This window comes from Pseudomonas sp. GM21 (genome assembly GCF_000282215.1).
In the GTDB taxonomy this organism is placed as follows: Bacteria; Pseudomonadota; Gammaproteobacteria; order Pseudomonadales; family Pseudomonadaceae; genus Aquipseudomonas.
In genome coordinates, this window is record NZ_AKJS01000016.1 from 1 (window position 1) to 57671 (window position 57671).

The following is a 57671-nucleotide window of genomic DNA, read 5'->3' on the forward strand; positions in this document are numbered from 1 at the left end:
TCAGGGCGACGATGGAAGCAATTGTATCGGCAGGGAGAGGGTGCAGGTGGGCACAGAATGCCTGGGTGAGCATGTCTACGGAGCATAGGTAGGCATCGACCAAGTCCCGTGACTTTGCATCCACGGTAATGACAATCTTATGCCTAGAGCCCTCGGGGTCTTGAGATGTAGTTTCAATCTCAATCTCAGGTGATTCCCGAACGAATCCAACAGTATCAATACTGAAAGTCATACCGGCCGCCCAAAAGTCATCAGTGCGATCAATAACTGCCAATAACCAATCTATCCCCGTATGTTGGTTGTCGCAATCACCGCTTGGCGGCGTTGATGGGGCCTTTCTTGGCTGAGATGCAGGCCACCACCTAAGCCTGCATACCGCCCTCCGCCGACCCTTTGATACATTCCTCCACCGACGCCTGCATATAATCCTCCGCCAACTCCGGTGTGGCGTTCACTGTTCCGTTTTTTGACGAGTTCCTGAAGCGGATCACGCCGGGTGATGACGGGAATGGAGTCATTTGATTTGCTTTCCAAGGAGAACAAGATGGCGAGGCGGTTATCCGTGCATTGAAGGGGGCTATCAACCGAAAGCCGCCTGTCAGGCTCGCTTCTGCGCCTATGGGAGAGTGAGTTCAGGACCGTTTCTCCAAGAAATGTTCCCAACAAACGCCACGGCTTGACCTCGTGATATCGTGTTGAGAACGGACAAAAGCCTTCAAGGGCTCTTAATTTGTGGGGACACGAGGTTTTCTCCAACCCGCCAGAAAGATCAGTTGAGAATTTCAATGGCATCAGTTGTCAATGTTGAAACACTTTGGATCGATACGCCGCATAGGCGGCTGTTTACTCGACGCTGGTTTCCGGCGGGTGAGGAGGGCAGTCAGCTAAAACCGCCGATTATTCTTTTCCATGATTCCCTTGGATGCGTCGAATTGTGGCGAGATTTTCCCGAACGACTCTGTCAGGCAACGGGTCATGAAGTCATTGCCTATGACCGACTCGGCTTTGGGAAGTCGGATCCACACCCTGAGAGTTTGCCGATGCATTTCATTCGCGACGAAGCCGAGCGCTTCTTTGCCTTTATCAAATCCGCGTTGCAAATCGACCGCTTTGTCGCCATGGGCCATAGCGTTGGCGGGGCGATGGCGGCGTGTTGCGCATCCTTGTATCCGCAGAGCTGCGTTGCATTGATCACCGTTTCTGCACAAGCATTTGTTGAGGCACAGACGCTGCGCGGCATTAAGGAAGCCAAGGTGCAGTTTGAAGAGCGGGGGCAAATGGTGCGCCTTGAGAAATATCATGGCGATAAAGCACAGTGGGTGCTGTCCGCCTGGACGGATACTTGGCTTTCGGAGTCGTTCAGCGGGTGGACGATTGAAGACACCATCGACGCGATTCACTGCCCGTTGCTTGCGTTACATGGGGAACAGGATGAGTACGGATCCGTGTTACATCCCATGCGTATTGCCAGGCTTACGAAGGCACTCGGGAAATATCTGATTCTGGAAGATTGTCATCATGTCCCACATCGAGAAGTTCCTGACGTCGTTTTGGATGCAGTAGGTTGGCTACTCGAAATAAACCGCTGATGAGTGATTGCGCATCGGTGATTAGCCCCCCCCCTCTGGCAAGCGCTTATTCGGTCGTGTAGGAATGGCAGTCTTCAACCAGGTGGACGGCGCAGTGTGGAAAATGCACTGGCGATGGACGGTACGTCGCCATGCGCCAGCACTTTCATGCAAGTGGCGCGGCGGTTGGCGAACAAGTAAGCGCAGTGCGGCTTCGCCGCACCAAACACCGCGATCACCCTGGTCAACGCGGTCTCGGTGCATGCGCGCATGTCCATCGGCTCGGTGTCGAGCCAGATGGAATCGATGCGGATCATTGGACGAGTCCACGGATGAATCGGGCGCACCCTTCGGGATCGGAAGTTGGCCACTTCACCGTGAGCGTAGCTGGTTGAGCTGTAATTCAATGATTGCCAACGCTTCGGTCTTTCGTTTTGGTTCGACTTTCAAAGGATTGAAAGCTGGCAGCGCGACTGCCTGCTGATCACGGTAAAGCAGTAGCCACCGGCGAACGACATGGGCGTTGATACACCGTGCCTCATCGCAATAACTGCCACGGAAACACCGGGCTGTTCGCACTCTTGGACGACCTGGGTTTTTAAGTATTTCGGGTAGGATTTACGTCGGCGCATGGCGATCCTGACGTTAAGAATAATTGCATCCGCTTAAAATGATCTGACCCCGAAATGTTGGACATCAACATCGAGGGGTGTCATGAAAAAGTACACAGAGCAGGCGAAATTGTCGGTTGTTGAAGATTACTGTTCGGGTAGCGCAGGTCACAGAGAGCTCGCTTTCTTACTCATGGATGTAGCGACCTGGAGCGGGTTCCAGTTCGCCATGGCGTTTGCGCCCAGCTATTTTCGGTGCCGGTCTTTCTGCTCCGGCGCGCTCAGTAACCCGATCAGCCCAATGTTGATTACCCAGCAAGCAGTTGGTCGGCGCGGCGGCACTGGTGCATAGATCAAAGACGAAACGCAGTTGTTCCCTGGTACGCCAATCGGGTGTTTCGAGTCGATCGGCCAGGCCATTGACACTGCGTGACCAAGCCAGATAGGCCTGACCCAGTCGGCGATAACCGGGATGCCCGCGCCACGCCGGGTGGCTGAAACGCCTATCGGATTTCTCAGGCTCAATCCGTGAAATGCCAAGGCCAATTGAAGCCAGGGGGGGATCACTTCAACGCATCCTTAAAATCGAGAAACTTACGATGAAAATCGTATCTTCGCTGGTGTTGGTGGTAGCAGTCGGGTGGATCTCCGGATGTGCAACTACATCTGACAGTCGAGTCACCACTGTGCCCCTGAACCCTACGTTGTATAACCCCGGTAAAATCGCCCAGGCCACCATGGCCCCGGCGGGTAATGAGGCGGCGCTCCTGTTGTTTGTGGGCTATCGTGCCCGATAGCAGCGGACATCCCCCACGCTTGTACACCTACGTCTATTCAGGAAGTTGTGCCAGTTTGGGTCCGAAGCCTGTCTTTGAGTTGAATCAAAGTGTGAACACAGATTTTTATTCGGCTGGGCAGAGCACCGGCGTCAGCCGCGTCATGCACCTTCGCAAGAGTGTGCCCATGGCCTATGACACGTTGCGTTCTGGTGGTTATGTATTGGTTGTGCGAGGAAGTCCCGCCGATGGTAGCCATGATATTTTTTGCGGTAGTCTGAGCTGAAAACGTAGCTTTGGATAAACCGCCAACCCAAAAATCCCAAGCCAAAACAACGCCGCTCATCTCACGATGAACGGCGTTTTTCATTGCTTTTTAACGCTAAGCTCGAACATTCCCCTGCTGCGCTGGCCAATCCAGAGTGGCTGGGAGCGGTCAAGGTCGCAACACTGCGATGATCTAGGAACACAGCGCACCCATTACCATTGCAGTGATTTGGTCCGTCAGCTGCGAAGCGTCCAACTGAAGGGATTCATCGAACCAGAACGCCACGCTGGACAGCATGGCAAGTATTGTTTGAATAGCAGTCGGCAGGTGCTGTGTTCGAAATGCTCCACTGCGCATGCCGCTGCTGATGATGTTGCTTAAACAGCTGCGATAGCGTTTCAGAAGCGCCTTGATTTCTGCCCTTGATACGGCGTCGAGGCTACGTAGCTCCAGGTTGCTCAATAGTGACAACGATTGGTGCTGAACGTGGGTCTTGATATGGATGCGAATAAAGGTTTTGAGTTGTTCCAACACATCAGCGGCCTTACTAACCTCACTTTCGGCTCTGTTCAGGAGGTTTTGCAGATGATCGTTGATCAACTCAAACAGCAGTTGCTGTTTACTCTCCAGGTGGTTGTAGAGCGAACCTGCACTAAGGCCGAGCGGTGCCGCCAATTGGCGCAAACTGACATTGCCATAGCCCTCTGTGACGAATAGATGCAAGGCAGTATCACGAATCTGCTGATGGCGAGCCCGCGTTCCAGAAGAAGACCCGCTTCTTCGATCTTCCATTGGCGGCACATGCGGATACGTTGTGAGATCAAGCGGGGCTGGCGCTTGTGTAGATGCTCGGCGCATGGGGGATCCAGTATTTTGTGAGCCTGGCGGGCTCGATTCTTTAAGCATTTTGTACATCGATATACATATATATCATATGCATGATTAATGATTCTAGACGTCTCTTGTCCTATTCCAGCACGGGGCCATGATCATCAAGGGCGATCGACACTGGTGGCTTGAACACCAACAAAAGCGGCATCACCGCCAGAGAAAGCAGCATAAGTAGTTTGAAATCGTCGAGATAGGCAATCCAGAGGGCTTGTGTGTTGAGCATGCCGTCGATCATGGAGCGACCGCCAACCGTCATGGGGTCGAGAACACTGTTAAGTGGCCAGGCATGGAGTAATCGATTGAACCCAGTGATATGCGCGCCAATTTGCTCATGGTTGATCTGGGTGTTTTGCACCAACAGTACAGTGACGATGGAGATCCCTACGCTCGAACCAATGTTGCGCGACAGACTATAGAGCCCCGTGCCGTCAGCTCGAAGCGAGGCGGGTAGGGTGGCGAAGGCAATGGTCGACAAGGGCACGAATAAAAGTCCCAGGCTGGCACCCTGGATGAAGCCGGCATAAACGATGCTTTGCATTGACACCTGCGGTGTCCAGCCGGTCATCAGCCACATGGAGCAGGCGGACAATGCCAGTCCGAAAAACAGCAGCCAGCGGGTGTCGACCTTACCGATCAGTCGGCCCGTGAGGTACATCGTTGCCATGGTACCCAAGCCACGCGGACCCATTGCCATGCCTGCCTTGAGCACTGGATAACCCATAAGGTTTTGCAAATAGGGGGTCATCAGTGCCAACGAGGCGAGGTAGGTGATGCCGATGATGAAAATGAACACCACCGCAAGGCTGAAGTTACGATCCTTGAACAAGGCGAGCTTTATAAAGGGGTCTTTGGCAGTAAAGGTGTGAACCAGAAAAATATAAAGCGCCGACAGCGCTATCACGGATTCGAGCACGATCTCCATGGAAGAGAACCAGCCCAGTTGCTCGCCTCGATCCAGGAACAGCTGCGTGGCCAGGATTGCGACGCTGAGCGAGCTGAAGCCCATCCAGTCCAGGCGTGCTCCCTTGTCCGCTGGTGAGTCGACGACATAACGAAGAATCCCTGCCAGCGCCAGGAGCCCAATGGGCAGATTGATGAAAAATACCCAACGCCAATTGAGATTCTCGGTTAGCCAGCCACCCAGCATCGGCCCCAGTACTGGACCGACCATGACCGAAACGCCGAACAGCGCCATCGCCGAGCCACGTTCTTTGAGCGAATAAATATCCAGCAAGATACCTTGGGACAGAGGTACCAGTGCGGCACCGGCGAGCCCCTGCAACAATCGAAAGGCAATGATTTCCCCTAGCGACTGAGCAATGCCACAGAGTATCGACGTCAGGACGAAACCGGTGATGGCCCATAGCAACACGGTCTTGCGCCCAAAACGTCGAGCGAGGAAAGCCGAGGGCGGTGTCATGATCGCAGCGGCAACGATATAGGAGGTCAGCACCCAATTGATCTGATCGGCACTGGCCGACACGCTGCCTTGCATATAGGGCAACGCAACGTTGGCGATGGTGGTGTCCAACGCCTGCATGATGACTGCCAGGACCACGCAGAGGGTGATCATCGTCCGTTGCGTGGAAGGCTCCATGGCAGATCCGCTGTCAGTCATGAGTCAGGCTCTTGCTGGCCTGTGTACCGGCCATGAATTGCGGTAGGCCACGGGCACGACCGGTATCGATATCAGCCTCGACGCTCATGCCATGGCGCAATGGCGGTTTGCCGGACGTGTCGTCGATACGGATGCGCACTGGTATACGCTGCACCACTTTTACCCAATTGCCCGTGGTGTTCTGAGCTGGCAAAAGGGCGAAGCTCGATCCGGAAGCAGGGCTGATACTCTCGACTCGACCATGCCAGATGACTCCAGGGTAGCTGTCCACCGTGATTGTCACCGGCTGGCCTTCGCGCATGTGTGTCAGTTCAGTTTCTTTGGGCGATGCCGCGACCCACAGGTGATCGCTCGCAACCAGACTGAAACCCGATTGCGGTGGTTGCAGATAGGCTCCAGGTGAAAGCGAATCGACATTGGTGACGATGCCGTCAAACGGAGCGGTCACTGTCGCGTTCTTGAGGTTGCGCTCGGCCTCATTGATCCGTGCCTGGGCTCGGAGGTAGGTTGGCTGCTGCTCTATCGGCGAATCGATGCGCCCACCGAGCTGGGCCAGGATGGTCTGGGCCTGAGCCTTGGCCACGGCGACCTTTTGCTGTGTGATTTCCAGGTTGTGACAAGCATCGTCGAAAAGGGTCTTCGACACCGCCGAGACGCTGACAAGTTGTTCCAGACGTGCCAGGTTTTTCTGGTAATAAGGGATTTCCGCCTGGGTCTGAGCAATCTCGGCCTGGGCTTGTGCATAGCTGGCCTTGAGATTCATCAGCTGGTTACGCACATCGGCCAATTGTGCTCTGGCGCTTTGCAGCGCAATTTCGAAAGGCTCTTGGCGCAAGCGATACAACACCTGACCTTTGGTTACGCTCTGGTTGTCAGTCACTTCTATTGACTCGACGATACCGGCGACGTCGGTGGAAACACCCACGCGATCCGCCTGAATATAAGCATTGTCGGTGCTGATGACTTGTCCACCCGTCACATACAGCCAGGCGCAGCCGGCGAGGACTACGGGCAGCAGCAGAAACAGCCCGATGCGCACTTTCTGGCGGGCGGGCGGCACAGCGTTGTCCAAGGCGGTATCAGCAAGGACCTGCGGTTGCGAGTCGCCAGGGAAAGTGGGTGACTTTTCAGCGTGAGCAGGATGTAGCCGAGGGGCATTAATGGACATTTGCGGGCTCCTTGTCTTCCACCGGTCTGGCGCAGGCATCCACCAGGTTTTCTCGCATGCGCCCGAGAAACTGTTGCAGCAGTTGGTGCTCCTGTTCGGAAAAGCCGGACATGGTTTCATGGCGCGTCTTTTCGCCAAGGTTGCGCATCAGTTCCAGCAGTGGGTGTGCCGCCTCGGTCAGAAACAGCAAGCTCATGCGTCGATCGGTTGGGTGAGGTCGACGCTCGATCAGGCCGCGTTCCTGCATTTTGTCGAGAAGCCGTACCAGGGTGATGGACTCTATTTCCAGCAGGTCGGCCAAACCTTTCTGATGTATGCCCTCGTTGTGCGCCAGCTTGGACAGTACTTGCCACTGGGAGCGTGTGAGTCCTGACTGTCGGGTACGCTGTTCGAATCGCTTGCGCATCAGCCGCGCCACATCGTGCAAGACAAAACCGATCGTTTGTTGGGTTGTCATCGAAATCACCGAAAAATACATGAGCATGCTTATGATATGTTCCCTTGTCAGACGCATGCTATCTATTTTTTCAGCGGACGATTTTTTTTCCTGGTTGTGGATGCCAGAGACGGGTGATGGCTCAAAACGATCAAAAGGTCAGATCACCGTTTGGTGCGCGGATCAGGCGGTGAATGGTGAATCAACAATCATAATTGTGATATAGATTATATGTATGATTGCGTTCGAATTCAGCATTGTCTCTGAGCATCGAAGTACTTGAACTGCGTTCGATCTGATGAAGCCAGCATCCATAACAAAAAAGGAGCCTGAACTTGAAACTACTGCCCATAGCATTGTTGGCCTTTACCCTGGGTGGGGTGGGCGTCGCTCATGCAGACGCAACGCAGCAAACTGCGCTGCCCAATGTCGTCAGCATGCAAGGCGCATCCAATTTCCGCGATCTGGGTGGTTACCTGAGCGAAAATGGTCAGCGTGTTCGCTTGGGTAAGCTCTATCGTGCCGATGAACTATCGCACCTGAGCGCAACCGACCAGACAAAGCTGACGGAGCTGGGCGTACGGCGGGTTGTGGATTTTCGCAGCGAGGCAGAGCACCAGAAAGCTGGAGATAAGTTGCCGACAGGCATCGAGTACATCCCGATGCCCATCACGGTGCAAGCGGCCGCCGTGAAAGATATCCAGCAGCATATCTTCGCTGCGGACAACACGGCTGGCGCCATGAGCGAGTTTATGCAGTTGGCTTACCGTGACTTCATTGTCAGCTATACGCCGCAGCTGCGGCAGTTCATGCAAGGGCTGTTGAACGATCAGGCGTATCCGCAGGTGTTTCACTGTACCGCCGGCAAGGACCGCACCGGGGTTGCTGCGGCGCTGGTTCTGACCGCCATCGGGGTGCCGCGCGCGACCATTCTGGACGATTATCTGGCCACCAACCGCCTCACCGTCGACAGTGTGAAACAGCAAGTCGACGCAATGGTTGCACACAGCGGCGGTCAGGCCAATCGTGAGGCGCTGACCACTTTGTTACAGGTTCAGCCGGCATTTCTGCAATCGGCCTATGCAGCCATCGATCAGCAGTACGGGACTATGGACAACTACCTGGCGCAGGCGCTGGGTATCGGCCCGGCCCAGCGCCAGGTCCTGCGGCAAAAACTGTTGGAGCCATAGCGCCTGTCGGCCCTTCCGCTCGTGCGTGTATTTATCCGCAAAGGCATCCACGCCGCTCAGTACGTCCTCCGACGCCTGAAGCCGCCAGCAACGATAAAAAAACGTTCTGCGCCGAAGGAATTTTTGCGATTGATCAGTCAGTCAGCAGCAAAAATAAAAACTAAATCCCCTGGAGGTTTTTTCATGACCGAAGCAGTCATTGTCGGCATTGGACGCACCGCTTACTCCCGCAATTCTGGCAGGACTACCGCCGCGCTGGCAGTTGATGCCTGTCGTCAAGCATTGGCCGATGCCGGCATGCCCGTGAACGAAGTGGACGGTATTGTCACGTTTGCGTATGGCGATTCAACGCCGGCCGCTGAAGTTGCCCACAATCTGGGTTTGCCCGGTTTGCGCGTTGCGCTCGATATGTTTGGTGGCGGCAATCTGGTGACGTTGATGGTGGCTCAAGCCGTTGCCGCCGTGCAAACCGGTGCGTGCAATGCCGTGCTGGTGTACCGCTCGCTGAATTGTCGCTCGGGCAAACGCCTGGGCACTTTCGAAGGCAAGCTCGAAGTGCCCGGCACCGAGCAATACGGTGCACCACACGGTTACATGGCGCCGGGTCAATGGTTTGCGATGTATGCACAGCGATATATGTACGAGACCGGCGCCACGGAGCAAGACCTTGGGCATATCGCGATGGTGACGCGGCAACATGCAGTTAATAATGAGCATGCGATCGCCCGCGAGCCGATCACGATGGAGCAGTACCTCGCATCCCGCTGGATTTACGAGCCCTTCCGGATTTATGACTGTGCGCTCGAAGCCGACGGTGCCTGTGCAATGCTCATCACCACACGCGCCCGCGCCCGCGATCTCAAGCAGACGCCGGTTGCAATGTTGGGGCAGGAAAGCTTTCTGTCCCAGTACACCGATCAGTGGCCCGACATGACGCGTTTGTTTTCACATTACTCAGCGCCGCGTCTTTGGGAAAAAACCGGGCTGAAACCAACCGACATGCAGCTGGCCTGCATCTACGACTGTTTCACTTTTACCACGGCGGGCGTGGTCGAAAATTACGGCTTCTGCGAACGCGGTGAAGCGGGTTCTTATTTCGGATCGGGTAAAGCTACGTACGGAGGCGAGGTTGTTATGAATCCGCACGGAGGATTACTTTCGGAAGGTTATATTCACGGTATGAACCATCACTACGAAGCAGTCTTGCAATTGCGCCATCAGGCAGGCCAGCGTCAGGTCGCCAATGCTGAGCTGGCGCTGGTCACTGCGGGTACGGGGCCATTTGGCGGCGGACTGGTGTACGCCAGAGGCTGACAGTTCAGGAGCTAATCATGAGTGAACGTATGACTGATAATTTTCCGCCGCAACCGTCACCATCGCTGGACTCGCTGCCGTTTTGGGAGAGTCTGAAAAAAGGGGTTCTCGCGATTCAGCGCTGCACTGCATGTAAACAATGGTCGTTCCCGATGATGGAGCGCTGCAGGCATTGCGCGGGAGAATTGACGATGGAGGCACTTAGTGGTGATGGCACGATTTACACCTATATTGTCGAGCATCAAAAGGTCGCCCCGGGGTTTGACGATTTGCGTCCCTATCCGATTGCATTGGTAACGCCAAAAGAAGCGCCGCATGTTCGTCTGCCCGCGCGCATCATCGGTGATAAATCCATAATAAAAATCGGTGCAGCCGTCCGTGCCGAGATTGCAGATTTGCCCGCTGGCGATTTCAAGGTTGCCTGTTTCAGGCTGGTTTGATCGCCAACTGAAGAACACCGCTCAACTGACCACGCTAGTTGCGCTGTCGAACCTTGGGATGGCTCTAAAACAGTTGCTGAGTATGGGCGAGGTGCGCCTGTAGATAGACCGATCATCCGAAGAAATATTTGTTTTGCCCGGACGTCTAGAATCTACATGGGGGATCACTTCAACGTGTCCTTACAAATCGAGAGGTTTACGATGAAAATCGTATCTTCGCTGGCGATGGTGGTAGCGGTCGGGTCGATCGCTGGATGTGCGACTTCACCTGAGCAGATTACTTCTGTTCCCTTGAATGCTACTAAGCATAATGCTTCGAGTATCGCTCAGGCCACCCTGGCGCCGATGGGCAGTCAAACAGATCTCTGGTTGTTCGTCAGTGGCGTACCCATTGAAACTTCAGTTCCTGCGCGCTTGTACACTTACGTGTATTCGGGACACTGTGGCGGCCTTGGAGCTAAGCCAGTCTATGAGCTGAACCAGAGCGTGAGCACCGAGTTCTATTCGCCTATGCCGGGCTTTCATCTCAAGAAAAACGTCCCCGTGGCTTATGACACGCTGCGTTCCGGTGGCTATGCATTGGTTGTAAAACAGGCCCCAGCCGATGGTGGTCAGGATATTTTCTGCGGCAATCTTGGTTGAAATGTCCTCGCAGCAGGAGTGCGCTTTGGACTTCGCTATACCCTTGGGCAGCGACTATAAGATGGGCCTGACTAGGTCTGTTTAGTCGCTGCCACTCCTCGATGACCTCCCTGAGAGGTTCACGCACGCAAAATAATGGCCCTGATCTTATCCACCATCCGATCCTCCTCAAGGCAACGAGCTCAACTAAATATTGAAAAAGTGCCCATTTGAGGCAGTTTCAACAAATCTGCACGTGCCAATATAATCATCCGTATGATACTAATGTTTTTGCTTGCTTTTTGGCGAGTTTGCAACGGTGTTCTGCTTTGCTTCCGCGCCTATGTTAGGGCTGGATGGAAGTAAAGGTGGTATAGCCTCAATCCGGGCAAAGCAGGCGTTGCGCGATCTCGCAACAATGAGTCGGACCGTCAATCCGATATCCGCAAATCGACACCGGAGCGTCACAACAAAGCGTACCAGCGTATCAACCACCATGCGCACGCTGTGGCCAGCGGCATCAAACATAATAATTAGAGGCGTTCAGTGAAAACTCTCCTGCATCCTGCCATCTCGCTTATGAATCGCCTGAGTTTCGGCATGAAATTCAGCTTGATAAGCGTCCTGTTTTTCTTGCCCATGCTGGCGACCAATTATTTCCTGATCAGGGATGCCTACAACCAGTTCGTTGGAACCAAGACGGAATTAGCCGGGCTGGAACTCCTCGCAGGGTCGTTGAAGGTTCGGCGTGGAATGGAAAATCTTGAGAATCTTGCACGGCTCCAGGTCCAGGTTGGCGTGGGCAATCAGAGTGAGGACCTTAACAATCGCATTAGTGATCAGGAGTTGAGCCTGATCGATGAACTAGAGCGGCTGACAGCGGTAGCACTGACTGTCGCCCAAGTCGATGACATCAACGCAAAGCGAGATGCACTCGTTGAATGGTTGCGCGCGGCGCACGCCGACACCACGCAAGCCAAGCAGCAGCATGAGACCAAGCAGCAACTCGACAACGTCCAGATTTTGGTCGCCTCGGTGATATCGAGTACCGGATTGTCTCTGGATCCCAATCCCAGCGAACGCAAACTGATCAATCTTATTGCCGAATACGGCAACGACGTGACCTTGGCGCTAGCGGAGTCTCGTTCGATCGGTGCGAATTTGCTGGCGACCGGTTCCAGGAGTTCGGACGCCATCATCAAAGTGGAGAATGCATTGCAGCTGCTGGACAAGTTGCAGTCTGAATACGGACAGCATATTGATGGAGCCCTTGTTGACGATGAGAAGGCGCGTACGATATTGCAGGCCAAGGGCTACATGAGTCGCGACTCGCTGACGGCGGTCGGCACCTTGCTGGACAGTAACCTGATGCAGGGTTCGGGCGACCACGTGCCTTGGCAAAAATTCTTCGATCAAATGAGCGTCGAAATCGACAAGACCTACCAGTTCAATGACGCAACGTTGTCCTATATAGGTGGAGAACTTCGCCAGCAGCTTGTCGGTGATCAGCAACGGATGCTCTTGCTCGTGAGCGGGCTGTTGCTGGTGTTTCTGTTGATTGGCTATCTTTACAGCGGTTTTTACGTGGCGGTGCGCAGCACGTTGAAAAGCTTCAGCCTTGTGATGGACGATGTTGCAGCCGGGGACATGACGGTCAATATAAAAACCCAGAGCCAAGACGAGTTGGGTGAGTTGGGGGGCGTTATCAATGGCACCATTGGCAAGGTTCATCAATTGATCCAGCGGGTAGGGCAGACGGTCGTCAAAGTCGAATGCCAGGCGGATCGCGTCGAAGTCGTTTCCAATGAGAGTAGTCAGGCCGTGGCTGACCAACGGCAGCAGATCGAACTGATTGCAACAGCGATGAATCAACTGACCGCCACTGCGCAAGAAGTGGCGCGCAATGCAGCTGTCGCAGTCGAAAGCGCGCACAGTGTGAATAAGGAGACGATCTCAGGCCGCACTCTGGTCGAGTCTCAGGTGGACAGCATTCAGCAATTGGCCGGCGAAATTGACCAGTCGGTTGTAGTGATCAATCAATTGGCCAGTGATAGCAGTACGATCAGTCAAGTCCTTGACGTCATCAAGGCCATCGCCGAGCAAACCAATTTGCTGGCGCTCAACGCCGCCATCGAAGCAGCCCGGGCCGGAGAGCAGGGGCGTGGGTTCGCTGTGGTTGCCGATGAGGTACGTAATCTGGCCAAACGCACACAATCGTCCACTCAGGAAATCGAGCAAACGATCAGCAAACTGCAAAATGGCGTAAGTGCTGCCGTCAAGGTCATGAATGCCAGTCACAGTATGGCCAGCAGCACCGCCAGCCAGTCCAGGCAGGTTCAACAGGCCTTGGAGAACATCTTCGAGGCCGTCGGTACAATCGTCGACCAGAATCAACAAATTGCGGCGGCGGCCCAGGAACAAACAGCCGTGACTCATGACATCGACAGCAATATTGTCCAAATCAACCAGGCTGGCAACCTTACTGCCAAAGGCGCCAGCCAAACCGAGCAAGCAAGCCGCGAGCTGTCCGAGCTGGTTGGCGAACTCAAGGAGCTGATCGGCGCCTTTCGGGTTTGATGGGAAACAAAGCGCTGCCTAAACAACAGCGCTTTGATTTTTACGGGTAAGCGCTACAGACACGAAGTCAATTTTTGCCATCACGTCGCAGCGCCGAAGGATTGATCCCCGTCCACTGCTTGAACGCCCGGCTGAAAGAGCGGGTTTCGGCAAACCCCAGTTGCTCGGCGGCATCGGCGATACTCAGATGCTGGTGCGCCAACAACTCGATGGCTTGGTCGCGGCGCAGGTCATCGAGTATCCGTTGGAAGCTGGTGCCTTCCTGTTGCAGGTTGCGGTGCAGGGTTTGTGAACTAAGGCACAGTTGACTGGCAATGGCTTGCAGGCGCGGCAAGTTCATCCTTTGTTTGAGTGCATCAGTGAGCAGGGCGCGAACCTGGCTGACGCAGTTTTCCGTACTGTTAGGCCAGTCGAGAATGCCTTGGCCCAATAGTCGGTCAACATTGGCGTACCACTCGGCGCGAGTACGGTTAATCGGGGTTGTCCAGTAGCGAGCACTGATCGTCAATGCGTCGCACGCCTGTCCGGTGAGCCAACCCGGGCGTATGTAGTGCAGCAGTCGATCAGCCCCGGGAACATCAGGCCTGGTCGAAGACAATTGCTTGACGGGCAGGAGCGTTCCGATGCTCCAGCTGAAAAATCGATGCAGGTACAACAGCCAGTAGTCGGCGAGGAAGCCCAGCGGGTCTGATCCTGGATCATTCAATGTTACGCTGAGTTCGATCTGGTCTTCCAAGAGGCTGCAGCGCACCTCGATGTCATCGGTCACGATCCGCACGAAGTTCGCCACTTGTTCCATTGCCGCGCCGAGGGTACTGCAACCCAGGGCCACGTCGATCATCATGGCGCAGGTGCCACGCTTGGCTCGATGCCGGGTCAGGCCAAACAGATCATCGTCGAGCAGTTCGGCGGTGGCCCTCAGCAACCTGGCAAATTCATGCGCCTTGATAGGGGCTTCGTTGGCTGCGCATTCGCGCAATCCGGCCGCTTCCCAGATAGGCTCCAGTGCCATCTGGCGGCGACGCGCGCCCATCAGAAGTTGCTGACTGATGTAGCGATAGTTACCGCGCAGTGACCGTGATTCATTCAAGTGTTCAGCCATCGGGTCCGCAATCGAATATTGGTGATGTAAAAAGTCGTTTTTTGTCCTTCATGCCAAGCCTCGCATTATAGATAGTGTCATATCAATGCACATAACAAGAGAACCCTAGGATGATTACCGATCTCAGCGATCAGCACCTGCGCTTCCGTGATCGTGTGCGGGCCTATATGGCCGAGCAGATGATGACGGCCGATTTCGAAGCCGAACTCAGAGACCCTCACTGGGGTCATGGTGGTGGCCCGATCTACTGGCGCAAGCTTGAGCAATTAGGCCGCGATGGCTGGATCAAGATGTCTTGGGCCAAGGAGCTGGGCGGCGAGGGTGCCGATCCGGTCGAGCAGTATATTCTGGTCGAAGAATCCAAGCGCGCGGGCTTTCCCTGGCCGGCTCTCTCGGCGAACTCTATCGGCCCTATGGTTGCTCGTTACGCCCAAGGCGAAGTACGCGAAGAGGTCGTGGGTCGAATCCTGTCGGGTTCCGCCTACCTGGCCATCGGCTATTCGGAACCCGGCGCAGGCAGCGATCTGGCCAATCTGCGTACCCGGGCGGTTCGCGATGGCGATGATTGGGTCATCAATGGGCAGAAAATCTGGACCAGTTGCGCCTCTTTCAGCCAGTACATCTGGCTGGCCGCACGGACCGACCCTGATCCGGCGAAGCGCCACAAAGGCATTACGATCTTCCTGGTACCAACCAGTGCGCCAGGGTATTCCTGCACAACTATCCATACCTTGGGGGTTGATACCACCACGACCTACTACCAGGACGTGCGCATCCCCGACAGCTATCGCGTCGGTGAACTCAATGGTGGCTGGTCGCTGATCACCTCACAGTTGAATCTTGAGCGCTTGTCCCTGGTCAATTATGGCTTCGTCGCCATGCTCTTTGACCAGACCATGACTCTGCTCAAGACTCATGAAGACTTCAAACACCTGCTGCAATTGCCGTGGGTACAGCGCAACCTGGCGCTCGCCAAGGTCAAGCTCGAAGGGCTGAAAATGATGTGCCTGAAGGCACTGTGGGTAATGAGCAACGGTGGCAGCGGGATGGTCGAGGCTTCGTCGACCAAGGTGTACGGCTCGCAAGTCTATGTCGAACTGGGCCGCCTGATGGGGGAGATCATCGGTTCGCAAGCCATGCTTCGTGAAGGTTCGGACGTACTGGTCAGTGGCCTGCTGGAGAAATGGTATCGCAGGGGTAGCGTGCTTACCTTTGGCGGTGGCGCCAATGAAATTCAACGGAACATTATCGCGCAGGCCGGCCTGAAACTGCCTCGTTAGGAGATTTGTATGGATTTTTCCCTGAGCGCCACCCAGCAACAGCTGGCGGACCTGGCGACGCGATTGTTTGCTGATCAGGCGAGCCAGCCACGTCTGCGGACTCTGGATGCCAACGGTTACCATGACACCGAACTCTGGGCCAAACTTGCCGAGATGGGTTTGCTGGGTGTGCACCTCACCGAAGAGCAGGGTGGTGTAGGCGAAGGCTTTGAAACGCTTTGCGTGTTTCTCGAACACGCCGCTCGGGCCGTGGCCCCAGTGCCTCTGCTAGAGGTATTGGTCGGCGGCGCGTTACCGCTTCAGGCATTGGCTGACGCGCCTGTGCTTGAGGGGTTGTTGCCGAAGCTGGCTGCTGGTGAGGTGGTATGCACCAGCGCCTTGGCTGAAGCCCGACAAATTGACGTTCTGGACGTCAGCACCCGGGCTGAATGGGTAAACGGCCAGTGGCGCCTGTCTGGTTGCAAGCAGCGTGTGCCAGTGGCGGATCAGCCTGGCGTGTGCTGGACCCTGGCGCGCTATGCCGATGGTGTTGGTGTGTTCCTGTTTGACCTGCAGGCGACGGGTATCGAGCGTCAACAGCAGACGGCGACCAGCGGCGAGTACGTTTTCACGCTTACTCTGCAAGAGGTGTCCGCCAACCTGCTGGTGGACGCTTCGGCCACGCCGGCGTTTGTCGACAACGCACAGTTACATCTGCTCGCCGCTACCACGGCGATGGCGGTTGGCGTGTGCAGCACGATGACCCGCATCGGCGCTGAATACACCTCGGAGCGTGAACAGTTCGGACGCCCGATTGCCACATTCCAGGCGGTTGCCCATGCGCTTGCCGATTGCCATATCGACAGCGAATGCTTACGCGGATTGATGGAGCAGGCAGTCAGCCGTCTGAGTCAACCAGGTGATACGGCATCGGCGACTGAAGCGGTACTGGCAGCGAGTATCTATGCCTGCGAAGCGCTGCACCGCGTCAGCCAGGCGGTTCAACAAGTACACGGTGGTACAGGTGTGGATCGTGACTACCCGTTGTTTCGCTATTGCCTGTTGGCAAAGAAACTCGAGATGGTCCTGGGTGGGCAATCGGCGCTGATTGCTCGTCTTGGCGTCATCCTTGCCAATGATTGATGCGACGTTTCACCAAGCGTTCTAGCTAGACCAAAACATGACTTGCCAGCGAGAAGCCAACCCAGGGGTTTCTTGCTGGCTAGTCATGTGCGGGTGAGCGATCGAATTGAACCCTCGCATTGGCACCAGCAACCCCCCCTTCTCGCAGCACCCTTGCTCGATAGTCAGCGCTGGCATTTGCGCACGCCAGGACGGCTGCCACCCGTCTGCTCATCAGTACCTCCGACTTTTTTGTTGACCGTCTCCAAATATTGTGTGGCTCATACATATTATTTGTATTATGTATGTGATTATTCTGGCTTTGGCTGCTTGCCATTAGCATGCTGGCATTCGGCGTTTCCTGAGCCTTTCCTGGAGGTGCGGATACATGACAGGCTTTTTGTCGCCTTACCGAGTACTTGATCTATGTGATGAGCGCGGTCTGCTCGCCGGGCAAATGCTTGCGAAGCTGGGAGCTGATGTGGTTCAGGTCGAGCCGCTCGGGGGCTCTACTGCGCGGGGAATCGCACCTTTTTCCGACGATGCTGCACCAGGAGACAATTCCTTTTTCTGGTCTGCCTATGCGGCATCCAAGCGCAGCCTTGCACTTGACCTGGATCGCCCAGAAGGGCGTACGTTGCTTGGCCAGCTGCTTGAACAGGCGGATTTCCTCATCGAATCCGCCGATCAAGCGCAGCGCCAGGCCTGGGGCCTGGATGTGGATGAGATCAGGCTGCGCTACCCTAAACTTATCCATGTCTCGATATCCGCGTTTGGTCGCGAAGGGCCCAAGGCAGATTATGCCGCAAGTGATCTGACCATCTGGGCCGCTGGCGGCCCCCTGTTACCCAGTCGAGATGGCGTCCGCCCGCCAGTACGCATGAGTATCGGCCAAAGCTGGTCCAATGCGGCCTCCGATGCCGCCGGTGGTGCGTTGCTTGCGCATCATGCAAGGTTGCGCAGCGGACGTGGCCAGCACGTGGATGTGTCTGCTCAACAATCGGCAGCGCTATGTACGCTATCGGCGTCGCTCGCAGCGCCAATAGGGCATCCGGACTTTTCAATCCCCGGCGCCGCACGGCCGGAGCCCAAGCAAACGGCACCGAAAAAGCAACTTGACCTCAGTGGCAGTGGCGCGCGCACCCGTCGTTCAAAGTGGACGGTGCTCGATGGTCTTGTGGAAATGCACATAGGTCTTGGACCGGCAGGTGGTCGGTTCGCCAACAATCTGTTTCGTTGGCTACACAGTGAGCAGGCCTGTGATAACGACATCGCGGCCTGGGACTGGATTACTTTGCCCCAACGCATACTGGCCGAAGAAATCAGCGAAGCCGATCTGGAGCGCGCGCGCACGCAAGTGGCGGCCTTTTTTGCTCGTTTCACCAAAGACCAACTGATGGAAAAGGCTATTGAGCATCGCCTGCTGTGTGCGCCCATCGCCTCGACCCAGGATCTGCTCAATAGCCGGCAACTTGCAGCGCGGGAATTCTTCGAGACGGTCACCGAACCTTCTGGCGCTGAACGTACGTTGCCGGGCGCATTCGTTACGGGTGTGAACCCCGGCACCGTCGCACTCAAACCGGCACCCACTCTGGGTCAACACAGTGCTGCGGTGTTGCAGGACTGGTTGGGGTTATCGACTGAGGCGATCGCTGAAATCAAGGCAAAGGGAGTGGTTGTATGAGTCCTGTGAATCAATCTCCGGCGCTGGAGGGTTTGCGCGTCCTCGATTTCGCCTGGGCCGTGGCCGGTCCGGTGGTGGGGCGGGCGCTGGCTGATTTTGGCGCGACGGTACTGCGTGTGGAGTCAAGCCAGCGGATCGAAACAGCACGCATGATGGGGCCGTTTCCTGGCGGAAAACTCGACCTGCAGAAGTCCGGTCTGTTCGAAAACTGCAATGCCGGCAAGCTCGGGTTGACGCTGAATCTGACCCGGGAAGAGGCCAGAGACATCGTTCGTGAGCTTGTCCGCGATTGGGCCGATGTGGTGATTGAATCATTTGCGCCGGGGCAGATGCAGTCATGGGGTCTGGACTACGAGCATTTGTCGCAGATCAAGCCGGAGCTGATCATGGTCAGCTCATCACTCATGGGGCAGGCCGGCCCGTGGTCCGGCTTTGCCGGTTTCGGGAATGTCGGTGCCGCGATTTCCGGCTACCAGGCGATCGTCGGCTGGCCAGATGCTCCGCCGGTAGGGCCGTTTGGCCCTTATACGGATTTCACAGCGCCCCGTTTCTCGTTGGTGAGCCTGCTGGCGGCGCTTGATCACCGTCGCCGCACGGGGCAGGGGTGCTGGCTCGACGTGGCCCAGGCGGAATCGGGCATCCAGTTTCAGGCGCCCTACATTGCCCGCTGCGCAGCCACTGGTCAGAGCGTCACACCGCAAGGCAACCGGGACGAAAGCATGGCCCCCCATGGCGTGTTTTGTTGCACATCGCTTACACCGAATGAAGAGGGTTGGGTGGCTATCGCGGTACGCGATGACAGCGAGTGGCAAAGGTTTGCAGCACTCCTGGGATCGGAGGCTGGCGATCCTGTCTTTGCCACGCTTGCGGGGCGCAAGGCCCACGAAGAGCAGGTTGAACGACTGGTCTGCGAATGGGCCGCTACACAGACGCCGCTGCAAGTCGAAGCAGCCCTGCAGGCGATCGGGGTGGCCGCTCACAACGTGGCATCCTCCCATGACATGGTGGCCGACCCGCAACTTCAGGCGCGTCGGCATTTCATTACGCTTGCGCATGAATTGATGGGCGAGACCACCATCGAAAATGCCCGTTATCAACTGTCGGAAACCCCCGCACAGCAACTTCGCGCGGCGCCTCATTTTGGTCGAGACAATGAACAGGTGCTGGGGGAGTTTCTCGGCTATTCAAGCGAGAAAATCCATGCGTTGGCCCAGGCCGGTATTTTGAAGTGAGGGCATGCCTTGAGTGACGAATGGAAAGATGCCTGGCAGCCGGTGATCGATCGTATTGGCGAGAGCCTGACGTCAGAGGATGTGAAGTGGGCGCCTGATCTGGTAGAGGCGGGCGCCATCCGACGCTGGCTCGAGCCACTGGAATTCGACTGTGCGCTGCATGACGATCGCCAAGTGGCGCAAGCCCAGGGTTATCTTGATGTTGTGGCGCCAATGACCAGTCTGGGCACCTTCGCGGCGCCCCGCTTGCGTTCCCCAGGCTCAAGCTTGTTCACCGAGGCCGACCGCAATGCCCAGCCACATGTGCGCTCCTTGCGCCCACCATTGCCGGCAGAGGCGCCGTCGGTCAGCGGCTACTTCGCGACTGACATCGAGTTTGAATTCCTGCGCGCAGTAACGGTTGGCGAAAGACTGGGGCGGCGCGGTTTGCGCCTGGTGGCCTGTGTCCCCAAGGAAACCAAGGTAGGACGAGGCGCATTCGTTACCTTCGAAGTGGAAACTGTTTCCTCGCTGGGGGATGTCGTGTCGCGCATGCGTTACGGGCTGTTCTGCTACAACCCTCATCCAGAACCCTCTCTTGGAACCGTCTCATGAATCAACGCTTTTGGGATGATGTGCATGAAGGCGACACGCTCAAGCCCCTGGCGTTCCCACTGACCGTTTACCGACTTGTGGTTGCAGCCGGTGCTAACCGCGACTTCAATGCGATTCATCACAACTCGGAATTTGCGAAGGCCTCAGGTGCTCCGGAAATCTATGCCAATACCCTGTTTTTGCAAGGGATGTGGGAGCGTTCTGTCCGTGAGTACATTGGCCTGGCTGGCACCATTCATACGCTCAGCGGGTTTCGTATGAAGAGCTTCAACTGTGTCGGTGACACTGTGACGGTACATGGCAAGGTCAAACGCAAGTGGCGTGAAGACGATCGTCACTTGCTGGAGATCACGCTTTGGTCGGCCAATAGCCATGGTGTATCGGTCGGGCCGGGTGCGATGGTTGTCGGCTTGCCCGTGCGAGGTTGAGGTCGCCAGCGCAGGCCGACTGTTACGCTTGCCGGGCCCGGAGTTGCAATAGCTCATTCATATATCGTTGAAAGCAACACAACAATAATAAGGACTATCCATGAGCAGAGTAGATGACGACAGGTTCTTCGACCCGGTAATAGAGACAATGCCGCGTGAAGAAATCGAGCGACTGCAGGAGGCCCGCGTCCTGCAATTGTTACCTTACGCCTATAGCCATTCACCACTGGTGCGCGAGGTGTGGGACGCAGCCGGCGTCAAACCCGAAGATATTCGCACTCTGGCTGACTTTCGGGAGAAAGTGCCCTTTATCGACAAAGACATTATTCGCAATTTCCGTGACCGCCATGGCGACCCTTACGGTGGGTTGGCCTGTGCGGCTCCACCGAAATTGCGCGGTGTCGGTTTCACCTCGGGAACCACCGGCGACCCAACGCCCTTGCCGCGCTCGGATTTCCATGTGGCGATTGCAGGGCTCAAGCGCGAACTCTGGCACATGGGTGTACGCGCTACCGATTATTTTACCTATGCCTTGTTCACCTTCCGCGAAGGCATGATGACCGATAGGTGGCTGGACTCGGGCATGCGGCCGATCGCCCTCCAGCACTCGCCGGACCAAATGCCATATCTGGTGCAGGTTTCTCGGCAGTTTCGCCCCAAGGCAATGTTCATGCTCTCCACGCCATTGGTCATGGCCCTTGAGCACTATCAAAAGAACACCGGAGATGACCTGCGCGAGGCTTTTTCTTCGTACGGTGGTGTTGTATTCGGCGGCGAGCAGGTTAGCCCGCATTGCCGTCAGGTTGTCGAAGCCTGGGGGCTTGAGATCTTCGAGCTCACTTCGCTTGGCGACATCAGCACCGCCATGGAGTGCAAGGCCCATGACGGCATGCATGCCTGGGAAGACCTGGCGATGATCGAGCACCTGGATCCGTCCTCAAATGCTTCGGTGGCTGACGGCGAGCGGGGGGAACTCGTGGTAACCGCATTGCTCGATGATGTGGCGCCATTGATACGCTATCGCACTGATGACTTGATACGGTTCACGCGTAAACCTTGCACTTGCGGACGCACCCACGGGCGTTTTAAACCGATCGGGCGTAAAGGTGATGAGATGTTTATTCAAGGGCGTTCGATTCTGCCCGTGGATATTTTCCCACTGATGGAACAGTTTCCTGAAGCCCATGCCGGCCTGTTCCAAATGGTGCGGCCGCAGCGTGAGATGGATGCCCTGACTTTGCGCGTCGGATACGACGAAAGCGCATTGACCGATGGCGCCCAGGCGCTGGGCGCACGTATTGCCGACACGTTGACATTGACGTTGCGGGTGCCGGTGATCGTTGAAACGGTCAGCAACGAATCACTGCTGAAAAGCGGTCCACCACATAAAATTCCGCGGGTCGTGAAAGCTTGAATAAAGTACATCTCTCGTCAGCCGCAGCCCTGATGGCTGTGTGTCGGTCATTGTCGTGGGGCGTCTGGCGTGCGCCTTGCAGGCCCGTCTCCTACGGCTAAATCGAGATCACCACCACCTGCTAGGAACTTCTCAAGGCACATTTGACGCGCACGCATCGTTGCTCACACAGCGGTGGGTGTGCGTTTTTTCGTCTGAAATCTTCCCGGGCCTAAATCGTTGTCGGACAATGGTCGAAATCGTGTTGACGATTAATCAGGTATAGGATTAGGATGATTAACACGTTAATTCGACATTCCTGGCGATTTCCGGGAGAGGTAGAAGACGCTGAGGGCCGAAGTCAGGTCCTGCTGGACCCAAGCACTAAACACAAAAACACATCACTTATAAAAATCTAGAATGTTTTGGGGGCTTTGAATGAGTAATGGCAGGCTTTTTCGTCGACAACTCGATTGTCGTGCAGCAGTTCGGTGGGCGAGCATTTGCATGGCTGCTGGAGTAATACTCCCAGCCGCAGCAATGGACTTCGACACGGGTGTCGACGGCCTGAGCGCACGCTTTGACAATACGTTGCGTTATAACTATGCGCAGCGGGTGGACGGCATTGACAATCGCATCGGACGCTCGGCAACCGCAAACCAGAGTGATTATAAGTTCCATTCAGGGGATAAAGTCACCAATCGCCTGGACTTGCTGTCAGAGCTGGAAGTGGACTGGAAAGAGACGGTCGGGATGCGTGTGTCGGGGGCCGGATGGTACGACAATGCCTACGATGACGATTCGGTAAAGAAAAACCCTGCATTTCCCGGTCAAACCAGCTACGACAACAACCGTTATTCAAACTACACCGATCGCTACTACCATGGCCCGTCGGGTGAGTGGCTCGATGCCTTCGCCTATACCAACTTCACCATCGCCGACCGGCCATTGAACGTGAAGGCGGGTCGTCATGTGGTTTACTGGGGTAACTCGCTCTTCACTCAGAGTGGTATTTCCTATAGCCAACACCCGATCGATGGGGCCAAGTCCGCGTCGACCCCGGGTATCGAAACCCGCGAAACCTTCCGGCCGCTCAATCAGATCTCTTCGACTGCCCAGGTCACCGACAACGTCTCGGTCGGCGCTCAATACTATCTGGACTGGGAATCCATTCGCATTCCAGAAGGCGGTACCTATCTGGGCAGTGCGGATTTCCTTCTTAATGGTCCGGACAGGTTTGGCGGGTTTTCGCCTTTGGCTGGCCTGCGCGTTGGAGATTCGCTGGGTCCAGACCACAAGAGCGGTAACTGGGGGCTCTCTACCAAGATCACCATACCTGAGTTCAACGCCTCGACTATCGGTCTCTACTACCGTGAGTTCGACGAAAAGAACGGCTTCTGGGTGACGCTTGACCCGCAGAACCCTCGCGCCCTGCGTGCCGTGTTCCCACGCGATACCAAGCTCATCGGTGTGAGCCTGGACACTACGGCTGGGCCATTCGCCATCGGTGCTGAAATCAGTACCCGACGTAATGCCGGCCTGAGCACTGTAGGCTTTTCGCGCACCAACGAGGGTGCTCGGGGTGATACGTGGCACGGCTTGGTCAACACCATCGTCGGCCTGCCGAACAGCCCGTTGTGGGATACCGGTACGTTCGTTGCTGAGGTGACTTACGACTATCTGGAGAAGGTCACCGAGAACGAAAATCTGTTTAATGGTGAAAACACCAGGAACTGCCCACTGGGCAAAGAGGCTGGTTGCGCCACGCGTGATGCGTGGGGCTTCAACATGAGCCTTACACCTCAGTACCTGCAGATATTGCCGGGTGTCGACCTCAACGTCCCCTTCACATTTGGTGGCGGCTTGTCAGGTAACACCGCTGACTTTGGTGGTACCAGCGAGGGTGCATTTACCTATTCGGCCGGTCTTTCCGCAGACATCCAAAAGACTTGGACCACTTCTTTGGTGTGGGCTGACTCCACTGCCGACATTCACGGCGGTGTGGGTGCCAACGGTGTGAGCACTGCTTACGGCGCTGGCGCTTGGCAGACCACCGACCGTGGCCGAGTGACCTTGACCGTTAAGACTTCCTTCTGAACCAGGAGCACGACATGATCATTTCACCAAGAATAATGGTTGCGACACTTTCGCTCGCCGTTGCGTCGGCCGCTTTTGCCCAGCCTACACCAGAAGAAATCAAGCAGTTGGGAACCACCCTGACTCCCTGGGGTGCGGAAATTGCCGGGAACAAGGAGGGGACTATTCCCGCCTATACCGGTGGGGTCAAACCACCACCTGGCTCGAGCCCGGGCGAAAGCAAGCCAGTGGATCCGTACCCTGGTGAAAAGCCGCTGTTCAGCATTACCAACCAGAACCTGGACCAGTACGCCGACAAGCTGACCGTCGGCACCAAGGTACTTTTCAAGCGGTTTCCTGAATACCGCATCGATGTATACCCTACGCACCGCAGCTTTGGGAGTTTGACGGACGCCCAAAGCAAGGCTGCGTTGGCCAACGCCAATAACCCGCAATGCAGTACATCGCCTGATGGTGTCGGGTTGCGTGGGTGCTGGGGAGCTACCCCATTCCCGATTCCGAAAACCGGTTATGAAGCCATGTGGAATGCGCTGACTCACCAGACGGGGACTTACACGACGCGGATGAGAAGCTATTTTGTCGACTCCAGCGGCTCCCAAATCATGACCAACGATGGTGAGCTTTTCTCGGATTACCCATACTGGGATCAGAAGGTAACCCCTTATCAAGGGGCTGGCGAAACCTATTACCGGTTTATTACCAAGACCGTTGCACCCTCTCGTGATGCGGGTCAGAAAACCCTGATCTGGTACCCGTTGGCGGCGGAAACGGAGGCCCAACGCACTTGGTCCTACACCACAGGTCAACGCCGCACCCGTCTGGCACCTGAACTTAGCTACGACACACCGGCTGCATCACTGTCCGGTGCAATGAACTACGACGAGATTGGGCTTTTCGCTGGGCGCATGGACCGGTTCGATTTCAAACTGGTCGGGCGTCAAGAGATGTACGTGCCTTATAACCAGTATAAATATCTGAGCATGAAAACCAGTGATGTGCTGGGCAAGCAGTTTGTCAACCCGGAAGCGGTGCGCTGGGAACTGCATCGAGTGTGGGTTGTCAAGGCGACGCGCAAGGCGGGTGTGCGCCACATCGCTGCCGAGCGTAACTTCTATATCGACGAGGACTCCTGGACGCTGATGGCATCAGATGCCACCGATGATGCGGGCAAGGTGTTCCGGGTGGGTTTATCCAACACCAAAAATCAGTATCTACGACGCGCAGATGGCACCGCCGGCATGTGGAACAGTGTCGTGACCACCTACGACCTCAACAAGGGACAGTACCTTATGAGCAGTATGGTCAATGACCCTGAGTGCTATCTGAAAATGACCGAAGGCAAACCCGACTACACCTACCGTTCGGAATCGATGGCCGGTACCGGCGTACGCTGATTCACCTGCTTGACCTTCAACCGCAGTTCAGATCTTTCTGAACTGCGGTTTTTTTTTGCGCCAGGCATGGTGCATGCGCGTAAGCGCAAACCAGCCTGGCTGTGGTGACCTGGTTGGGATCTTGTTGGTGACTTGGAGGTGAACTCATCTACAGCCAGCCACGGGACGTTATTGCGCTGAGAACCTTGTGGCAAAACTCCGGGCAGCCTGCCAGAAGCTGCGTCGTACCACGCCTAGCGAATTGCTCTTCAGTCGCGCCACTTGTAGCCAGCAGCCGTCGACATCAAGGACGCGGACACAGGTATGGCCTGATGGGGCGACCGAGCCGCCCAATGCAGTGGCCAGGGCAATGCGAACAGGCGTATCGATGTCTTCGCTGAGTGTTCGTGCCTGCAGATTCAATTCGGGAAAGTGCCCGATGGCCACCTCTGCCGCCAACGCCTGAGTCACCACATCGTCATACAGCGCCGGGTTCAATCGCCGTGGAAACACCGAAAGTGTTCGTCCCTCCAGTTGTGCCAGGCGCACACCCGGCACAGCGGCAAGCGGATCGTGTTGGTCCAGGATCAGCTCGACGTACACCGGGCAAATCGACATTTGGTCAACAATGGCTGGGTCCAGGTCAAAGGTGCCAATAAAAAAGGCGAGATCGAGAATGCCTTGTTGCAAGCGTCCTATCAGGCTCTCCGAAACGCTGTGTTCTACTGATATGTCGTTATGCGCACCAAGCTTGGCGTCTTGCATGATCTTCAAGATGACTGCGTCAACGCCGCTGGGAGGCAAGCCGATGTGCAAGGTGTCCTTGGCCCGGTTGGCTAGCGTTGCGACTTGAGCCAGTACCATAGCAGTCTGGTGGCGCAAGGGCGCTGCGATTTCCAGTAACTCAGCGCCCCAGGGGGTCAGATCCAGTCGGCGACCTGAGCGATCAAGCAAGCGTACCCCCAGTTGTTCTTCCAGCTTGCGCACCTGAGCCGAAAGCCAGGGTTGCGCCACGCCCAGCTCGCGTGCAGCCAGAGTGAAAGAGCCGGCTTGGGCAACGGCGGCAAACTCAATCAATAAGCGTGTGTCTTTTATCATGGTCGGGTTGCCTGAGAAGGTCGTTGCGCGGGTTCGCTCCTTCTGCGCTTGCAGCTTAGTCTGTTGAATCGCGTGTGCGTTGACAATCATTAATATGATTATTGTCGATATGCATTCTGCACGTACGGGCTGCATGTCGACTCATTGAGGGAGGGTCAGCATGATCACGTCAGGTGCAGGTGTTCATGCCGGCCGCCGCGCAGAATAATGAATTCTTATGATTGCGTGATTTTTCTTATTCGACTGAATCGCTTGGGGCGCTGAAAATCAGGCTGGCTCTCACACATAACAAAACCAGCCACCTGTGCACTGCATATGGCCAAGCTGGATGGAGGATGCAATGTACGACGTCATGAAAGGGATCAAGGTCATTGAAGTGGCCGAGCACACCTTTGTGCCGCTGGCCGGCATGGTAATGGCGGACTGGGGCGCCGATGTCATCAAGGTGGAGCGGGCCCAGGGGGGCGATGCTTCCCGGCACATCAAGCTGCCGGGGACCGATGGTTCGGTCAATCCTTACTTCGAAGTCGGCAATCGCGGCAAACGCAGTATCGCGCTTGACCTGACCCAGCCAGAAGGTCGGGAACAACTGTACCGTTTGCTTGAGACTGCGGACGTCTTTCTGACCAATATGCGCACTGATGCACGCTGCAAACTTGGCATCGAGGCGGAAACGTTGATGGAGCGATTCCCTCGACTGATCTACGCACGAGGGACTGCCTACGGCCTGCACGGGGAGCTGGCGGATGCGGGAGGGTTTGATTACCCCTCTGCCTGGTGTCGAACTGGCGCCGCTCACCTGCAAACACACTCAGGTGAGGTGCCGCCTTGGCAGCCAGGCTCGATTGGCGACATGACGGGCGGGATGACCCTGGCCGGTTCCATCGCCGCTGCGCTATTTCGGCGTGAGCGAACCGGTTGCGGTGCAGTCGTCGACAATGCCTTGCTGATGATGGGCACTTTTCTGATGTCGCAGTCGTTACTAGCCGTCGGAATTGGCGCACCGCCCTTTGCCACCCGCCCACAAGAGACGCCGATACTGGCACTGACCAATAACTACCGCACCCGTGATGGGCGTTGGTTGAATTTGTGTGTGCTCTTTGATGCGTGGTGGCCCGATCTGGTGGCGCACCTTGAGTCGCCGGAACTGCTCGATGACGTGCGTTTTGCCGACGGTGCAGGTCGCCACGCCAATCGGGACGCGCTGACGGCAGAACTCAACCGTATTTTCGCCCGTCGAGACCTGGAGGATTGGAGTAATCGCCTTGCTACCCTCAAGGGGGTGTGGTCGCCGGTCAAGACGCCTGAGGAAGCGTTGGTCGATCCACAGTCCTTGGTCAATGGCTTCATCAGCACGGTTAATGGCGACAATGGAATCACCTACCAGGCTGCGGTCTCGCCCGCGCAGTTTGATCAACGCCCCATTGGTGAATTACGCGCCGGCCCGCGTTTTGGCCAGCACACCGACGAGGTCCTGCGTGAGCTGGGGCTTGACGACGCGCAACTCGCCGAGCTTCGCGCACGCTCGGCAATCCTCTGATCAGCCGTAGCCCCAATGTTTTTGCCTCGGGTATCGCATAAAAAAGAGCTTTCATATTTGGGCTAATTAGATTAATCATATACACAATAAATTCGCGCTGGTTTGGCTTGGATGTGACCTGCTGATCCAGTGCGATATTTTGTAGCGCCGACGGACAGTGTCTGCTTACTCGCGATGATGCTGTGCACTCAATGATTGGTTAAGGGTTTCAAATGGAGATTCTTGAGCGTAAGGCTTGTATTTCGGGTGTCGGTCAGTCGGCAGTGGGTCGTCGATTGGGGCGTACTGGCTTGGACCTGACCCTTGAGGCGATAGAGGTCGCACTAAGCGATGCAGGACTCACCCCGCAAGATATCGATGGGGTTTCGTGCTGGCCTGGCCAGCAGGCGACACCTGTGGGTATGTCTCCTGTTCATATTTTTGAATTGCGCGATGCGTTGGACCTCAAGCTCAATTGGTACGCCGGTGGCGCCGAAGGTCCAGCGCAGCTCAGTTCGGTGCTCAATGCGTGCATGGCGGTTGCCACAGGGCAGGCCAGGCATGTGCTGTGTTTCCGTACGTTAACCGAGTCGACGGCTGCGGCCGCCGGCCATGGCGCTAGCCGGACAGGGCAGGTCGGGCAGCGCATCGATGGCATGTTTCAATGGCAAATTCCCTTCAATGCACCGTCGGCGTCTATCTGGACGGCAATGTTTGCGCAGGCACATTTTCATCGTTACGGCACCACACGTGAGCAGCTCGGACAAATTGCGCTGACGGCTCGTCATAACGCGGGGCTGAACCCCAAAGCCGTGTATCGCGACCCGCTGTCGATGGACGACTATCTAGCTGCACGGATGATCTCGACACCGCTGTGTTTGCTTGATTGCGATATCCCGGTGGATGGCTCGGTCGCCGTGATCGTCTCGCATATCGATACGGCTAAAGATTTAGCCTGTCCGGCCATTCGGGTGGAGGCCATTTGCGGCGCCTTGCATGGCAAAACCGGCTGGGATCAGTACGACGATCTCACCAGTATGGCGACGCGAGACGCCGGCAAGCGTCTGTGGCAGCGTACGGACTTGAAGCCTGTCGATGTTGATGTGGCGCAGCTTTACGATGGTTTCAGCTTCCTTACCCTGTCCTGGTTGGAAGCGCTGGGTTTCTGCAAGCCCGGTGAGTCTGGAGCCTTTGTTGAAGGTGGTCAGCGTATTGCGCTCAATGGTGAGTTGCCACTGAATACTCACGGCGGGCAGCTCTCTGCTGGGCGCTTGCATGGCTTTGGCCATCTCCATGAAGCGGTGTTGCAATTAAGAGGGCAGGCCGGCCAGCGGCAGGTCGCCAATGCTCAAGTGGCAGTGGTGGCAAATGGCGGCGGGCCACTGGCTTCGTGCGCTTTACTGACACGTTATTGATTGATTACTTCGCCTGATCGGGTGCGATAACGAGCGCTGCACCTGGCGCTTGCTATGTCGCAAAAATAAGCATGATGTAAAAACCGAAAAATATTCGGTAATTGTTGAAGGCCTATTTAAAACCGGATAACCTGCTGTCGTCTGCTAGAACAAAAAATGCCTGGAAAACGGGCCATGCCTGAGGCGGAGATTGTCCGCCCGTGAGAAGGAGATGCACCATGAATGTTGATGATCTGATCCTCGTTAGTGTCGATGACCATATCGTTGAGCCGCCGACCATGTTCGAGCAGCACCTGACAGTGGCGCAGAAAGCATTCGCCCCCAAGGTACTGAAGGACAAGAACGGTGCCGATTACTGGCTGTTCGAGGGGCGCCGCGCGGGCAACATCGGGCTCAATGCCGTTGTTGGGCGGATGCGTGAAGAATATGGCTGTGAGCCGATTTCCTTTGACCAGATGCGTAAAGGCGCCTGGGACATCAAGGCGCGCATCGATGACATGAATGCCAACGGTTTACTGGCCTCGCTGAACTTTCCAAGCGTGGTTACGTTCGACGGCAGCCTGTTCCACAAGTTTGATAACAAGCAAAACGCGTTAACGCTGCTCAAGGCATACAACGATTGGCACATCGATGAGTGGTGCGGCAGCTTCCCGGGTCGCAACATCCCTAATGCCATCGTTCCGTATTGGGACATCAAGGCTACCGTGGCAGAAATCAAGCGTGTAGTTGCCAAGGGCTGCCACGCCATTTCCTTTACGGATAACCCATCGCTGCGTGGCCAGCCGAGCCTGCATGATGAGCATTGGGAACCGCTGTGGAAGGTCTGTGCCGAGAACAAGGTGGTGATCAACATTCACATCGGTTCTGGCGCAGCGGCTCCGCACGCCTCCATGGGCTCGCCCATTGATGCATGGATCATCACCATGCCCATTTCCATCGTCAATTCGGCAGCCGACTGGCTGCACCTTCAAGCGTTGCAACGTTATCCCGATCTGAAAATATCCCTTTCTGAAGGGGGTATCGGCTGGATTCCTTACTTCCTGGAGCGTGCCGACTTCACCCATGCACACCACAAGGCGTGGACCTACGCAGATTTCGGCGGCAAGAAGCCAAGCGAAGTGTTCCGGGAACACTTTCTCACCTGCTTCATCGATGACCAGTTTGGCCTCAAGAACCTTGAAGAAATTGGTGAGGACAATGTCGCGTACGAATGCGATTACCCGCATTCCGATACCGTTTGGCCTGAGTGTCCGGAGCGTCTGATTTCTACCATCAAACACCTTTCGCCGACGGCTATCGACAAGATCACCCATGGCAATGCCCTGCGCATGTTCAATTTCGATGCGTTTGGCAAGTTGGGCGGGCGGGAAAACTGCACCGCAGGCGCTTTGCGTTCCCTGGCTACGCACATTGATACCAGCCCACAATCTTTTGGTGGCCCAGCGCCTTTGGCTGAAGGTGAAGTGCGTCGTCGTGTGACATCCGGTGACATCGTCAAAATGTTCACCGAGGTCGCCAAGGAGGACGGCAGTGTCGGTGCGTCTGATGCGATTGCGCTGTCACCCAACCTCAAAGTGTCCTGATTTTTTTGGGGGTGGACTAGCGCCTGACGCTGTTCTGCAAGCAGAGCGGCGTTAGCGCTTTAATGATGTATATAGTTGCTTTGATTGCCTGCTGCTTGCTTTTTTAGGTCGTCCTGATAATAACAATAGAGAGCCAATACGCTATGGCCACTAATGAAGTATTCGACACCATTATTGTTGGAGCTGGCTCATCCGGTTGTGTACTTGCCAACCGCCTCAGTGCAGACCCAAGTCACCGAGTGTTGCTTATAGAAGCAGGGCCGGTTGATAAAAGCCCGATGATTGGCATGCCGAAGGGGTTCGGCGCACTGATGCCAGACCCTAAGCACACTTGGTCATACTCCACCGTACCCGGTGAAGGTACGGGCGGGCGCTCCGAACACTGGGTGCGTGGTAAGACACTCGGCGGCTCCAGCAGTATCAATGGCATGATCTACGTTCGTGGTCAGCCGCAGGATTATGACCTTTGGGAGAAACAACTTGGTCTCGAAGGTTGGGGGTGGGCGCAGGTGGGTGCCGCATTCCGAGCTATCGAAGATCATGAGTTGGGCGACGACGGTGTTCGTGGCGTCGGTGGACCACTCAAGGTCAGCCCCTCTCCGGCTCACCACCCCGTACTCGATGCCATGCTCAAAGCAGGTGAACGCATTGGCGTTCCTATTCGCGATGACCAAAGCGGGATTGATCAGCTGGGCATGGGCTATGCCGTACGAACCATCAAGGATGGTCGCCGGCAAAGTGCGGCCAAAGCGTTCTTGCACCCCGTCATGTCGCGGGCGAATCTGACGGTTATCACCGATACGTTAGTGCAGCGCGTCCTGTTCGAAGACGACGTAGCAGGTGCACGTGCCGTGGGTGTTGAGTGTGCGACTGCTCAAGGTGTAAAGACGGTCGACTATCGCGCGGCAAAAGAGGTGATCTTGTGTGCGGGGGCAATGGAGTCGCCACAATTGCTGCAGCGGTCCGGCATTGGCCCGGCGAAGCTGCTGCAGGAACTGGGCATCCCGGTTTTGGTGGATGCTCCAGGCGTCGGGGAAAACCTGCTGGAACAGCGTTTACTGTTTCTGCAATATCGCTTGAAACAGCCACTCTCGTACAACAAAGAGTTCGCCGGCTGGCGCTTGATACGTAACTTGTTGCAATACGTTTTCAGCAAGAAAGGTGTCATGTCGACGGGCTCGCAAGACGTCAACGGGTTCCTCAAGACTCGCCCTGAGCTGGCGACTCCCGATGTGCAGATTCATGCCGCGCCGTTTTCCTTGCAGCGTATTGAAGGGCATGAAGGGTTGCCTGGTTTCGATACATGGCCAGGTGCACACATGATGGTGTATCCAATGAAACCCACTAGCCAGGGAGCCCTGCAGATTCGCTCGGCAACATTAGGAACGCCACCCTTGGTGAACCCCAACTACCTGGCGACGGAAGAAGACAAACGTACGTCGATCGATGCGGTACATCTGCTGCGGCGTCTTTTCGCTCAAGAGCCGTTGAAGCCTTACATCGTAGAAGAAACCTTCCCAGGGCCTGCGGTGCATTCGGACGAGCAGATTCTCGATGCCTATCGCCGCTTTGGCTCGACCACCTACCACGCGGTAGGTACCTGCAAAATGGGTCGTGCAGATGACCCGATGGCAGTGGTCGATAACAAACTGCGGGTTCGGGGTGTGCAGGGGCTACGGGTGATGGATATCTCGGTATTCCCTACCCAGGTTTCAGGCAATACCAATGGACCGGCAATGGCGACTGCTTGGCGTGGCGCGCAGATCATTCTGGCGGACCGCGCGGCAGCTAATACCCAGAAGCCCGCAGCAGCGATCAACCGTGGCGAGCAACTTATCGCCAGGTGATTTTCTGCAAGCTGGAATTTGATTCACTCAGATCGAAGCAATCTCGCGTCAGGTCTTTGACTTGCGCGGGTGAAAACAACAACAAGGTGGTTACGACATGAAGAATTCAAGCGTCTGGAGCGTTGGTGAGCAGGACACAGTGGTTGCAGCCCTGCAACGCGCCGTCAGTGCCAATGGCGACAAGCCGTTCATTGATTTGCTGGGCGAGAGCTACTCGTATGCTCAGCTGGATCGCGAGTCCTCGCGACTGGCCCATGGCTTGCGAAACCTTGGGGTGGAACACGGTCAAACCGTCGTCACTATCATCGACAACAACATCGATGCGATTCTGCTTTGGTTCGCGATCAACAAACTAGGTGCTGTCAGTGTGCCGGTAAACACGGCATATAAAGGCACGTTCCTTCGCCACCAGGTTGCAGATTCTGGTGCGCGGGTGGTGATTGCAGAAAGTGATTACGCCGAGCGCGTTCAGGCGATCGCCGAAGGTCTGCCGGAGGTTGCTACGCTGGTCTATCGAGGTGAGCGTCCGCTCACAACCAGCCAATTGCAATTGCTGCCCATCGACGAAATTCGTTCACACGACACGTCGCTGCCTGAGGCTGAGGTAAAACCGACAGACCTCGCGATGCTGATCTACACCGGCGGTACTACCGGGCCTTCCAAGGGCTGTATGGTCAGCCATAACTATGCATGCAACCTGGCGCGTCAGGCGGTCATTGCTAACGGCCGTACTGCACAGACGATAAATTGGTCGCCACTGCCGTTGTTTCATATGAACGCTACCTCTACCAGCATCCTTGCCCAGCTGATAGTGGGCGGTCGGGTGGCGATCTATCCGCGTTTTTCGGTTTCCAATTTTTGGGCGGAAATCGAGCGCACGGGTGCCAATGACGTCAATCTGCTGGGGTCTATGCTTCCCTTGCTGATCAACGCACCGGAAAATGATGCGATGAAGCGCTGCTATGGACAGTTGCGCCGCGTCGGCGCGGCACCCTTTCCCGCTGAACTGCAGGCAGCCTGGAAAAAGCGCTTCGGTGATTGCAGTACCGGTGTACCTGGATATGGGTTGACCGAGGCCTCGCTGCTGACCTCGGCGGTGTTTGGCGAAGATAGTGCTCCTGGGGCTTCGGGCAAGCGTAACGAATGGTTCGACGTGCGTATTGTCGATGACAACGATGTCGAGCAGCCCGCAGGCACGTCAGGTGAAGTCATTGTTCGCCCGCTCCAGCCGCATGTCATGTTTGAAGGTTACTGGCGTCGACCGGAAGACACCCTGAAGGTCATGCGCAACCAGTGGTTCCATACCGGTGATATTGGCAAGTTCGATGAAGACGGTTTCTTCTACTTCGTAGATCGTAAAAAAGACTACCTGCGTCGTCGTGGCGAGAACATTTCCAGCTTTGAAATGGAAACCGCCTTTCGCGCGCATCCCGGGATTCTGGATGTCGCGGTGCACGCCGTACCGTCCGAGTTCACAGAAGACGAAGTAAAGGTCACCGCCATTCTTCAGCCTGGTGTCGAGCTCTCTGAAGAGCAGCTGTGCCACTGGGCTATCGATCAGTTGCCGTACTTTGCCGTGCCACGATTCATTGAGTTTCGTTCTGAGTTGCCACGTAACCCGGTAGGGCGCGTGCTCAAGTATGAATTGCGTGATGAGGGGGTGACCCAAAATACCTGGGATCGCGAAGCAGCGGGAGTTGTGCTGAAAAAGCGTTAAACGATCTGCCGATGTCGGCATCGCTTAGCGTTATGACGCCTCTGTTTCGATGAGGCGCCGGGGCCGGGAGGGCAGGGGTGGTGGATTCGTCGACAGGGTGTGAATCGCCTGCGATGGCGATGACCAGATACTCATGCCCGACCGGCCTTTGTGCAAGTAACAGGATAGTTATCCCTATAAGAAGAGAGTCAATACATGACAGACCTGATACTGCTTCACGGTGGACAACATGGTTCGTGGTGCTGGGAGCCTTTTACGCGGGTGCTGGACGCGCAGGAAAACCCCTTTGCGCGCATTATTGCGCTGGATATGCCCGGTTGCGGGCAAAAGCGCGATCGTGACCCCACGGGCTTGAGCCTGGCGCAGATCACGCGGGAACTCAATGACGATCTGCGCTCGGCGCAGGTCCGCGATGCGGTGCTGGTGGGACATTCGATTGCCGGTGTTCTGTTGCCGATGATGGCGGTCGAGGACCCGGCGTTATTTTCTCAACTGGTCTATCTGACCACCGCAGGGCCTGCCGAAGGCCAGACCATCATGCAGATGATGGGCGCTTCATCCCGAGGGGCCCATCCTGACCAGGTGGGTTGGCCGATGGACCCGGCTACCGCCGCGCCCGACGCAATGCTGCAGGCGATGTTCGGACGCGACCTGGATCAGGAGCAGCTCGCCTGGTTGCTCGGAGAAGTCGCTCAGGACAAGACGCCGCCGGCCACCCATATGGAACCTGTATCGCGCAGCGGTTACCTCGAGCTCGGTATGAAAGCGACTTATATCGTGACCTTGCGCGACGACATCCTGCCACCAGCCTGGCAACGACGGTTCGCCCAGCGTTTGAACTGCGGTGACAAGGTCGAGATAGACACGCCACACGAGCCCTTTATCTCGCACCCACAATTGTTGGCCAGTACATTGATCTCGACGGTATTTTCGTAGGCGTTCGCTTAAGCGTCGCGCTGCATCAGAACTCTATAAATGAGAGCGCAGACTCAGGTGAAGGCTCACCACTGACCGAAGGGGGCTGGCGTTCTGCGGCGGCCCCCCAAAGTTTTCTACGCCGCCTATCTTGTTCCACTGACGGCCAGGCAAGCGACTCGCGGCCTGATCTGGCGCCCAAGGCTTGAACTCATAGGGTTGCCTGCGCGCCATCGACTTCGGCCAGTTCGCGTTGCACCGTGCGACCTGCGCGCAGGAAATGCCACATGGCCCAGAGATGGATAATGGCCATGGTTGCCATTGCATAGCGCAATGACTGGACGCCCAGGCTCGGCACCAGTGCATCACTGAAAATGCCCACCAATTGGGGCCCGATGCCGGCGCCGATCAGGTTAGTCAGCAAATACAGCAAACTGGCTGTCGTCGCTCGCTGCCGCACAGGTACCAGCGATTGAGTCAAAGCGAATGCGGGGCCATACCAGATGGAAGAAATCACGGCCCAGACGATAAAGCTGACAATCATCGCCAGAGTGCTTTGCGACAGCAGCAGCCCCAGCAATGCCGGTGCCGAAAACAGTGCAGCCAGCGCAAGCACTCGCGTACGCCAGACCTCCCCCAGGCGGGACAGTCGATCGCTCACCACGCCTCCTGCGAGTACACCGATCATACTGACGGCACCGTAAAAAACGCCGACCAATAACCCGGCTTGAGCCACTGGAATACCGTGGGAACGCAGCAGAAATGCCGCACACCAGAGCATGATGGCCGCCGATGCCATCGCATTCAGGGTTATACCGATCGTCAAATGCCTGAGTGTCGATTTGCGCGCCATTTGCTTGATCGGTTTTGAGAATGCCGCCAGACCGCCCGGCGCACTGTTTTCCGGGGTTGTTGGTGGTCTGGCGGGCTCGCGCATCAGCAGCAGGAGTACCACGGCGAGCAATACGCCTGGCACTCCAGCGGCGAAAAATGTAAAACGCCAGCCGTATTGACCGACCAGGTGCCCACCCAGTGCGAACGTCAAAACAAACCCCAATGGGGCTGCCAGGTAGTAAACGGATAACGCAGTTGCACGCTGCCGATCCGGGAACAGATCAGCGATGATCGACATTGCCGCCGGGCCAGTACCGGCCTCGCCAGCGCCGACACCGATTCGAGCAAGCAGCAGATGAACAAAACTGAGCGCTGCGCCACACAGGGTTGTCGCAACGCTGAATACGAACAGACTGGCGATAATGATGTTGCGCCGGCTCAGCCGATCCGCCAGCAACCCCAGCGGCACACCGACAACAGCGAACAACACGGAAAACGCCAGCGGGAGCAACCCCATCTGGGTGTCGGTGAGCGTGAATTCATGCTTGATCGGTTCCAGCACGACGGCAATGATGGCCCGATCCAGTGCGACACAAACATAAGCAAGCGTCAGCAAAAACAGGGTCAGGACTGCCTGCCGATTGGCAAAGCCGACTTTTTCCACAGTTTTCAACATGACTAGGTCGTGTAACTGGTTACTCTCATCCTTCGACATGGAAGTCTTCCTGTTCTTATTGTTTTAAGTGAGCGAATCAGGAGCCAGCGCACCCTGGCATTCAGCGGGCACAGGGAATCACCTTGGGTTACTAAAGCATATATATCATATATATGTTAATTTTTGATTGCCAGGTGCTGTCGATCAACGTGCATAGCGCGGCGCAGCACGCACGTTGATGGCGGATCGACGTCCTATTCAAGGCGAAGGAAATGTTCTCGTTCAGCGAGGCTGCTCAGGGGCGCTGATCTTTTGCTGGCCAAGCATCCGTGCCAATACCCATGCTTGCGCGGTAATCACGTCTTCAACGGTCATGTCCGACCGCAGGGGGCCGTGAAAGCGAAAAACTGCCGCCAGTCGCTCCAGACTACCCATGATCACCGTAGCGGCTGCCAGCGGGTTGAGACCGTCTTCAGTAGATTGGGTGGCACGAGCCTGGTGGATTTTCCTGGCGATCTGCTCCATCAGGGGAACGACACAGGAGTGGCGCAAATCGACCATCGCCTGGCTGCCTTCATCGGCCGCCAGGTTACGCATATGCAGCAAGTGATAGCGCTCCTCCCAGTAGGTGACGTACCCGCCGATGAAGCGTTTGGCATAGTCGAACGACTGCTCGGTTGGCCAGTCTTCGTCCAGTAGCTCGCTCAATTCGCGCGGAAGCTCCTGGCCCTTGCGAATGGCTTCAAGCGCCAGATCTTCGACGTCCCGGAAGTACAGATAAAACGTACCGGGGGCTGTTTTTGCCTCGCGACAGATATCCATCACCCGCAGGTCGCGTAGCGGTCTGTGCTTGAGCAAGCCCTCCAGGGTGGCGATCAAACGCAAGCGGGTGAGCTGGCCCTTTCGGCCCAGTGCCTGCCCCTGCAGGTTGACGGCGGGTTGTTCAGGTGAAAGTTGTACGGTCATGGGCGAAGGCTGCAAGTCGGTTGGAGTACGAAGTGGGAGCTCAACGTCTCCGCGCGAGTGGCAAGAGGGCGGTGCGGGCTCCCGTGGGGTAATTATCTAACCGATTGCGCCGGTTCGAACAGTGGCAACCAAACATCTTCTTGCTGCTCGAAGTGTACGCGAACGGGCATGCCTATCTGAATGGCGTCCAGGTCACAGTTCACAATGTTGCTGGTCAGGCGCAATCCCGGTTGTTCGTCCAATTCTACTATCGCGACGCAGTACGGCACTTCCAGGCCGGGAAACCAGGGCTGGTAATTGATGGTAAAACTCGCGACGCGCCCGGTGCCAGACAGTGTTTGTACCGTCAGTGCCCTTGAGCGGCATTGCGTGCAGATAGGCATGGGCGGGTGAACAAAGTGCTGGCACTCGTCGCAGCGCAACATGTGCAAGTGGCCGTCTTCGCCACCGCACCAGAAGTGGCGATTCTGTTCATTTATCTCTGGCAGGATACGTTCGAAACTGGCGGCGCTCATGATCAACTCCTTGCTATGACGCTGGGTGGGCAGGTCTCCCGTATAGCCCAAAGGGACGATACAGGAGAAGGGAGGGCGGATATCTGTTGATTTAGCCTGCGTGGAAACTGATCGACTTGATCTGGGTAAATTCCAGGAGACCTTCACGACCGTATTCGCGACCCAGCCCGGAGCGTTTGTAACCGCCAAACGGCGCATCGGACAGCATGGTGCCGCCGCCGCCGTTAATGCCCATGCCACCGGTACGAATCTGCCGGGCTATCTGGAACGCTTTGCCGGCATCTGCCGAGAAAATAGTGCCGTGCAAGCCAAAATCCGAGTCGTTGGCCAAGGCTATGGCTTCTTCGTCGCTGTCGTAGCCAATAACCACGCCAACCGGGCCAAAAATCTCTTCCTGGGCAATGCGCATGTCGTTGCGTACATCGTTGAATAGCGTTGGTTCGTGATAGAAACCACGTGTCAGTCCATCAGGACGGCGACCACCGAAAACCAGTTGGGCGCCGGCGTCACGACCGATCTCGACGAACTGCTCGGTTCGCTGACGGGCCGCCTCGCGGATCAGTGGCCCCATGTTCACAGCTGGATCTGCAGGGTCGCCAACCTTAATGTGCCTGGCCATGGCCGCCAGCGTCTCGACGTATTGCTGGCGAATCGAGTTATGCACCAGATGACGAGTAGTCAGTGCGCAACCCTGGCCGGCTTGAATGGTGAAGCCACCCAGGCCACTTTGCGCTGCTTTCATCAGGTCTGCGTCGGCACGCACGATCAGCGCCGATTTGCCACCCAGCTCCATATGAACTTTTTTAAGGGTGGGCGCCGCTTGCGCCATGATCGCAGCACCGACTTTGTCGGAACCGGTAAAAGTCACCATGTCGATGCGTTTATCGGTGGTCAACAGGGTACCGGTTTCGATATCACCGTTGACGATGTTCAGCACGCCACGGGGCAGGCCAGCAGCATCCGCCGCCTCACCGAGCAGGCTCGCCTGCATCGGTGTGTAAGGGGAGGGCTTGAGCACCAGGGTGTTGCCCATTGTCAGGGCGTGGAACAGCTTGGTGACGTTGAGGAAGAAGGGGAAGTTGTAGGCGGTGATGGCCGAAACCACACCCACTGGCTCATAGAGGGTAACGGAGGTGCCCAACACGGTGTGCCCCTGGGCGTCAGGCGTCAGCTCGATAGGCGTCATGGGCGACTGGATGCGCAGTGCTTCTGCCATGAGATGCGCTGCGTGTTTCATCGCGATACCAAAATGCAGGTACTCGGCAATCATCCGTGTAGCCCCGGCTTCACGCACCACCAGGTCGACGATCTGCGCGCGTTTGCCCATCAGGTAGTCATGCATTTTTTGCAGCACGGCGACGCGTTCTACCATGCTCATTTTTGGCCAGGGACCTTTATCGAAGGCATCACGGGCACACGCAATGGCCTGATCGCATTCGGCTACGCCGGCAACAGCTGCATGGCCAATCACCTCTTCAGTAGCAGGGTTGATGATCTCCATCCGGGTGTTCGAATGCTGTATCCATTCGCCGCCGATGTAGAGCGCTGCGTTGAGAGCCAGGACCATGTGGAACCTCCAATACCTGTTGTTATCGATTTTTTTGGATAGTTATTGAATCTGTTTTGGGCTTGACGCTGGGTGGGGTGGCTGGCTTTAGTATATTAATCATTGATATGATTTAAAAGTGCTGGCCTGCTTTATTTGAATTTCTGTTCAGTAAATTCGCGGAAGGCTCGAGGCGCTGGCGCACGGACGATTGGCTTCGCTTGATAACCCCGGCTTGGGCCGTATCTTCAACACAATTAGCAAAAAAGGAAAATCGATGAGCAGCAATTTGAATGGTCTCGTTGTCGCGGTGACTGGCGCTTTTGGTACCTTGGGCATGGCTGTAGCGCAGGCTGCTGCCGAGCGCGGGGCCAAGGTGGTGATGATTGACCACGCACATGAGCCTGCGGTGCACTTGCCGCCATCGCTGGCCGATGCGTTGCAACTGGGCGGTATGGACCTGACCTCCTATGATCTGGCGCAATCTGCCACAGCCGCGATCCGTGAGAAATTTGGCCGCCTTGATGCGCTGGTCAATATTGCCGGTGGTTTTCGCTGGGAAACGCTGGCGGACGGCGATCTGGCCAGCTGGGATTTTCTCTACAACATCAACCTGCGCACCACCGCAACAATGAGCAAAGCTGCCTTGCCATTGCTGACGCAAGGCACTCATGGGCGGATCGTCAATATCGGCGCAGGTGCAGCGCTGAAAGCAGGAATGGGTATGGGCGCCTATGCGGCGTCAAAAGCTGGCGTGGCACGCTTGACCGAGAGCCTTGCCGAGGAGTTGAAAGATACGGGTGTCACCGTCAATGCGGTATTGCCTAGCATCATCGACACCTTGCAGAACCGCGCAGACATGCCGGATGCAGACTTTTCGCGCTGGGTTTCGCCAGCAGAGCTTGCTGCGGTCATTCTGTTTTTGCTTTCAGCTGAGGCGAGCGCAGTGACCGGGGCCTTGATTCCGGTTTCCGGCAGGGTTTGATTCGAGAGAAGCGCGGCGTCAGACCCGCGCAATCTGCTTATCCTATGTAGTGTCAAACAAGTCACTACCTGGCGGGCGCGAGCCAACCATGTATCATGAAATCCAGACTGCGCTCCAGGGTTTGTTCGACGTCTTCGTCTGAAGTTTTACCGTCTGTGAGCAGGAACAAGCGCTCTTGCTCGGCTGTCAGTGCATGCTCGATGGCCAAGACAAAGTGCAGCTTCCAGCCAATATCCTCTTCTGACAGTTCAGGAAACAGCGCCTGAAAGGCATCGCGGAAAGGATGCAGGCTCAGTGTCTCCTCGTTCTTGAGTTCACGAATACGTTGGGGGCCATCGGCCTTCACGCGGGTCAGAAACGGGCCAAAAAACAGTCGCGCTTCCGGTCGGCGACTCCAGCGTAATACCGGCTGAAGTAATGCCCGCAGGATACCGCGCAGGCGCTCCTCTCGAGAGCCGCCCTGCGTCAACGCGATGCTCAGACCCGCCAGGCGCTCCTGCGATAACGCAGGCGTTATACGGTCACACAGTGCATCGAGTAATCCGTCCTTCGAGCCGAACTGGTAGTTAATGGTGCCAACCGCCAAACCCGCTTCTTCGGCAATCTCGCGGGTCCCTACCTCAAGAAAACTGCGCGTTTCGAACAAGCGCTGAGCCGCCTGAAGCAAGCGCTCCTTGGTCATGTTGTCGTGCCCCAAGGGACGACGCCCCCGTGGAGGCCGCATTTGATCAGACATTTCGCACCTTTGAGCGATTTCGTATCAATAGTTAATTATATTAATTATATTAATTATTATAGGGGTGACTGATCAAATAATTCATCGGGCACCGAGCTGGCCGCCACTCAATTCCATGGCCGGAAACTGAATCACGATTCAGGATTGCCATGCATACCGCGACTCGCGTGCATAGTGACCCGGTGGTTTGCCCACACACCGGCTGAACGCGGTGCTGAAGCTGCTGGCCGAGCCGTAACCGACGCGTTCGGCGACCTCGGCAATGCTGATGTCTTGGCGGTGAAGCAAATCCTTGGCGACGGCCATGCGCCAGGCCAGCAGGTATTCCATTGGCGGCATTCCCACCACACGGCTGAAACGCTCATAAAAAGCCGAGCGTGAAAGTGAAGCCTCTTTCGCCAGTTGCGCCATCGTCCATGCGCGTCCGATGGCAGCGTGCATCTGTCGGATCGATAAGGCGATTCGCGGGTCTGCCAAACCGCGCAGCAATCCAGGTGGCGCGTGCTCACTCGATGCGCATCGAAGCGCCTCGATCATCAACACCTCCACCAGGCGCATGAGTACAAGGTCTCGGCCTAGCCTTTGCTCATTGGATTCCTCGTTGACCAGTTGTACCAGCACGCAAAGCCGCTCGACGCCGCGCATGAGTACCATTTCCGGCAACAGCGATATCAGCAACGCCGCATTGGGTGAGTTGAAGTCGAACTTGCTGCCGAGCAAACGGACGTCTGGGGGAACGTTGGGGGTTCCGTAGCGAATTTCATCCGCCGACGTGGACGTCAATTTCGCATCAATGGGCACGGGAGTGACTGGTTCGAAGCCCGACAGAATGAACCCCGGTGTGCTCGGCATGAGCAAGAAGTCACCCGCCTGAAGCGTGATGGCCTCCATGCCGTCGACGACCAGACGACAGCTGCCTTCCAGCACGACACCGAAGCTTGGTTGGCCGAGGTCAGAGTAACGGACTCCCCAGGGGCCTGCGCCACTGATGATGCTCGAAAGCACGGCACGTGGCTCAAGCAGGGTGATGATTTGCGAAAGTGGGTCATTCATTTCTGGACGATAGCAAACTAAAAATGGACTTTCCATTATAGATCGACCGGGAGGGCGACACTATTCTGTCCGCAGGGAAGACGGCACAGCATCGTGCCGCTTCAAACATCGCGGGGAGCCAAGATGGTTGATCTCGACAAAGTAACGCAGGACCTGAGCCGTTGGCTGATTGGTCGCGAAAACGCTGGAACCCGGATTGACAACATGCAACTGCTGTCCGGTGGATTCAGCCAGTTCATGGCTGCTTTCGACCTCCACGCCCCCACGGGTATTCGCAAGCTTGTATTGCGGGCGAGTCGCCCTTGCGGTGAGGCGATTACGTTCACTGATCGAGCAGCAGAGTGGGCACTTATATCATCGCTGACCTGTCGTGGGGATGTCCCTTTGCCGGCGGGGTTATGGTTCGATGAAGGGGACGCGTTGGGCTTGCCTTGCTTTGTCGTCGAGCACGTTTCAGGCCCGACGGTCAAAAAGATGATGATTGACGCGCACGCAAACGATCGTCGCTCTTTCGCCGATCGGCTTTGCGATTGTCTAGTCTCGATTCATGCCGTGCCCGCGCAAGATCTTCCTGCTGATCTCCCCCGTCCGAGGGACTGGGACAGTCATATCGATGGGCTTATTGACAGATGGATTGCACTTGAACGCTCCGGGCTCGAGCCTGACCCCATTGTTCGCTACATCGCCAAATGGCTGCGGACAAACAAGCCCAAGTCGGCTCCCCTCTGCCTCGTCCATGGCGAGTTGAACAACGACAACCTGATTGTCACGGATGATGGCTCGTTAACCGCGGTTGACTGGGAATATGGCCACATCGGCGATCCACGAGAGGACATCGGCTGGTATCGGACAGTGTCTACGTCTGTTCCTCCGGACCTTCTAGCGGATGACACCGAGGCGTTCTGCGCGCGTTACCGCGCTGCCTCAGGTCTGAGCGAAGAAGTGATCAATCCTGCAGCGGTTGCCTATTTCGGACTATTGGCCAGTGTTGGCGTTTACAACACGCTGGTCGGTGGTCCAGCCACCGTGGAGGCGAGCCCGGATGCACCTGTCCTGGCTGCCTATGTATCGGCGGTATTGGCGACTACTCATTTGCGATGGTTTGAGAGTTTGAGTGCTTTGGAATGCGCCGCATCGTCGGGCCACAGCCGTCGCTAATAGAGGAGAGTGCCATGCTTACACGTCCTGCTGCCCCTGCCGTTCTCAATCTTCTCGGCCGCCTGATCGCTTCCAAATCGGTGCAAAGTGCCGATGGCAATGTCTCGCCCATGGAGCTCGTACTGTCTGGTCAGCTCCTCGCGTTCGTGGCTCGCCGTATTGAAATGGAACCGGCGTTTATCCTTGAGGAGGTCGCTACTTATCAGTCTGTTGGCGAACTTTTACTCGAAGAAAGCGTGGGCGATCAGACAACAATTCAGGCCGCTCTTACTGCACTGCGAGAACACTGTGCGAGAGGAGTGACGCAGTCGCACGACGCGCGTGCTTACGCACTTGCGAGCGAGATTTTCTGCATCGCCATCGAGGAGACATTTCATGTCCCGGGGCGGGCTCGTGACGCGATGTCTGCTGCCCTTGCCTTGCGAGTCGCCAACCAGGAAAAGGTGGTTGGTGATTTCGCCGTGGCAGGCCGCTAAATAAAACAACAACCCTAGTTAGAGAGGTCCTCATGTCTGTCATCAAATATGAACCAGCTCCATCGCTGTGGTCCGCGGGTATGCCTCCGGAAGCGGATTACTGCCTGTTGCAGCCCGAAGATGTGCCAATGTTCAGCGAGAATTTCTGGTTTGTGGGCTACGACCTGGAAAATGGTGTCGGCCACTATCTGCATCTCGGTGCCAAGCCCCAGGATTTTTCGATCTGGACAGAGCAACTGATGATCGCCGTCGGTGTTGACGACTACTACTTCCACTGGGCAAACGGCGGCGAACGCGTGCCGGATAAAGTGGCCGGACCGAAAATGCTGCTGCAGAACATTGTTCCGTTCCGTACCTGGCGTTTGAGCTTCGAAGGCGATGCGATCAAGACAACGTTGGCCGATATGAAAGCAGGCCCTATCAGTAAAGAGGGTGAGCGCAACCACCGCATCAGCGTAAATCTGGAAGTTGAAAACGTTGCGCCGGTTTTCCTGGCTGCGACTGGCGGTGAACATGCCAAGGCCCATGTCGGCCAGGCGTTCTCCTCTCACTACGAGCAAATGTACTGTGTCAGCGGGACCATTACCGTCGATGAACGCACCTTTACTATCGGTGGGTTTGGCCTGCGAGACCACTCTCGTGGCCCTCGAGATCTCACCGGTTGGGGTACCCATGTCCTCACGGGCGGTGCGTTCCCTAGTGGCAAAGCTTTTGGCGCATTCAAGGTTGTTGCGCGGGACGGTACTGTGCGTCTTGAAGATGGCTACGTCTACGAGAATGGAAATTACCGCCGCGCGGTAAAAATTGAGCACACCGAGCTGACCAATGTTCATGAGACGCCTGGAGAAAAGGTGACAGTGCGTCTGCATTTGGAAGATGGCGATACGGTGGAGCTGACAGCACGAACCGTCACGGCTGCGTTGTTGACCTTCCAGGGTGCTGCCGACGGAACTCCGGGGGTTGACCTGACCGACCCGGAAGGTACGGTACTGGCGGAGGCATTTCCACGCTGGGAGTGGGATGGTGAAATCGGTGGCGGGATCTACGAGCGGACGGCAACCGTCAAGCATTTGGTCAAGTAGGCCTGGTCGCCGTATCGCCGACAACCTCATGGTTCAGATGACTCAATACGCGTGATCCGGACAGGAAGGTGACGCGAAGAGCCCGGGCCAGTGATGAGCCGGGCTTCTTTGCTTTTACTGATCCAGTTTTCATTGTCGACTGGCGCTGCGAAGCGTGCGCCTGTTCGTCCAGGAGACAAGCATGAAAGAAATTCGCAACGCCTTGGGAGCGCTGCAAGCGCCTCAACTTGAGCGACCTCCGTTCCCTGCCGACATGCTCAAAGGCAAGGTCGCATTCGTGACCGGTGGTGGTTCAGGCATGGGGTTTGGAATGGCGCGCGCCTTTGCACAGGCAGGGGCTGATGTCGCTATCGTGGGGCGATCAATTGATCGTCTGGAAAAAGCGCTTGGCCAATTGCAGGGCTTTGGTATACGAGCCCATGGCGTGGCATGCGATGTACGCAAACCTGACGCCGTTCAGTCGGCTTTTGACCAGGTAGAGGAGCGTCTCGGTCCCGTAGGCATTCTCGCCAACAATGCGGGTGGGAACTTCCCCGCGTTGGCCGAGCAAATTTCTGCCAATGCCTGGCGCGCCATTACTCAAATTGCCGTGGATGGCACGTTCCTCTGTTCCACGGAGTTTGCTCGCCGACGCAAATCGCTTGGGCAGCCAGGTGCAATTGTGAACAACAGCGCGCAGTACATCTGGTCTGGCTTCCCGGGTGATGCCCATTCAGCGACAGCGAAAGCGGCCATCGTTCATATGACCAAGGCGATGGCCAACGATTGGAAGGGCAATGGCATACGGGTGAACTGTGTTGCTGCGGGCTTCTTTCCGCATCCGGATGCCGTGGTGGAAACGCTGGACAAGCAAGCCATGGAGCGTATGAGCAGCATGTTTCCTATCGGTCGCACTGGAGAACTGCACGAGTGGGGCTGGTTGGCAACCTTCCTGGTGTCGCCCTTGGCGGCAGGCATCACTGGCCAGACGGCGCTGATTGATGGGGGAGATCGACTGCGTCGTGCGCTGATGCATCCTGCTTTCGTGACACCACGAGATCGTATCAATCCTTGGGGGGAGCTGCCGCAATGATGACAATGATCGGACCCTGGAATCTCGGGGCCAACGCCCTGGTAATCGGTAGTGGGAAGGCAGTCACGGCGGTTGTTGATGCACTCGAAACCTCGGGTGCCCATCCATTTGTCGTTGCGCACAAAAATTTGCGCGACGAGCTGGATGTCCGGGCTCTGTTTGAGCGCGCCGAAGCCCAACTGGCGGGAAGAATCGGCATTTTGGTGTATGCGGATGCCCCGACCAGCACCGCGAGTGCCGACACTTTGTCGTACCTGGAATGGCGCGCTGCCCTTAATGCCAGTATGGATGTGCGCTTCTTCTGCACTGTTGAATTGGCACGGCGCTGCATGGCTGATCAGCGTAAGGGTGCAGTTGTTCACCTGACATCCAGGCGTGCGGAGCAGGCGGAAGGGGGAGCCATTGCGGCCGCCGCGAGTGCAGGCGGATTGCTGACCATGAGCATGTCCCTGGCGGTGGAGTGGGGACGCGACAACATCCGTAGCAATGTTATTGCGACTCGTTTGCTCGACAAGGTGCAGGCGCAAGATGGCGAGCAGTTGGCATCGCTTGGCGCTCTGGTTAGCTATTACTGCAGCGACTATGCCTCTTACATTACCGGGACCCGTATCGGAATCGACGAAGGTTAGACCGAAGAGGCGCCGTCCCTCGGCCTCGGCAGAGGCATCGCCAAAGGTTCCGTTCGGCCTTTGGCGCCGTTCAAAATCGAGGCAGATCTCCTCAAGTTATTTTCATATTGACAGTAATAATCATATTAATGATTATATGAACGACTGATCAATTAATTCATCGGGCATCCGCTGCCCTGATTTCATCAACCCATACAATAAAAGGGCAATAAGCCATGACCACAAGCGCCCCTTCTGCTCGCAAATGTCCTTTCCATGTTCCGACTGAGCTGGATCAGGACTTCGACATTTTGCGTAATCCAGGACATACCGAAGACCCTTACAAGGCATTGGCCATGGCCCTTGAGGGAAAACCTCGGATCTTCTGGAGCTCCACAAACCCATTTTCAAAACAACCCGGTGCCTGGGTACTGACCCGTACCGAAGACATGCGCACAGTGCTGCGAAACCCGAAACTGTTCTCGAGTGCGGAAAACGCCGGTTTTTCCAAATTACTGGGAGAAAACTGGAGCCTCGTTCCGCTCGAAATGGATCCGCCCCATCACGGGGCGATGCGCGCGTGGGTCAATCCTCTGTTTGCTTCCAGCGTTATTCCGGCCATGGAGCCGGCTATTCGTGAAACCTGTGTGCAGCTGATCGAAGAGTTCCGTAGCAAGGGTCATTGCGAGTTCATCAATGAATTTGGTCGACCTTTCCCGGTGACAGTCATTTTACAGCTCATGGGTTTGCCGGTTTCCGAACTTCCGCGTTTTCTGGAGTGGGAAGACGAACTGCTGCACAGCGAGGACATGGGTGTCAAAGCAAAAGCTGCCCGGCAAATCAAAGACTATCTGGTTGAGCAAATTGCTGACCGCCGGCAAAAACCGCGCGATGACCTCTTCACCAAAGCGACCATTGCAGAAGTCGGTGGGGCACCGCTAAGCGAGGATGAGGTTCTCGGGTTTTGCTATCTGATGTTTGTCGGTGGGCTCGATACCGTCGCCTCATCGCTAGGCTTGCACTTTCAATATCTTGCCGAACATCCAGAACTCCAGGAGCGTTTGCGCAAAGATCCGTCACTGATTCCGCAAGCGGTCGAAGAGTTGCTTCGTCGATTCAGCTTGGTGGTCTCTCACCGCCGGGCCACTGAAGACACTGAACTGGCCGGGGTTCAAATCAAGGCGGGCGACTGGATCACCATTCATACACCGGCCTCGGCAATCGATGAAACCCTGCACAGCGACCCCTACACCGTTGATATCGACCGTCCTAACAAGGCTCACCTGACCTTCTCGTTTGGTGCGCATACCTGCCTGGGCATGCACCTGGCTCGCCGCGAGCTGATTATTGCCCTGGAAGAATGGACTCAGCGCGTACCGGGATTCCGGATCAAGCCAGGTGCACCTTTGCGCACCCACGCGGGGCCGGTCTACGGCGTCGATGAACTGCACCTGGAATGGAACTGAGTCGGGGCCGCTGACCGAATCCCTGCGAGGCTGGCACGCCAGCCCTTATAGAGTGATGAATAATGATTGAAGTCATGGTTACGTCCAGGCGTCTCGAGGCTGAGGACATTTACAGTTATGAGCTGGCACGCAATGACGGCCTGCCACTGCCCGCGTTTGCAGCAGGCGCGCACGTTGATGTCGAAGTCGCGCCTGGGGTGTTGCGCCAATATTCGCTGTGCCCGAGCCAGCATGAACAGCGGTATGTGATTGGGGTTCTCAAGGACCCGGCGTCCCGCGGTGGCTCGGTAGCCATGCATGAAAACGTGCAAGAAGGGACCACGCTGAAAATCAGTGAGCCTCGCCTGCTGTTCCCCTTGGCGCATGATGCCAAACGCTCATTGCTGTTTGCCGGTGGAATTGGCGTCACCCCGATTCTCAGCATGGCCGAGCGTCTGCAGAGTGCGGGCAGCGACTTCCAGTTGCATTACTGCGCTCGCTCGCAAAGCCGTATGGCGTTTCGGCAGCAGATTCTCAGCGCTCCCTTCGCCGCACGGGCCCATCTGCATTTTGATGATGGCGCCGCAACGCAACAGCTGGATGCGCACCAGGTGATCGGGACGCCCGACGATTCCGTACATTTGTACGTCTGCGGTCCAGTCGGGTTCATGCAACACATCATCAACACGGCGCAAGCGCTGGGCTGGGCCGAAGCGAACATTCACCGTGAATATTTCGCGCCCCCGGAAAACAATTCGGCTGCTGTCGATGGCAGTTTTGAAGTGATGATTTCCAGTACCGGCCAGGTGTTGCAAATCCCGGCGGGCAGGGCCTGCGTTGAGGTGCTCAACGAAGCCAATCTGGGCATTCCGGTGTCGTGTGAGCAAGGTGTATGCGGCACTTGCCTGATACGGGTAATAGAAGGCACGCCAGAGCACCGCGATCTATTTCTCACTGATGCGGAACACCAGAAAAATGATCAGTTCACACCTTGCTGCTCGAGAAGTCTGAGTGGCCGATTGGTGCTGGATCTCTAACGGCACTCTGATTGGTTGCCGCGTTGCTGTGAATGAAGGTGAGCAGGAAAAAGCAGCGACGCGGGCTGAGTTACATCATCATGTCGAGAATAAAAATGAACGCACTTGAAGGGAAAATTGCTCTGGTGACCGGCGGCTCGCGCAGCCTCGGATTGAGCATTGCGCAGACATTGGTTGAGCAAGGTGCGCACGTCATTATCACCGCTAGAAACCAATCGGCACTGACTGACGCGGCGAAGATTCTGGGCGAAAAGTGCCTGCCGTTGCAGATGGATATCCGTAATCCGGCCTCGGTAAAAGAAGGTTTCGCGATGGTTGAAAAGACCTTCGGACGCCTGGATATTCTGGTCAACAACGCTGCAGTGGGCTGCATTCATCGCATCGACGAAGCCAGTGATGCCGACTTGCACGCCCAGGTTGAGACCAACCTGTTAGGTGTGATCTACGCCATCCGTGAAGCGGTGCCCCTGATGCGTCGGGCAGGCGGTGGCGACATCATCAGCATTTCATCGGAGTCGGTGCGCCTGCCGTTTCCTATGCTCAGTGTGTATGCCGCCACCAAGGCCGCCATCGAATGCCTGGCGACGGGCCTGCGCGATGAATTGCGCCCCGACAAAATCCGCATCGCCACGCTGCGCTGCGGCAACATTGCGGAAAACAGCGGCTTCGGCGACAACTGGAGTGATGAGGTCAAGGCGGCGGCCTTTGCACTGTGGAGCAGCACTGGCCATCTGGCCTTTGCTGGTCAACCCGTACCGCAAGGCCTGGTGGCGCAAGCCTTGGCCAATATGCTTTGCCTGGCACCCAGCGGTGGGGCTGACCTGGTAGAGATTCGTGGACGCTGATCGCTACCCTTGATTCATCACCTGTTATGACGCTAAGGGATGGCAGGTAACTGCCATTCCTTACCACCTACAGACAAGGCGCAATGTGCGCTATCAAGCGAGCTTCTCCATTCTGTCAGCTATTTTCCACAGCAATGCAGGCGATAGCCGGCGAAGCAAGTAAGCCAGTCTGGCTTCTCCCGGCAGAATCACAGTGCGGCCTTTTTCAAGGCCTTTTTCTATGGCATCGATAATGGATTCAGGCGATGCCATGCGCTTGCTTTTCGCAGCGTCCTTCACGCTCTGCGGTCCGGTGTCCAGTGCTTGTGAAATCAGCGGAGTGTCGACCGCCGGTGGGCAAGCCAGGAGGATGCGTAGATTACTTTTTTGCTGTTCGTGAATCAGCACTTCGGCAAAGCTGTTAACCGCAGCCTTGCTTGCGCAATAGGCCGAGAAGCGGCCGCTGAATGCATAGCCGGTGATTGAGCCGAAAATGATGATGTCGCCTTGGTCGCGTTGCAGCATGCGTGGCAATACGGCCTTGGTGACGAACACCGTGCCAAAGTAATTGACCTGCATAACGCCAACGATTTTCTGCGCTGGCATATTCAAAATAGTATCCCCGGGCATGATGCCGGCCGCATGCGCTAACCGGTCGATAGGACCCAGCTCGTTTTCAATGCGCGCCACGGTTGCCAGTACTTGCTCTTCATCGGTGACATCGCAGCGGAAACTATGGATATTTGGCGCTTGGGCAGCTGTGGCGTCCAGCGCCGATTGGTTCAGGTCGACGATCGCAACTGTCGCTCCAGCACGGGCTAAACGCAGCGCCATAACGCGACCCATACCGCTCGCGCCTCCTGTAACCATCGCTATTTTTCCGTTAAATGCCATTGCCGTTCTCCGCCTTTATTGTTGTGTGGGTAGCTGGGTTGCTGATTGGAATTTGAATTGTCAGATAATCCTGGCGTCGATTTTTTCGACGACGCAGGTCAAGCGCTGCAGCTCGCTGCTTAGCCGCTCTATAGCCGCTGACTGGTTGTTTTCGGGGGGCGTTGGATGGAGTAAGCCGGGCAGTAAAAAGATGTCAATGTAGTTGTCCAGCTCGGCAGTCTGCCAGCCATCGACAGGGGGGGCGCTTGACAGCGCCCACGCCTGACGCAGCAGCCACTCGGCAATCTGTTGCGCACCGATATCGGTACGCAGCTCTTGGTTTGCCTGGGCTTTTTTGATAGCCGGTACCATCAGTTCAATCAGATGTGTTTGTGCATTTTGTGGGTTGCGATAGACCAGTCGCACGATGTGTAAAAAACTGTCTTCCGCGAAGAGAGCGTTGCCCCTGGGCAGTTCACTGCCCGAGCTGGCCATCCCGACGATTAGGCCACGCCAGCGCTGCGCGGGGGTTGTAAAGGTGCTGGTTTGTTCCAGTAGCTGTTGCAGGTGCATTACCCACAGCTGAATCACTATCTTGAGAAGGATGTCATCGACGTCACGGAAGTAACGATAAAACGTACTTCGAGCGATGCCAGCGACTTCGACAATTTGTTGCACCTGCGTAGCGATGACGCCATGGGTAGCGAAACACTGCTCGGCCGCCTTGAGAATTCTTTCTTCGACGTTGCTCATCTGGGGTATCCGCTATGCATGCTTGCTGTCCAGCTGCTTTGGTCAAGGAGGGATTCGATAACAGTGGCAGGAAAGCATATAGACATTTACAATCATATCAATGATTATGTTCGACGCATGTAGGACATAACTGCGCTTGTGTCTCTCTTGTACCAACGACTACTGAGACGTCCGTATGAATGCAAGCACTGATGAAACGATGAAGGCGGCAGCAACGCGCGCTGAATTGATGTCCATTCTGGCGGCGCAGAAACAGGCGCTATTGAACGAACGCTTTCCCTCGGCGAAAGTGCGTGAGGACCGCCTGGACCGCTTGCTTGATGTTCATGTCCGTTACAAGGACAAGATCATCGAGGCGCTTTCGAGCGACTTCGGCGGGCGTTCGCGCATACAGTCTCTCGTGACGGATGTGGTCAGCACAGTCGGCGCAATCAAGTACACCCGTGGCAAGGTTCGCCAATGGATGCGTCCACAGCGTCGGCAGCTGCCGCTGATCGCAGCGTTGACGGGCGGGCGGGCTGAGGTGCATTACCAGCCGCTAGGCGTCGTCGGTAATATCTCGCCCTGGAACTTTCCAGTCGGGTTGGCATTTACTCCCGCCATCGAAGCCATTGCCGCTGGCAACCGGGTTATGCTCAAACCTTCGGAAGTAACGCCGGCGAGCGCGGACATTATCCGCGAGATGGTCTGCAGCGCCTTTTCCAGTGAAGAGATTGCCGTCGTAACCGGTGGTGTCGACGTTGGGCAGGCCTTCAGTACGCTGCCATTCGACCATTTGGTGTTCACTGGAGGGCCCGAAGTCGCGCGTCACGTCATGAGTGCGGCGGCACAAAATCTGGTGCCGGTCACGTTGGAGCTGGGCGGCAAATGCCCAGTCGTCATCGGTGAAAGTGCCAGGTTCGCTGAGGCTGTTGAGCGAATATTGACCACCAAGGCGATCAATTCCGGGCAGCTTTGCCTGACACCGGACTATGTGTTCGTACCAAAAGCTCGCCTGGAAGAATTCATCTCGCAGGCCCAGGCCATCTGGCAGCGCTTTTATCCGCAAGGCCTGTTGGATAACGATGATTACACGGCCATCGTTAATCCGCGTCACTGGCAGCGAGTACAATCCTATCTTGATGAGGCGAAAGGGCGTGGTACACGAATCGTCCAGCACAACACCGCAGGTGAAGACTTCAGCAATGCCCAGCGGCACAAACTGCCGCCTACATTGGTGATCGAACCTGCAGATGATTTGCGCGTCATGAAGGATGAAATATTCGGCCCGCTTCTGTCGGTGAAAGGGTATGACTCACTGGATCAGGTGATCGACTTCATCAATGCCCGGCCAAGGCCGCTTGCTCTGTATTACTTCGGTTATGACAAAACGCAAGCGCATCGTTTGCTGCTAGAAACGACGTCGGGTGGCGTCACCATCAACGATGCCGCTCAGCACGTCGCATTTCCCGACTTGCCGCTCGGTGGCGTGGGTAATAGCGGAATGGGCGCTTACCACGGCAAGCGCGGTTTCTTGCAGTTCAGCCATGGGAAGGCCGTGTACCGGCAGGGATGGTTGAGTATGGGCAAATTCTTTCGACCGCCGTTTACCGAGGCGCGCCGCAAGTTGTTTGAAAGCCAGCTTAAGTAGGCTGCCTGGCAGTCAATGTTCATTCTGAATGAGGGGGCGCTATGGGTTGTTGCATCGTTGTTGCCATGCTCATCTCGCAAGTCATCTGCCTATGGGAGAGGGCGCGGGAGAATCTCTGGCTGAATGTGCTGGCGATCTCGCTTGCGGTCGCCAGCGTGGGGCTGCTGGCCTGGCACTGGCATCACATTGAAGAGCTCATCATCAACCCGTTGGCGTTCACCTTCATTTCTGACTTGCTCAATCAGGCCGGCAGTTTTTGCCGCACCGCTCTTCGCTAACCCAAATGAACCCTGGCTGGCAGCTTTTGCCGGACCGATTAAAACCCGCTAGCTCGCCCGATTCGGGCCTTTTGCTGGAGTACAACAATAATGAACAGCATCAATGCCTCGGTGACGGAAAACGTTACTCCCTTTCTGGGGGCGCCAGAGGACGGCCCCGTTACGCGTGCCAAGAAGATGCGCACACGTATCATCTACATATTGTGTGTCGTTGGCGGCTTATTGCCTTGGCTATTAGGCGCGGCGCCTGCGTTGCAGGCAGCCAGTCTTGGACTGCTGTTTCCAGGGGCGGGTTTTTTTGCCGTAGGCGGCTGGGCATTGGTGTTGGTGCCGCTGGTTCTTGCGTTGTACGGCATTTCGCTGGTCGCCTGGTTCGGTTCTGGAATGATTTCTGCGCCCATTGTCATTTGGCTGGGTTCGGCGGCGCTGGCGGCGGCACTGGCCGGTGATGCCACTTGGAGTGCTGGCCCACCGCTTGCTCTGGGTCTTTTGGTGGTCTACCGAGTGATTTCCGCTCGCCGTCAAGGCAAGGCGCATAAGGCGCTGCTGAAGCGGCGTGAGGAGCGCCTTCAGTTTCTGCCTGAAGCCATCCGCGAAGTGGGGCTGCGCGCCACTGAGCCACCGCCGGCTGATGAGCGGGAGCTGAGCCCTGTCGAGTTGCAGGTGCTGCGTTACAACCTTGATCTGGCGCTGCAGCCGGTGGAGCGTTTTGAAGGCTTTGACACGATCGAGCAGTTCCAGACGTCTGCATTGCGTTATCAGCTCAATAACGTTGGCTATTCACTTTCTTCAGCGCAAGCAATCTACACGCCGAACTTCCAGGGCTATAACAACCTGGCGCAACGCAATGTCATCGAAAAAATGCTGACGAAAAAGGTATGGGGCTATTGGCGTTGGGAGCGTTTGTGGGGGCATTTCTCTACCCGGTTTGATCCGGTCGGGCGCGACAACATCATGCTCACCGGCTTTTTTGGTTTGCAGGTATGCCTGTACATGGCCGAGACCGGCGATATGCGCTATGCCGAACCTGGCAGCCTGACCTTCAAGTGGGGCAAGCATGAGTTCGCGCATGACATTCATTCGATGATTGGCTCGATCGATGAAAACTACTCGCGCAGCGAATTCTGCCTGTTCCCTTGTGAGCCGGGTTGGGTTTATACCCCCTGCAATTTCATGGGGATGATGGCGTTAATCGCGTATGACCGTCTATTCGGTACGGCTTTGGCCAGCAAGCACATGGCGCGGTTCATGCGCAGCCTCGGTGATGAATTTACCTTGGCAGACGGCGACCTTATTGCTTTGCGTTCCGAGGTTACCGGTGGGGCGATTCCTTTCCCGTTTGGCAATGAAAGCCAACCGCTTTTCCTGAACGCGTTTGCCCCGGAGCGAGCCAGACAGGCATGGGCCCTGGCCCGCGACACCTACGTTAAGGAGAAGGATGGCAAGGTTGAAATCAGCGGGCTGGAGAAGGGCGTTGATTTTGGTCGCTATCGAAAATCTCCCCTCGGCCACTTGATGTCGTTGCTCGGATCGGCCAGTGAGATGGGGGATCAGCCGGTCGTTACAGAAGTGCTGAGGCTGTTGAATGAACTTGGCTCACCGCAAGTTAAAGGCGGAGTGCTCAAGTACGACTGCACCAGCACCAGCGGAACCTCATTGGTGCGCGGCGTTATCTTGCGCAAAGGTGACTGGCGCAAGACCGTCACTCAGGGCGCTGAAGCCTGTACCCGCAAAGGCCCGATTCTTACTGAAGCTTCGTACCCGGCTGTTTTGGTGGCCAAGGCCTTCAGCCATGGAGAGGATCTGCAACTGGTGCTGTACCCGGGCCAGGTAGAGGGTGAGCAGACCGTTCGTATTGAGCGCTTGCAACCAGGCGTCCAGTACAGCCTTCAAGGTGCCGGGGCACCCGCAAGTTTTGTCGCTGATGCTCAAGGACAGGCACAACTGCGCATCCATCTGGCAGGGCGTACAGCTGTGTCCATTCAGCCGGCACTTTAAAACCCAAGAAAGCAAGCGCGATGCTGGCGCGATCCAGCTGTGCTTGTTTGACTCACAACAAGGAGAACAAAAAGATGAGTTTTGATAACAAGGTGGCCATCGTTACCGGTGGGGCCCAGGGCATGGGGCGTGAATACGTCCGTTTGCTCGCGCAGCAGGGGGCTCGTGTGGTGATTGCCGACATCAATCTGGATGTGGCACAGAAGGCCGTGGATGAACTGGGGTTCAAGGACCAACTGCTCGCCGTGCGCACCGATGTCGGCGATCTCGACTCCTGTCTGGCTTGCGTGAAAGCCGCCGAAGAGCGTTTCGGTGGGGTGGATTATCTGGTCAACAACGCGGGCCTGTTGTCAGCCGCAGCCTTTCCCTCGCTGATCGACATTCCCGTGGAAAAGTACCGGCAGATCACCGAAGTGATGCTCAACGGTCAATTGTGGATGGCCCGCGCAGCCGTGCCGGCCATGCGCAAGCGTGGTGGCGGGGCGATCGTCAATGTGTCGTCCATTGGCGCCTATCAGGCCACGGGGGTGTATTCGCTGACCAAGCTTGGGGTAAACGGCTTGACCATCAACCTGTCGCGCGAGCTGGCCAAAGACAACATCCGGGTTAACGCCGTCGCGCCGGGCACCGTTGCCACCGAGGGCATGCAGCCGCTGATGAGCGTCGAGGATATGGCCAAGTGGGGCCAGATGCTCGGGCGCCCGACCGACAAGGTGGCAACGCCGGACATGATCGCCCAGGTCGGCGTGTTCCTGCTTTCCGACGCGGCGAGCTATGTACGTGGGCAAATCATTGCCGTCGACGACGGTCAGCAAATCCGGGTTTGATCCCGTTTCGGTTCCCAGGAGGACAGTATGACTTATGACCGTACGGCGCCATCCGTCAGCCTGCTGATTGGTGAGCGTGAGCTCAGCAGTGGCAGTGGTGGCGTGTTTGCCCACATCAACCCTGCAAATGGTGAGCACCAGGCTGATATTCCTCTGGCCGGCCCGGCGGAGGTGAATCAGGCAGTGGCCTGCGCCAGCCAGGCGTTCGAAGTCTGGCGGCGCATGCCGGGTGCGCAGCGCGGCATGCTGCTCAACCGTCTGGCTGATCTCATTGCTGCCAATACCAGCGAATTCGTGCGTCTGGCCGCCATCGAGGGTGGCACGCCGATTACCGTCGGCGCTGGCGGGCCTCGGATAGGGGAGGAGTGGACTCGCTACTACGCCGGCTGGGCCGACAAGATCGACGGCCAGGTCGTCTCGATGCCACCGGCCGATGAACTGATCTACACCCGACCGGAACCCTA

The 57671-nt window shown here is 56.4% G+C and carries 54 protein-coding genes and 1 pseudogene (1 of these 55 running past the window's edge); 37 read left to right on the top strand and 18 right to left on the bottom strand.

The features are described 5' to 3' along the window. The coding region (locus PMI22_RS31835) for a hypothetical protein (protein ID WP_007943132.1) at positions 1 to 232 on the bottom strand (232 nt) is incomplete at its 3' end. Between the two features lie 553 nt (positions 233 to 785). On the opposite strand from PMI22_RS31835, the gene PMI22_RS0129065 reads away from it, so the two are divergent. Further along, entirely contained in the window at positions 786 to 1589 is an 804-nt protein-coding gene (locus PMI22_RS0129065) for an alpha/beta fold hydrolase (protein WP_033048747.1), read from the top strand. Positions 1590 to 1663: 74 nt separating this feature from the next. On the opposite strand, the gene tnpB is transcribed toward PMI22_RS0129065, so the two are convergent. From tnpB to PMI22_RS32405, 3 genes are all read right to left on the bottom strand, one after another. Continuing rightward, positions 1664 to 1885, bottom strand: coding sequence for an IS66 family insertion sequence element accessory protein TnpB (gene tnpB, locus PMI22_RS31240; RefSeq protein WP_007943137.1), 222 nt, complete (start codon positions 1883 to 1885; stop codon positions 1664 to 1666). Between the two features lie 129 nt (positions 1886 to 2014). Beyond that, complete coding sequence (locus PMI22_RS32400) at positions 2015 to 2200, bottom strand: transposase (protein WP_007943138.1); 186 nt, start codon at positions 2198 to 2200, stop codon at positions 2015 to 2017. A 166-nt stretch (positions 2201 to 2366) separates the two neighbouring features. Beyond that, positions 2367 to 2735, bottom strand: a complete 369-nt coding sequence (locus PMI22_RS32405) for a hypothetical protein (RefSeq protein WP_081502735.1) — start codon at positions 2733 to 2735, stop codon at positions 2367 to 2369. 43 nt (positions 2736 to 2778) lie between these two features. On the opposite strand from PMI22_RS32405, the gene PMI22_RS31840 reads away from it, so the two are divergent. Next, positions 2779 to 2976: a hypothetical protein gene (locus PMI22_RS31840; protein ID WP_007943140.1), complete on the top strand. Its 198-nt coding sequence runs from the start codon at positions 2779 to 2781 to the stop codon at positions 2974 to 2976. Between the two features lie 439 nt (positions 2977 to 3415). On the opposite strand, the gene PMI22_RS0129075 is transcribed toward PMI22_RS31840, so the two are convergent. From PMI22_RS0129075 to PMI22_RS25530, 4 genes are all read right to left on the bottom strand, one after another. Continuing rightward, complete coding sequence (locus tag PMI22_RS0129075) at positions 3416 to 4081, bottom strand: TetR/AcrR family transcriptional regulator (RefSeq protein WP_007943141.1); 666 nt, start codon at positions 4079 to 4081, stop codon at positions 3416 to 3418. 109 nt (positions 4082 to 4190) lie between these two features. Next, positions 4191 to 5732, bottom strand: a complete 1542-nt coding sequence (locus tag PMI22_RS25540; RefSeq protein ID WP_033048751.1) for a DHA2 family efflux MFS transporter permease subunit — start codon at positions 5730 to 5732, stop codon at positions 4191 to 4193. After that, on the bottom strand, positions 5725 to 6900 hold the full coding sequence (locus PMI22_RS25535) for an HlyD family secretion protein (RefSeq protein WP_007943144.1): 1176 nt from the start codon (positions 6898 to 6900) through the stop codon (positions 5725 to 5727). Before PMI22_RS25535 ends, PMI22_RS25540 begins: the two co-directional genes overlap by 8 nt. Further along, positions 6890 to 7357 (bottom strand): MarR family winged helix-turn-helix transcriptional regulator, encoded by a 468-nt coding sequence (locus PMI22_RS25530; protein WP_033048773.1) that lies wholly within the window; start codon positions 7355 to 7357, stop codon positions 6890 to 6892. Before PMI22_RS25530 ends, PMI22_RS25535 begins: the two co-directional genes overlap by 11 nt. A 314-nt stretch (positions 7358 to 7671) precedes the next feature. Here PMI22_RS25530 and PMI22_RS25525 point away from each other — a divergent pair, with 314 nt between their 5' ends. The 6 genes and pseudogenes from PMI22_RS25525 to PMI22_RS32415 all read left to right on the top strand — a co-directional run bounded on the left by PMI22_RS25525 (position 7672) and on the right by PMI22_RS32415 (position 13478). Further along, positions 7672 to 8526, top strand: a complete 855-nt coding sequence (locus tag PMI22_RS25525) for a tyrosine-protein phosphatase (RefSeq protein ID WP_007943147.1) — start codon at positions 7672 to 7674, stop codon at positions 8524 to 8526. A gap of 183 nt (positions 8527 to 8709) precedes the next feature. After that, positions 8710 to 9840, top strand: a complete 1131-nt coding sequence (locus PMI22_RS25520; protein WP_007943148.1) for a thiolase C-terminal domain-containing protein — start codon at positions 8710 to 8712, stop codon at positions 9838 to 9840. 17 nt (positions 9841 to 9857) lie between these two features. Then, positions 9858 to 10280, top strand: coding sequence for a Zn-ribbon domain-containing OB-fold protein (locus PMI22_RS25515; RefSeq protein ID WP_007943149.1), 423 nt, complete (start codon positions 9858 to 9860; stop codon positions 10278 to 10280). Between the two features lie 201 nt (positions 10281 to 10481). Continuing rightward, positions 10482 to 10922 (top strand): hypothetical protein, encoded by a 441-nt coding sequence (locus PMI22_RS25510; protein WP_007943150.1) that lies wholly within the window; start codon positions 10482 to 10484, stop codon positions 10920 to 10922. 1494 nt (positions 10923 to 12416) lie between these two features. Further along, positions 12417 to 12614, top strand: a pseudogene (locus PMI22_RS32410) (HAMP domain-containing protein); the annotation flags it as partial. A gap of 150 nt (positions 12615 to 12764) precedes the next feature. Beyond that, positions 12765 to 13478 (top strand): methyl-accepting chemotaxis protein, encoded by a 714-nt coding sequence (locus tag PMI22_RS32415; protein WP_443200807.1) that lies wholly within the window; start codon positions 12765 to 12767, stop codon positions 13476 to 13478. Positions 13479 to 13545: 67 nt separating this feature from the next. Here the strand turns inward: PMI22_RS32415 and PMI22_RS25500 are convergent, their stop codons facing one another. Then, positions 13546 to 14580 (bottom strand): AraC family transcriptional regulator, encoded by a 1035-nt coding sequence (locus PMI22_RS25500; protein ID WP_007943152.1) that lies wholly within the window; start codon positions 14578 to 14580, stop codon positions 13546 to 13548. 110 nt (positions 14581 to 14690) lie between these two features. Between PMI22_RS25500 and PMI22_RS25495 the strand changes: the two genes are divergently transcribed. The 9 genes from PMI22_RS25495 to PMI22_RS25455 all read left to right on the top strand — a co-directional run bounded on the left by PMI22_RS25495 (position 14691) and on the right by PMI22_RS25455 (position 25783). After that, on the top strand, positions 14691 to 15860 hold the full coding sequence (locus tag PMI22_RS25495; protein WP_007943153.1) for an acyl-CoA dehydrogenase family protein: 1170 nt from the start codon (positions 14691 to 14693) through the stop codon (positions 15858 to 15860). Positions 15861 to 15869: 9 nt separating this feature from the next. Then, positions 15870 to 16982, top strand: a complete 1113-nt coding sequence (locus PMI22_RS25490) for an acyl-CoA dehydrogenase family protein (RefSeq protein WP_007943154.1) — start codon at positions 15870 to 15872, stop codon at positions 16980 to 16982. Positions 16983 to 17349: 367 nt separating this feature from the next. Further along, positions 17350 to 18645: a CaiB/BaiF CoA transferase family protein gene (locus PMI22_RS30265; RefSeq protein ID WP_007943155.1), complete on the top strand. Its 1296-nt coding sequence runs from the start codon at positions 17350 to 17352 to the stop codon at positions 18643 to 18645. After that, positions 18642 to 19877 (top strand): CaiB/BaiF CoA transferase family protein, encoded by a 1236-nt coding sequence (locus PMI22_RS25480; RefSeq protein ID WP_007943156.1) that lies wholly within the window; start codon positions 18642 to 18644, stop codon positions 19875 to 19877. The genes PMI22_RS30265 and PMI22_RS25480 overlap by 4 nt, the downstream gene beginning before the upstream one ends. A gap of 9 nt (positions 19878 to 19886) precedes the next feature. After that, positions 19887 to 20471: an FAS1-like dehydratase domain-containing protein gene (locus tag PMI22_RS25475; RefSeq protein WP_007943157.1), complete on the top strand. Its 585-nt coding sequence runs from the start codon at positions 19887 to 19889 to the stop codon at positions 20469 to 20471. Beyond that, a complete protein-coding gene (locus PMI22_RS25470; protein WP_007943158.1) occupies positions 20468 to 20899 on the top strand; it encodes a hypothetical protein in 432 nt (143 codons plus the stop codon). Before PMI22_RS25475 ends, PMI22_RS25470 begins: the two co-directional genes overlap by 4 nt. Before the next feature lie 100 nt (positions 20900 to 20999). Beyond that, complete coding sequence (locus tag PMI22_RS25465) at positions 21000 to 22313, top strand: phenylacetate--CoA ligase family protein (protein ID WP_007943161.1); 1314 nt, start codon at positions 21000 to 21002, stop codon at positions 22311 to 22313. Positions 22314 to 22730: 417 nt separating this feature from the next. Then, complete coding sequence (locus tag PMI22_RS25460; protein ID WP_033048753.1) at positions 22731 to 24389, top strand: DUF1302 family protein; 1659 nt, start codon at positions 22731 to 22733, stop codon at positions 24387 to 24389. 14 nt (positions 24390 to 24403) lie between these two features. Continuing rightward, entirely contained in the window at positions 24404 to 25783 is a 1380-nt protein-coding gene (locus tag PMI22_RS25455; RefSeq protein WP_007943163.1) for a DUF1329 domain-containing protein, read from the top strand. A gap of 168 nt (positions 25784 to 25951) precedes the next feature. Here PMI22_RS25455 and PMI22_RS25450 read toward each other — a convergent pair whose 3' ends face one another. Continuing rightward, a complete protein-coding gene (locus tag PMI22_RS25450) occupies positions 25952 to 26860 on the bottom strand; it encodes a LysR family transcriptional regulator (protein ID WP_085984690.1) in 909 nt (302 codons plus the stop codon). Positions 26861 to 27200: 340 nt separating this feature from the next. Here PMI22_RS25450 and PMI22_RS25445 point away from each other — a divergent pair, with 340 nt between their 5' ends. The 6 genes from PMI22_RS25445 (at position 27201) to PMI22_RS25420 (ending at position 35877) form a co-directional block, all read left to right on the top strand. Beyond that, complete coding sequence (locus tag PMI22_RS25445) at positions 27201 to 28400, top strand: CaiB/BaiF CoA transferase family protein (RefSeq protein ID WP_007943165.1); 1200 nt, start codon at positions 27201 to 27203, stop codon at positions 28398 to 28400. Between the two features lie 212 nt (positions 28401 to 28612). Next, positions 28613 to 29794, top strand: a complete 1182-nt coding sequence (locus PMI22_RS25440) for a thiolase family protein (RefSeq protein WP_007943166.1) — start codon at positions 28613 to 28615, stop codon at positions 29792 to 29794. A 218-nt stretch (positions 29795 to 30012) separates the two neighbouring features. Beyond that, complete coding sequence (locus tag PMI22_RS25435; RefSeq protein ID WP_007943167.1) at positions 30013 to 31377, top strand: amidohydrolase family protein; 1365 nt, start codon at positions 30013 to 30015, stop codon at positions 31375 to 31377. Positions 31378 to 31520: 143 nt separating this feature from the next. Further along, on the top strand, positions 31521 to 33224 hold the full coding sequence (locus PMI22_RS25430; protein WP_007943168.1) for a GMC family oxidoreductase: 1704 nt from the start codon (positions 31521 to 31523) through the stop codon (positions 33222 to 33224). A gap of 97 nt (positions 33225 to 33321) precedes the next feature. After that, positions 33322 to 34941: an AMP-binding protein gene (locus PMI22_RS25425; protein ID WP_007943169.1), complete on the top strand. Its 1620-nt coding sequence runs from the start codon at positions 33322 to 33324 to the stop codon at positions 34939 to 34941. A gap of 195 nt (positions 34942 to 35136) precedes the next feature. Then, positions 35137 to 35877 carry an alpha/beta fold hydrolase gene (locus tag PMI22_RS25420; RefSeq protein WP_007943170.1) on the top strand — a complete coding sequence of 247 codons (741 nt, stop codon included), beginning with the start codon at positions 35137 to 35139 and terminating at the stop codon, positions 35875 to 35877. Between the two features lie 190 nt (positions 35878 to 36067). On the opposite strand, the gene PMI22_RS25415 is transcribed toward PMI22_RS25420, so the two are convergent. The 4 genes from PMI22_RS25415 to PMI22_RS25400 form a co-directional block, all read right to left on the bottom strand. After that, positions 36068 to 37405, bottom strand: a complete 1338-nt coding sequence (locus tag PMI22_RS25415; protein ID WP_007943173.1) for a spinster family MFS transporter — start codon at positions 37403 to 37405, stop codon at positions 36068 to 36070. 222 nt (positions 37406 to 37627) lie between these two features. Continuing rightward, entirely contained in the window at positions 37628 to 38311 is a 684-nt protein-coding gene (locus PMI22_RS25410) for a TetR/AcrR family transcriptional regulator (RefSeq protein ID WP_007943174.1), read from the bottom strand. Between the two features lie 92 nt (positions 38312 to 38403). Further along, positions 38404 to 38826 (bottom strand): Zn-ribbon domain-containing OB-fold protein, encoded by a 423-nt coding sequence (locus tag PMI22_RS25405; RefSeq protein ID WP_007943175.1) that lies wholly within the window; start codon positions 38824 to 38826, stop codon positions 38404 to 38406. Between the two features lie 91 nt (positions 38827 to 38917). Beyond that, the gene (locus tag PMI22_RS25400; RefSeq protein WP_007943176.1) at positions 38918 to 40393 is read right to left on the bottom strand and encodes an aldehyde dehydrogenase family protein; all 1476 of its coding nucleotides are present in this window, start codon (positions 40391 to 40393) and stop codon (positions 38918 to 38920) included. Between the two features lie 256 nt (positions 40394 to 40649). On the opposite strand from PMI22_RS25400, the gene PMI22_RS25395 reads away from it, so the two are divergent. Next, positions 40650 to 41357, top strand: coding sequence for an SDR family NAD(P)-dependent oxidoreductase (locus PMI22_RS25395; protein WP_007943177.1), 708 nt, complete (start codon positions 40650 to 40652; stop codon positions 41355 to 41357). Between the two features lie 64 nt (positions 41358 to 41421). On the opposite strand, the gene PMI22_RS25390 is transcribed toward PMI22_RS25395, so the two are convergent. Further along, a complete protein-coding gene (locus PMI22_RS25390; protein ID WP_007943179.1) occupies positions 41422 to 42093 on the bottom strand; it encodes a TetR/AcrR family transcriptional regulator in 672 nt (223 codons plus the stop codon). 138 nt (positions 42094 to 42231) lie between these two features. Further along, positions 42232 to 43146, bottom strand: a complete 915-nt coding sequence (locus tag PMI22_RS25385; RefSeq protein WP_007943180.1) for an AraC family transcriptional regulator — start codon at positions 43144 to 43146, stop codon at positions 42232 to 42234. Positions 43147 to 43269: 123 nt separating this feature from the next. Between PMI22_RS25385 and PMI22_RS25380 the strand changes: the two genes are divergently transcribed. The 8 genes from PMI22_RS25380 (at position 43270) to PMI22_RS25350 (ending at position 50869) form a co-directional block, all read left to right on the top strand. Beyond that, complete coding sequence (locus PMI22_RS25380) at positions 43270 to 44304, top strand: phosphotransferase family protein (RefSeq protein ID WP_007943181.1); 1035 nt, start codon at positions 43270 to 43272, stop codon at positions 44302 to 44304. 14 nt (positions 44305 to 44318) lie between these two features. Further along, the gene (locus PMI22_RS25375) at positions 44319 to 44780 is read left to right on the top strand and encodes a hypothetical protein (RefSeq protein ID WP_007943182.1); all 462 of its coding nucleotides are present in this window, start codon (positions 44319 to 44321) and stop codon (positions 44778 to 44780) included. A gap of 32 nt (positions 44781 to 44812) precedes the next feature. Next, entirely contained in the window at positions 44813 to 45862 is a 1050-nt protein-coding gene (locus PMI22_RS29895; protein WP_007943183.1) for a DUF7065 domain-containing protein, read from the top strand. 154 nt (positions 45863 to 46016) lie between these two features. Next, entirely contained in the window at positions 46017 to 46934 is a 918-nt protein-coding gene (locus PMI22_RS25370) for an SDR family oxidoreductase (RefSeq protein WP_202949201.1), read from the top strand. Then, positions 46931 to 47563: an SDR family oxidoreductase gene (locus tag PMI22_RS25365; RefSeq protein WP_007943185.1), complete on the top strand. Its 633-nt coding sequence runs from the start codon at positions 46931 to 46933 to the stop codon at positions 47561 to 47563. Before PMI22_RS25370 ends, PMI22_RS25365 begins: the two co-directional genes overlap by 4 nt. Before the next feature lie 215 nt (positions 47564 to 47778). Then, positions 47779 to 49008, top strand: coding sequence for a cytochrome P450 (locus tag PMI22_RS25360; protein WP_007943186.1), 1230 nt, complete (start codon positions 47779 to 47781; stop codon positions 49006 to 49008). A 62-nt stretch (positions 49009 to 49070) separates the two neighbouring features. After that, complete coding sequence (locus tag PMI22_RS25355; RefSeq protein WP_007943187.1) at positions 49071 to 50024, top strand: PDR/VanB family oxidoreductase; 954 nt, start codon at positions 49071 to 49073, stop codon at positions 50022 to 50024. Positions 50025 to 50119: 95 nt separating this feature from the next. Further along, positions 50120 to 50869, top strand: coding sequence for an SDR family oxidoreductase (locus tag PMI22_RS25350; RefSeq protein ID WP_007943188.1), 750 nt, complete (start codon positions 50120 to 50122; stop codon positions 50867 to 50869). 93 nt (positions 50870 to 50962) lie between these two features. Here PMI22_RS25350 and PMI22_RS25345 read toward each other — a convergent pair whose 3' ends face one another. Together PMI22_RS25345 and PMI22_RS29900 are read right to left on the bottom strand one after the other, a co-directional pair. Then, a complete protein-coding gene (locus PMI22_RS25345) occupies positions 50963 to 51742 on the bottom strand; it encodes an SDR family NAD(P)-dependent oxidoreductase (RefSeq protein ID WP_007943189.1) in 780 nt (259 codons plus the stop codon). Positions 51743 to 51802: 60 nt separating this feature from the next. Next, a complete protein-coding gene (locus PMI22_RS29900) occupies positions 51803 to 52474 on the bottom strand; it encodes a TetR/AcrR family transcriptional regulator (RefSeq protein ID WP_007943190.1) in 672 nt (223 codons plus the stop codon). A 175-nt stretch (positions 52475 to 52649) separates the two neighbouring features. Between PMI22_RS29900 and PMI22_RS25340 the strand changes: the two genes are divergently transcribed. The 5 genes from PMI22_RS25340 to PMI22_RS25320 all read left to right on the top strand — a co-directional run. Then, positions 52650 to 54104, top strand: coding sequence for a coniferyl aldehyde dehydrogenase (locus PMI22_RS25340; protein ID WP_007943191.1), 1455 nt, complete (start codon positions 52650 to 52652; stop codon positions 54102 to 54104). 65 nt (positions 54105 to 54169) lie between these two features. Then, positions 54170 to 54382, top strand: coding sequence for a hypothetical protein (locus tag PMI22_RS25335; RefSeq protein WP_238543873.1), 213 nt, complete (start codon positions 54170 to 54172; stop codon positions 54380 to 54382). 90 nt (positions 54383 to 54472) lie between these two features. After that, positions 54473 to 56380 (top strand): linalool dehydratase/isomerase domain-containing protein, encoded by a 1908-nt coding sequence (locus PMI22_RS25330; RefSeq protein WP_007943194.1) that lies wholly within the window; start codon positions 54473 to 54475, stop codon positions 56378 to 56380. 74 nt (positions 56381 to 56454) lie between these two features. Next, positions 56455 to 57207 carry an SDR family NAD(P)-dependent oxidoreductase gene (locus PMI22_RS25325; protein WP_007943195.1) on the top strand — a complete coding sequence of 251 codons (753 nt, stop codon included), beginning with the start codon at positions 56455 to 56457 and terminating at the stop codon, positions 57205 to 57207. 27 nt (positions 57208 to 57234) lie between these two features. Continuing rightward, on the top strand, positions 57235 to 57671 hold the beginning of the coding sequence (locus tag PMI22_RS25320; protein WP_007943196.1) for an aldehyde dehydrogenase family protein. Its footprint extends 1021 nt past the window's final position; the window shows 437 of its 1458 coding nt (coding positions 1-437); the start codon lies at positions 57235 to 57237; the stop codon falls past the right edge of the window.

Excerpts from the sequence above, each read along its gene's own strand:
- PMI22_RS0129065 (WP_033048747.1), top strand. The coding sequence starts at position 786 with ATGGCATCAGTTGTCAATGTTGAAACACTTTGGATCGATACGCCGCAT.
- tnpB (WP_007943137.1), bottom strand. The coding sequence starts at position 1,885 with ATGATCCGCATCGATTCCATCTGGCTCGACACCGAGCCGATGGACATG.
- PMI22_RS32400 (WP_007943138.1), bottom strand. The coding sequence starts at position 2,200 with ATGCGCCGACGTAAATCCTACCCGAAATACTTAAAAACCCAGGTCGTC.
- PMI22_RS31840 (WP_007943140.1), top strand. The coding sequence starts at position 2,779 with ATGAAAATCGTATCTTCGCTGGTGTTGGTGGTAGCAGTCGGGTGGATC.
- PMI22_RS0129075 (WP_007943141.1), bottom strand. The coding sequence starts at position 4,081 with ATGCGCCGAGCATCTACACAAGCGCCAGCCCCGCTTGATCTCACAACG.
- PMI22_RS25540 (WP_033048751.1), bottom strand. The coding sequence starts at position 5,732 with ATGACTGACAGCGGATCTGCCATGGAGCCTTCCACGCAACGGACGATG.
- PMI22_RS25535 (WP_007943144.1), bottom strand. The coding sequence starts at position 6,900 with ATGTCCATTAATGCCCCTCGGCTACATCCTGCTCACGCTGAAAAGTCA.
- PMI22_RS25530 (WP_033048773.1), bottom strand. The coding sequence starts at position 7,357 with ATGACAACCCAACAAACGATCGGTTTTGTCTTGCACGATGTGGCGCGG.
- PMI22_RS25520 (WP_007943148.1), top strand. The coding sequence starts at position 8,710 with ATGACCGAAGCAGTCATTGTCGGCATTGGACGCACCGCTTACTCCCGC.
- PMI22_RS25515 (WP_007943149.1), top strand. The coding sequence starts at position 9,858 with ATGAGTGAACGTATGACTGATAATTTTCCGCCGCAACCGTCACCATCG.
- PMI22_RS25510 (WP_007943150.1), top strand. The coding sequence starts at position 10,482 with ATGAAAATCGTATCTTCGCTGGCGATGGTGGTAGCGGTCGGGTCGATC.
- PMI22_RS32415 (WP_443200807.1), top strand. The coding sequence starts at position 12,765 with ATGAATCAACTGACCGCCACTGCGCAAGAAGTGGCGCGCAATGCAGCT.
- PMI22_RS25500 (WP_007943152.1), bottom strand. The coding sequence starts at position 14,580 with ATGGCTGAACACTTGAATGAATCACGGTCACTGCGCGGTAACTATCGC.
- PMI22_RS25495 (WP_007943153.1), top strand. The coding sequence starts at position 14,691 with ATGATTACCGATCTCAGCGATCAGCACCTGCGCTTCCGTGATCGTGTG.
- PMI22_RS25490 (WP_007943154.1), top strand. The coding sequence starts at position 15,870 with ATGGATTTTTCCCTGAGCGCCACCCAGCAACAGCTGGCGGACCTGGCG.
- PMI22_RS30265 (WP_007943155.1), top strand. The coding sequence starts at position 17,350 with ATGACAGGCTTTTTGTCGCCTTACCGAGTACTTGATCTATGTGATGAG.
- PMI22_RS25480 (WP_007943156.1), top strand. The coding sequence starts at position 18,642 with ATGAGTCCTGTGAATCAATCTCCGGCGCTGGAGGGTTTGCGCGTCCTC.
- PMI22_RS25470 (WP_007943158.1), top strand. The coding sequence starts at position 20,468 with ATGAATCAACGCTTTTGGGATGATGTGCATGAAGGCGACACGCTCAAG.
- PMI22_RS25465 (WP_007943161.1), top strand. The coding sequence starts at position 21,000 with ATGAGCAGAGTAGATGACGACAGGTTCTTCGACCCGGTAATAGAGACA.
- PMI22_RS25460 (WP_033048753.1), top strand. The coding sequence starts at position 22,731 with ATGAGTAATGGCAGGCTTTTTCGTCGACAACTCGATTGTCGTGCAGCA.
- PMI22_RS25455 (WP_007943163.1), top strand. The coding sequence starts at position 24,404 with ATGATCATTTCACCAAGAATAATGGTTGCGACACTTTCGCTCGCCGTT.
- PMI22_RS25450 (WP_085984690.1), bottom strand. The coding sequence starts at position 26,860 with ATGATAAAAGACACACGCTTATTGATTGAGTTTGCCGCCGTTGCCCAA.
- PMI22_RS25445 (WP_007943165.1), top strand. The coding sequence starts at position 27,201 with ATGTACGACGTCATGAAAGGGATCAAGGTCATTGAAGTGGCCGAGCAC.
- PMI22_RS25440 (WP_007943166.1), top strand. The coding sequence starts at position 28,613 with ATGGAGATTCTTGAGCGTAAGGCTTGTATTTCGGGTGTCGGTCAGTCG.
- PMI22_RS25435 (WP_007943167.1), top strand. The coding sequence starts at position 30,013 with ATGAATGTTGATGATCTGATCCTCGTTAGTGTCGATGACCATATCGTT.
- PMI22_RS25430 (WP_007943168.1), top strand. The coding sequence starts at position 31,521 with ATGGCCACTAATGAAGTATTCGACACCATTATTGTTGGAGCTGGCTCA.
- PMI22_RS25425 (WP_007943169.1), top strand. The coding sequence starts at position 33,322 with ATGAAGAATTCAAGCGTCTGGAGCGTTGGTGAGCAGGACACAGTGGTT.
- PMI22_RS25420 (WP_007943170.1), top strand. The coding sequence starts at position 35,137 with ATGACAGACCTGATACTGCTTCACGGTGGACAACATGGTTCGTGGTGC.
- PMI22_RS25415 (WP_007943173.1), bottom strand. The coding sequence starts at position 37,405 with ATGTCGAAGGATGAGAGTAACCAGTTACACGACCTAGTCATGTTGAAA.
- PMI22_RS25410 (WP_007943174.1), bottom strand. The coding sequence starts at position 38,311 with ATGACCGTACAACTTTCACCTGAACAACCCGCCGTCAACCTGCAGGGG.
- PMI22_RS25405 (WP_007943175.1), bottom strand. The coding sequence starts at position 38,826 with ATGAGCGCCGCCAGTTTCGAACGTATCCTGCCAGAGATAAATGAACAG.
- PMI22_RS25400 (WP_007943176.1), bottom strand. The coding sequence starts at position 40,393 with ATGGTCCTGGCTCTCAACGCAGCGCTCTACATCGGCGGCGAATGGATA.
- PMI22_RS25395 (WP_007943177.1), top strand. The coding sequence starts at position 40,650 with ATGAGCAGCAATTTGAATGGTCTCGTTGTCGCGGTGACTGGCGCTTTT.
- PMI22_RS25390 (WP_007943179.1), bottom strand. The coding sequence starts at position 42,093 with ATGTCTGATCAAATGCGGCCTCCACGGGGGCGTCGTCCCTTGGGGCAC.
- PMI22_RS25385 (WP_007943180.1), bottom strand. The coding sequence starts at position 43,146 with ATGAATGACCCACTTTCGCAAATCATCACCCTGCTTGAGCCACGTGCC.
- PMI22_RS25380 (WP_007943181.1), top strand. The coding sequence starts at position 43,270 with ATGGTTGATCTCGACAAAGTAACGCAGGACCTGAGCCGTTGGCTGATT.
- PMI22_RS25375 (WP_007943182.1), top strand. The coding sequence starts at position 44,319 with ATGCTTACACGTCCTGCTGCCCCTGCCGTTCTCAATCTTCTCGGCCGC.
- PMI22_RS29895 (WP_007943183.1), top strand. The coding sequence starts at position 44,813 with ATGTCTGTCATCAAATATGAACCAGCTCCATCGCTGTGGTCCGCGGGT.
- PMI22_RS25365 (WP_007943185.1), top strand. The coding sequence starts at position 46,931 with ATGATGACAATGATCGGACCCTGGAATCTCGGGGCCAACGCCCTGGTA.
- PMI22_RS25360 (WP_007943186.1), top strand. The coding sequence starts at position 47,779 with ATGACCACAAGCGCCCCTTCTGCTCGCAAATGTCCTTTCCATGTTCCG.
- PMI22_RS25355 (WP_007943187.1), top strand. The coding sequence starts at position 49,071 with ATGATTGAAGTCATGGTTACGTCCAGGCGTCTCGAGGCTGAGGACATT.
- PMI22_RS25350 (WP_007943188.1), top strand. The coding sequence starts at position 50,120 with ATGAACGCACTTGAAGGGAAAATTGCTCTGGTGACCGGCGGCTCGCGC.
- PMI22_RS25345 (WP_007943189.1), bottom strand. The coding sequence starts at position 51,742 with ATGGCATTTAACGGAAAAATAGCGATGGTTACAGGAGGCGCGAGCGGT.
- PMI22_RS29900 (WP_007943190.1), bottom strand. The coding sequence starts at position 52,474 with ATGAGCAACGTCGAAGAAAGAATTCTCAAGGCGGCCGAGCAGTGTTTC.
- PMI22_RS25340 (WP_007943191.1), top strand. The coding sequence starts at position 52,650 with ATGAATGCAAGCACTGATGAAACGATGAAGGCGGCAGCAACGCGCGCT.
- PMI22_RS25335 (WP_238543873.1), top strand. The coding sequence starts at position 54,170 with ATGCTCATCTCGCAAGTCATCTGCCTATGGGAGAGGGCGCGGGAGAAT.
- PMI22_RS25330 (WP_007943194.1), top strand. The coding sequence starts at position 54,473 with ATGAACAGCATCAATGCCTCGGTGACGGAAAACGTTACTCCCTTTCTG.
- PMI22_RS25325 (WP_007943195.1), top strand. The coding sequence starts at position 56,455 with ATGAGTTTTGATAACAAGGTGGCCATCGTTACCGGTGGGGCCCAGGGC.